This is a genomic window from Halostella salina (assembly GCF_003675855.1).
Classification (GTDB): Archaea; Halobacteriota; Halobacteria; order Halobacteriales; family Natronoarchaeaceae; genus Halostella; species Halostella salina.
This window is the reverse complement of the sequence record NZ_RCIH01000013.1, coordinates 1-57671: the sequence shown is the minus strand read 5'-3', so window position 1 is coordinate 57671 and position 57671 is coordinate 1. Positions and strand designations below refer to the sequence as shown.

Genomic DNA, 57671 nt, shown 5'->3' with positions numbered 1-57671 from the left:
CAGCCAGCCCGTGCTGTCAGTGTAGCCGCAGGGACATCTCCAGCTCGAAGCTCTCGGCGTTGCACGTCTCGAACCCCATCTTCTCGTAGAGGTTGACCGCGGCGGTGTTCCACCGCTCGACGGACAGCCACACGCGCTCGACCCCTTCCTCCTTGCCGTACCCCAGCAGCGCCTCGATGAGCCGGCTCCCGATGCCCGCCTCCTGGTACGCCTGCAGGACGAAGATGGCGAGTTCGTACGTCGTCTCCCCCTCGCCGACGTCCGGCACCAGCGTCGCGTGGCCGGCGACCCGGTCGTCGTGCCAGGCGACGACGTTCAGCCCATCGTCGACGAGCGTGTCCAGCCACGACCGGATCCGCGTCTCGCCGGTCGGTGGGATCCCCTGCGCCCGGTCCTTCGGGTCGAAGTCGGAATACATCTCGACGACGGCGTCGAGCTCGTCCGGGTCGAACGCGCGGACGACGATCCCGCGACCCTCGCGGTCCTCGAACGACACCGGCGGCTCGGGGAAGTCGCCGACCGGCTCGTCCGGGTAGATGCGGTCGTCGCTCATCGTACCAGCGTCACCGAGATGCGGGCGTTCAGGAGGACGAACTCCGTGATCGACCCCAGCTGGATCTTTCCCATCGGGCTCCGCTGCCCGCCGCCGATGACGAGCCGGTCGTACGCCTCGTCCTCCGCGATCCGGACCAGCTCGCTCCCCGGATCGCCGGCGACGCGGCGGATCGTCGCGTCGACGCCGGCGTCGTCGACCGCCCGTTCGACTTCCGCCTCCATCTCGTCGGGCGAGCGGTCGTAGTCGCCGCCCTCCAGTACGGCGACGGTCAGGTCGTCGCCGGCTTCCGCCGCTCGCTCGACGGCCTCGCGGAGCGTCTCGTCCATCTCGTCGCTTCCCGCGAGTCCGAGCAGCACTCTCATGCGCTCGTGTTCCGCGCCCCGTGTCAAAACAGTTCCCCCGGCGTGGCAACCCTTTTGCCCGCCGGTTGGAAAGGGGGAGATATGACCGACGACGCGCCGCCGACTGCCGACGACGAGCGGACGCCCCCTGTCGAGAACCGCGACGGAGAGGACGACACGGAGGCCGCGCCGACGGACGGCGGTACGCCCGCCGCCCCGGCCGACGACGACGCGGACGCCGCGACCGGCGAGGGGACGGACGGCGAATCCGGGGGAGACGGGACCGAGTCGGCCGACCCCCAGCCCGGCGTTCCGGAGGACGTGCGGAAGTACGACCGGTTCCGGAAGATGGACGGGGCGCAGTACGACCGCGCCAACGAGTTCCTGCGGGACCGCACGTACATCACCGCCCGCGAGTGGGCGATCGCGCGGCTCTGTGCCGACTTCCGCACGGAGACCGGCGTCGAGATGACGAAGATCGGCGAGAACCTGCCCGACCTGGTCCCCTTCATGACCGACACGTACACGCCGCAGGCGGTCAACCAGGCCCGCGCCTCCTTCGAGGAGAAGGTCCGGAAGGCCGGCGCTACCTTCCTCTACGGCGCGATGTGTGACTTCTTCACCGCTGAGGAGCTGGACGAACTGATGTACGAGACGACGGAGGTAGCGAAGTTCCTGCTGGAGGTCGAAGGCGTCGACCTCTCCGTCGAGGAGGAACTGGAGGCGGAGGACCGCATCTCGGCCGTGATGCGCGAGGTTCGGGCGTCGAGCGAACAGCTCCGCCACGAGGGGACGGAGTGCCCGAACTGCGGGCACGAGATCGCCGGCGACGACTGATCGGTCGACTGCCGGAACTGCCTCTCCTTCTGCACGCCAGTCGGTCCACCCGGTGTCGGTTGGGCCGTCACGGGAATTTTCAAACAAATAATTATTTTGTACAGTCATTTATTTTCCTACACCAGCCCTTCTAATCAATTGGAAAACACGATATCCGAGTAGTATTATGTATCAACCATGTTCAGCGAGGGATGATCCGAGTGACCGGCGGACCGCGGTGATGGATCCGACGGGTAGTCGGAGGACCACGGACGGGTGTCGGCGTATGACCGGGCCAGGGCCGAAGGTCCGTGTGTTGCTAGTCGCCGTACTGGTCGCTTCGTCGGCGATCGCCGCGACGGCGGCGCTGGGTGGGGCGGCCGACGCGGTTGCGAATCATCTCGTGGTCGAAGAGGGCGAATCGATCTAGGAGGCAATTAATCGGGCAGACACAGGCGACACCATCGAGATCACCTCCGGAACCTGCACCGAGCAGTCGTACTCAACAAAAGTGTCACGCTAGTTGGCGCTGGAGCCGATGAAACGGTTATCAAATCGCCGGACGATCTTGATCCAACGTTCACACGCAATCAACGGAATCAGTATTCGATCGTTACGGTCAACGAAACCGATGCTGACATACAGGATCTTTCAGTCGATGGCGATGGCCAGGACAATGGCCACGATGCATTCTACGGCATCGCATACGTGAATGCAAGCGGAACCGCGGAAAACATCACCGTGACCGACGTACGGGAATCCCCGCTATCAGGTGTCCAACACGGGGTCGCGTTCGCGGCGTTCAACCGTGATGGTACCGAGCGAACGGTTACCCTCCGTGATTCGAAACTCGTCGGGTATCAAAAGAACGGCTTCGTCGGTACCGGAGAGAGTCTGACAGCCCGTGTTCTCGGGAGCAACGTAACTGGCGCCGGAACCACCAGCGAGATCGGTCAAAACGGCATCCAGATTTCCGGGTCTGCGGTCGGTGAGATCCGGAACAACACCGTTACGGGTCACGATTACACCGGGGAACCTCCGGTCGGCACCGCTAACGTGATTCTCTACGGGTACAGCACCGATGAACAGACGGTGGTTGCGGGGAACGAGTTCGCGAACGGCGAAATCGGTGTCGCCGTCGCGTCGTCGTTGAGCGTCATCCGTGCCCCGTCCAACGATCCAACCCGAGACGATGACACTGACGAGGAGACAGTCCCTGACGACACGATAGGGGACAATGAGACGGTGAGCGATAACGAAACGGTGGACGGCAACGACACCGACCCGGACGACACCGAGATCGACGCCGAACCGGACACGGTCGAGGAGGCGACGGTCGAGAACTCGACGGCCGAGTTCGACGAGGCGGACCTGGTCGACGAGGTCGCGTTCGAGACGGAGACTGTCAACACCTCGGTCGAGGTCGAGGAGTACGACGACCCGCCGGAGACCGTCACCGAGGAAGTCACCGACGCGGTTACGGCCACCGATGCCGGTGACGACGACGACGGCGACACCGGGGACGATGTCGAGGCCGACGTGGTGTCGGTGGTCGACATCTCGCCGACCGACGAGGAGGCCGAGAACGCCTCAGCGACGGTGGAACTGACCGTCAACACCGCCGAACTGAACGACCCCGAAGACGTAGTGGTGACCCACGAGACGGCCGACGGCTGGGAGGAACTGAACACGACCGTGCGCAACGTCAGCGACGGCGAGGTGACGCTGGCCGCCGAGACGGACTCCTTCTCGCTGTTCGCCGTCGTCGAGGTCGAAACGGACACCGAGACGACGGAGCCGACGACCACGACGACTGCGGCGACCGACGAGACGACGGCGGCAGACGACACCACGGCGGCCGACTCGTCGACTGACGACTCGACGGATGGTAGTTCCGACGGCGGCGGCCTGCCCGGCTTCACCGCCACCGCGGCGATCATCGCGCTCGCCGGCGCGCTGGTCGCACTCCGGCGGCGAACGGAGTAGCTGACGACCGTCGTTTCCGGTTACGAGCGGTTTTCCGACGCTTACGTCGGTCGGTTCCGCGATGTCATCACAGCCTGTAGCCCCGGCCGTCCCGTTTCGCGTGTCGGTCGACGACTCACCGGGACCGGGATCTGTCGCCGCCGAGGAACTCGCCAAATCCAGAAAACTTTACTATTATAATTGTTAATGCTCACAGCAGCATGGCAGGCAATGGCATTCCAAGTTGGGCCATGGACAGACGGAACTTCCTGGGTGGCGTGTCGGGACTGCTCGCCGCGTCGGCGTACTCCCTGCAGGTCCCCGACGAGGTGGCGGCACAGGTCACATCGGGTGACGACTCGAACGTGCAGTCCGTGTCGTCGCCCGACGGCAGCATCACGGTGACCGTCGACGTCTCCGACGGCGTTCCGTCGTACGAGGTTTCGGTCGGCGGGACGACGTACATCACGCCGTCCGACCTCGGGTTCGACTTCCAGAACCAGCCGACGTTCGGGGCGGCTGCCGACGGCACGTCCGGGAGCAGTGTCACCGTCACCGGCAGCGAGAGCGGGACGGCGACCGAGAACTGGGACCCGCTCTGGGACCAGTACGACAGCGTCTCGGCGGATTACAGCTATCTGAAGCTGGGACTCGAGGAGTCGGCCAGTCCGGGCCGCTCGGGGAACCTGGAGATCCGGGTGTTCGACGACGGACTGGGCTTTCGCTTTGCCTTCGACGAGGACTTCGCCGCCAACAGCGGCAAACTCGTCATCGCCTCGGAGAACACCGAGTTCAACTTCGCCGGGGACTACACGTCGTGGTGGATCGAGAACACGTTCGTCAACCCGCGCTTCGAGCAGGAGTATCGGGAAACACCGATCAGCGGTCTCCCTTCGGGGACGAAGGACATCGCGAACGACGAGGGCGTAGGGCCGGCTGGCGAGAACGACCGACGGGCCGGCGCGCACACGCCGCTGACGATCGACACGGGCGACGGCACGTATCTCAGCCTTCACGAGGCGAACCTCGAGGACTACTCGACCATGTCGATCGCCCCGAAAGTCGACGGCGACGGGACGGAACTGTCGGCCGAACTGGCCCCGAAGCCGGACGGGACCAAGGTCTCCGCGTCCGCACCACACGTCACACCGTGGCGGACCGTGCAGGTCGGCAGCACGCCGGGCGACCTCATCGAGTCGTCGCTGATCCCGCTGTTGAACGAGGACCTGGACACGGAGGCGCTCCCGGCCGACGGGAACGGCGGCGCGGACACGAGCTGGCTAACGCCGCGGATGTACGTCGGTATCTGGTGGACGATGATCGCCGGCAGCGCGCGGTGGCAGTACAAGAGCGATACGCAGGTCGAAAACAATGGGAACGACCCGGCCCAGTACGTCCACGGTGCGCGCACCGAGCGGATGAAACGCTACATGCAGTTCTCCAGCGAGAACGCCATCGACAGCGTGCTCGTCGAGGGCTGGAACCAGGGCTGGGGTTCCTACGGCGCGAGCGCCGCGGACGACGGACTCGGACTGAAGATGGGGACCGACGACACCTACCCCGACTTCGACGTGCCGGAGGTGGTCAACTACGGACAGTCCCTCGACAGTCCGGTCGAGATGACCATCCACAACGAAACCTCCGGGAACCTCTCGAACTACGAGAACGAGATATTCACGCAGAACGTCTTCCAGGGGTACGACGACATCGGCATCCGAACGATCAAGAACGGCTACGTCTCCGACCCGGGGCTGTTCGCGGACGCGGACAACCCGACGGAAGTCACGACCAACCAGCACTCCCAGGAGGCGGTCAACCACCACCGGCGCGTGATCCGGGAGGCCGCAGCCAACCGGCAGATGCTCGAGATCCACGAGGGGATCAAGCCGACGGGTGAGCGCCGGACGTACCCGAACGTGGCGGCTCGCGAGGTCGTCAGAGCGCAGGAGTACGACGGCTTCGGTGCGCTGGGTGCGAGCGTCGGCCGCGACCACCACGTGACGCTCCCGTTCACGCGGATGCTTGCCGGGCCGACCAGCTACCAGCCCGGTATCTTCGACATCACGTTCAACGACTCGACCGGCGGGCAGGTCCAGACGACGCTGGCCAAACAGCTCGCGATGTACCCGGCTTACCACGGCGGCATCCAGATGGCCGCGGACCGGATCGAGGCGTACGTCGACTCGACGTTCTCGGTGGGCGAGTTCGTGCAGGCACAGGCCGGCGACCTCGACGGGACGATAACGGCTGACAAGTGGCGCAACGCGTACGGTGCCCACTACGTCCCGATCGACGCCAACCGCGAGCCGGACGGTGCCACGGTGTCGTTCACCGTCGAGAACGTCCCGAGTCCGGGGACGTACGACCTCCACCTCCGGTACGCGAGCGACGCCGAGAACAACCTCCAGTCGGTCATCGACAACGGCAACCCGCAGGCGACGCTGGTCGTCAACGGCACGGAACAGGAGCTCGCACCGCCGTTCACCGCTTACTGGGACGCCTGGGAGGTCCACACGGTCTCGGTCGAACTCGAGAGCGGCGACAACACCGTCTCGGTCAAGCTCGGCGCCGACGACGTGGGCGGGTTCAACCTCAACACCGTCGGCGTCACCGAACAGGGAGCTGGCGCGCCGTTCCCGGCGTCGTACACCGACTTCGACGAGACACACGCCGCAAACGAGAACTTCGACACCGAACGCGAGTTCAAGTACATCGAGGACGTGCCGGCCGGCGACTGGGACGAGACGCGCGTGCTCGACAGCGCCATCGGCGAGTACCTCGTCATCGCGCGCCGGCAGGGCGAGGAGTGGTACGTCGGCGCGATGAACGACGACAACGGCCGGTCGTTCCAGGTGACCACGGACTTCCTCGACAGCCAGCCCAACGGCTGGAAGATGGAACTGTACACCGACGCCTACGGCACGAACGTCGATCAGAACCCGACGGGCGTGCGGACGACCGAGTCGATCCTCGCCGCCGGCGACACGGTGACGCTGTCGGCGGCGCGCGGCGGCGGGACGGCCGTCAGGCTGGTCCCTGCGACGTCGTCCGAGGCGTCGTCGCTCCAGTCGTACCAGCAGCCCGCCCAGGACCTCTCGTTCGAGATCGACGGCGAGACCGTCGTGAGCGAGCCGTTCGCCCGGGCGACCGGCTCGAACGTGACGGACTTCATCAGCGGGCAGACCGTCGAGGTCGTCGTCGACGGCACCGTCGACTCCCTCGAAAACATCAGGCTCCCGCCGAACGCGGACGCACGGACGATCGACCTCGGCGCGACGTTCTCGGAGACCGGGGAGTTCTCCGTCGAACTCCGCGCGCTCGACGGGACCACACTCGCCTCGAAGACGGTGAGCGTCACGGACCCGACCACCGTCGCGCGGTTCAGCGACCCCGAGGACGCGCCCGACGCGCTCGGGCCCGGGTCGTACGTCAACGCGACGAACTTCGCGGACGGGTCGATGGACATTCGGGAGTTCGCGGTGAAGGAGACGCCGTCGAACGCTATCTTCGAGTTCACCGTCGGGGCGCTCAACGACCTGTACGACGCCGAGACGAACGGAAGCAACCCGTTCTCGCCGCAGTGGTTCTTCGTCTGGCTCCGGGACCCGACCCGGAGCGACGGCGCGGTGACCGAGGCCGGGGACCTCGGCGATCCCGGGCTGAACGCGGACTTCGGGTCGGCCTGGCACTACCGGGTCGACGCGTACGGGTTCGGCGAGAACGCCATCGACCACAACGGTGCCGCGCTGACGGATGCCGAGGGGAACCCGGTGTCGCCGACCGTCTCCGTCGACAGGGCAAACGACACGGTGACGCTGCAGGTTCCCAAGAGCGCGCTCGACGGGACGGACCTCTGGGATATGGAGTTCGTCGCCGGCGTGCACTCGGAGAGCTTCGGTGGCATGCGCACCGTCGCGGAGAGCGCCGGAGAGGGCCAGTTCGGCGGCGTCGACCCCGACGCGGCCGAGAACGCGCCGCGGCTCATGGACGTGATCACGCCGCCCGGCGTCGACAACGCCGAGGCGCTCGGCTACTCTGCGACCGAACGGGCGCGGATCCCGTTCACGCCCGTGTACACCGGTCGGCTCGGCGACGTAGACCGGGTGGCGACGCTGTCGGACGACTCCGGCGATCCGTACGGTCCCGCGACGTCGGCCGACGGCGAGAACGCGTTCAGCTACCCGTCCACCGATGACATCACCCCCGAGGACCACGACATCCAGCGGGTCGAGATATACGAGAACGATAGCGAGTACACGTTCCTCGTCCGCCTGCCGAACCTGCGCAACCCGCAGGCGTTCGCCAAGAACAGCGCCTACGGCTACGGGCTCCAGCACGTCCAGATCTACGTGCAGGACCCCGCAGGGGAGAAAGGTAGCGTCGGCTGTCGCGACGGCGTGCACGCCTTCGACGGGCGCGACGAGATATTCGCCGACAGTTACCACCGGCGGATCGTCGCCCACGGCTTCGACAGGCAGATCGACACCAGCGTGTTCGACGAGGGTGGCACGTACCCGGTCGTCGAGAACGGCTACTGGGAGGTCGTCGCGGATGCCACCGGCGGCGTGAGCACGCGCGGTATCAAGCCGATCGATGCCATCGAGATCACGGTCCCGCAAAGCGTGATCCCCTCGGACATCAGGGACGTCTCCATCGTCCCCATGATGTTCAACTACGCCGGCGGCGGCGTCGGCGAGATCCGAAAAGTCGAATCCGACGGCAACGTCGGGGGTAGCTACGACTTCGGCGGCGCGCCGTCGAGCTACCACCACAACAACATCCTCGATATCGTGCTCCCGGACGGCGTCTCGCAGGCGGAGATTCTGGACCCGACCGCGAGTGACATCACGCCGGACGACAAGTTCACCGGGTACGACATCCCGTACGTCTCGCTCGCCGACCGCGCGAACACCATCCGGGAGGCGGTGGCCGGGGACGGCCCGGTGACCGAGCGCCACTTCGAGACGGTGCAGGCGGCCTACGAGAACGGCGAGGCCGTCGACGGCACCGGCGGACTGGTGCCGACGTACGACGACGTTCGCACGCTCGCAGCGGAGGTGACCGACGGATGAACGGTTCCGTCCGGAAGCTGCTGGTTCTGGCGGTGACGGTCGCCATGGTCGCCGCGACACCGGCCGCGCTCGCGGCACCGACCGGCGTCGACAGCACGGCACAGGCCGCGGGCAACGTCGGCTGGACAGGGTTCCAGTCCGGAGCCGCAAACGCCGGCAACGGGTCGACGGCGGCCGACTACGGCGACATCAGCGCCGGCTGGTCGGCGACCGGCGACACGGACGTGGCGTCCGGCCCGGCGGTCGTCGACGGCACAGTCTACGCGGGCGACGGCGACGCCGTCCGGGCGTTCGGCGCGGGCGACGGCGCGGAAACCTGGTCGACGACGGTCACCGGACAGGTGTTCGGGACGCCAGCGGTCCACGACGGGACCGTCTACGCCGCGACCGACGCCGGATCGGTCGTCGCGCTCGACGCGGACACCGGCGCGACCGTCGCCGACTGGCCCGTGACGACGGGCGTCGACGGCGGCGACATCGGTGCCGTCGTCGGGTCGCCGACGGTCGGAAGCGACGGGACGGTGTACGTCGCGACCGAGAGCGGGACGCTCCACGCCATCGGCAGCGACGGCACGGCACGGTGGTCCTACGACCTCGGGAGCCCGGCGCGCACGTCGACGCCCGCCGTCCACGACGGGACGGTGTACGTCGGGGACGCGAGCGGGACGCTCCACGCCGTCGCTGCGGCCGACGGCAGCGGCGTCGCGACCGCTGACGTGGCCGGCGGCGCGCTGAACTCGCCGGCGGTCGACGCCGACTCGGGCACCGTCGTCGCGACGGCCACCGACGGGACGGTCGCCGCCTATGCGAGCGACCTGAGCGAGCGGCTGTGGCGCGACACGAGCACGTACGACGCCGTGTACGGCAGCGCCGCGATCGACGGCGATGACGCCGTCGTCGGCGGGTCGAACGGCCTCGTCGGGAGCCACGCGCTGAGCGACGGGGCGACCGCATGGAGCGCGACCGTCGACACGAAGGGGACGTTCGGCGCGTCGGTCTCGGCCGCGGGCGGCACGGTCTTCGTCGGCACCGACGAGGGGTCGGTCGTGGTGCTCGACGGCGCGGACGGGAGCGAGAGGGACAACGCGTCGGTCGGCTCCGGCGCGCTCCTGACGGCCCCGACGGTCGTCGGTCCGAGCGTCTACGTCGGCACGAGCGACGGGACGGTCGAGCAGTTCGTCGACGCGGATCCGTCGTTCTCGGTGAGCGACGTCTCCGCCCCGTCGTCGGCGCTGACCGGCGAGCCGGTCACCGTCGACGTGACCGTCGCGAACGACGGCCTGGCGGGCGGCAGCTACACGGCGACGCTGACCGCCGGCGGCGAGACGGTCGACTCGCGGACGGTAACGGTCGCCGCCGGCGACAGCCGGACCGTGAGTATCGACTACACGCCCCCGCAGAGCGGGGACGTGACGCTGGCGGCGGGGTCGCGGTCGACCACGCTGACCGTCGACGACCCCGCATCGGTCTCCGCGACGGGCGTCGACGCGCCGTCGACCGGCGTCGTCGGCGAGACGGTCACCCTGCAGGCGACCGTCGAGAACGCCGGCGACCGCGAGGGAACGGAGACGGTCACCTTCACCGTCGACGGGGCCGAGGTTGGCTCCGAGACGGTCACCCTCGCCGGCGGCGAGCGCACCACCGTCAGCACCGAGTACACCCTCCAGCGGGCGGGCGACCGCACGGTGGCGGTCGGGGCACAGTCGACCACGTTGCAGGTCGACGAGCCGGCGTCGCTGTCGGTGACGAACCTCGACGCGCCGTCGACCGCCGTGGTGGACGGGTCGGTGACGCTGAAGGCGACCGTCGAGAACGCCGGCGACCGTGAGGGAACCGAGACTGTCACCTTCACGGTCGACGGTACGGATGTCGGGTCCGAGACGGTCACCCTCGCCGGCGGCGAACGCACCACCGTCAGCACCGAGTACACGCCGACCGAGACCGGCGACCGCACCGTCGCCGCCGGGGGCGAGTCGGCCACGCTGTCGGTCGACATCGCCGGCGCGGCGATCACGCGGAGCCGGATCGTCGACGGTACCGACGGCGACGGCGTCGTCGAGCCGGGCGACACCGTGGTCGTGACCGCGAGCCTCGACCCCGACCTCGGGAACGTCGGCAGCGTCGAGGCGGACGCGTCCGCGTTCGACGCCGGCAGTCTCACGCTGGCCGACGACGGTACCGGCGCGGACGAGACCGCGGACGACGACACGTACAGCGGGACGTTCACCATCGGGGGCGAGTCCGCGACGGGCACGCCCGACCTCGTCGTGTCCGCGACGGTCGACAGCGAGGAGCGCTCGGTCACCGCGACCGGCCTCACCGTCGACCGCTCCACGCCCGCCATCGAGGCGGTGCGGGTGACCGAGGTGGACAGCGACGACGGCGTCGTTGCGCCGGGCGACGAAGTCACAGTCACCGCTGGCGGCGTGACCGACGCGGACACGGCCGTCACCTCCGTGACCCTCGACGCGAGCGCGCTCGGAGCCGGGAGCGTCGGACTCGACGACGACGGCCCGGCCTCCGCGCCCGACGACGACGATTACAGCGCGACGATCACCGTCGGGAGCGTCGGTGCCGTCCCCTCGGACGGACCGGCGACGCTGCGGGTGACCGCGACTGACGAGGCCGGCATCGACGGGACCGCTGCCGCGGAGGTCACCGTCGACACCACCGCGCCGACCGTCGAGCGCTTCGACGTGCGCAACCCGTCCGGGCGCGAGGTCCGGGTCGAAGTCACCACGGACGAGCAGCTCGGGGCTGCCGACGGCGACATCTCGGTCGCGCTCTCGGGCGCGGAGACCGCGACGCTCGACCGCGGCGACTTCGCCGAATCCGGCCCGTCGGACGGGGCGTTCGTCTACACTGCCACGTACGACGGGAGCACCGACGGAACGTACACCGCGACGCTGACCACCGCGAAGGACGTCGCGGGCAACGACGCCGCCGACGGCACCACGTCCGGATCGGTCGATGTGAGCGTCGGGGGTAGCGGCGACGATGGGACGGACGACAGCACCGACGACAACGATAGATCCGACGACGGAACGGACGACGGTACCGACGGCGATGATTCCCTGGACAACGACCCGACTCCCGACGACAGCGACGACAGCGACGACGATGCGACCGACGACGGAACGGACTTAGACGCCGAACCGGACGTCGTCGTCGAGGCGACGATCGAGAACTCGACCGCGTCGTTCAACGGGACCGACCAGGTCGAGGCGGTCGCCTTCGAGAACGATTCCGCCAACGGCACCGTGACGGTCGCGGAGTACGACGAACCGCCTGCATCCGTCGAGCGCGAGGTCGGCGCGGCCGTCGCGGACGACGGGGACACCGACCCCGATGTACTGTCAGTTGCCGACATCTCGCCGTCGACCGAAACGGCGGCGAACGCGTCGGCGACGGTGGAACTGACAGTCGACCGCGACGAGTTGGACGACCCGTCGAACGCGGTAATCGTCCACCGGACCGCTGACGGCTGGACGGAACTGGCGACGACCGTGCAGGACGTCGGCGACGGCGAGGTGACGCTGACTGCCGAGACCGGTTCGTTCTCGCTGTTCGCCGTCGTCGAAGTCGAACGGGACACGGAGACGACGACCACGACGACCACGACCACGACTGCGGAGCCCACCGAAGCAACGACCACGGCGACGATGACCACGGCCGAGGAGACGACGGCCGCCCCGACTGACGACACGTCGGCGACTGATTCGTCGAGCGACGACTCGACGGATGGTAGTTCCGACGGCGGCGGCCTGCCCGGCTTCACCGCCACCGCGGCGATCATCGCGCTCGCCGGCGCGCTCGTCGCGCTCCGTCGTCGCGACCGGTAACGACCGGAAAACAGCGGTTCCGTTTTTTGCGGTGTTCGGTCCCCTACCCGGTTGTTATGCGTCAGGTATCGACCGCCAATCCGGTGGTCGACGTCGACCGGGAGGGGACACGTCCGTATCAGTTCTGCTCGGCCGGCAGCAGCGGCGTCGGGTCCGACGGCTCGAACGTGACGACCTCGTCGTTCGAGAGCGTCCGGAGGTGGATCGGCAACTCGCCGCGGGACCGCGTGCCCTCTAGCATCTCGGACGCCTCCCGCACGACGTAGAACGCGGGGACGAGGACGACGCGCCCGCTGGCCTCGTCCTCGACGGCCACGACGAGGAAGACGGTGCCACGCGTCGACGCGCGAAACACCTCGACGGAGTCGAACTCGGCGTCGGGCTCCCCGACGGCGGCCGAGACGGTTTCGAACTCGTCGTCGGGAACGAGCACGTCCAGCCCGAACCGTTCGTGGTCCGGCGGAAGCGGGGTGATGTCGCCGGGATGGACCTCGATCGGCTCCCAGCCGTTTTCGCGGTACTCCGCCGCCGTGGCCTCCATGTCGTCGACGACCTCGTCCCAGAAGTCGGGGACGTTGGTGTCGGTTCCGCGGCCTGTCATACTCGACACCGCGAGGGTCGACGGGCAAAAACCTTCGTTTCTTAGTTCCGGGTCGTCGATCGTGTAGAAAGCTATTTTACCTGTGACCGTCGGATCGCGACATAGTGAGCGATCTACTGTCACTCTCCGACCTCCGAACGCAGTTCGCCACCGACCGCGGCCAGGTGAAGGCCGTCGACGGGATCGACCTGACGATCCGCGAGGGTGAGACGGTCGGTCTCGTCGGCGAGAGCGGCTCGGGCAAGAGCGTGACGGCGCTGTCGGCGATGGACCTGGTCGAAGACCCCGGCGAGGTCGTCGGCGGCGACGTGCGGTTCCACGACCCCGACCTCGCGGACCGCCTCGCCGAGGAGTTCCCCGAGCAGGCCGACGAGTTCGTCGACCGGTCCGAAGGGTTCGTCGACCTCACGAGCGCCCCCGAGCCGGCGATGCGCTCGATCCGCGGCGGCGAGATGAGCATGATCTTCCAGGACCCGATGACCTCGCTCAACCCCGCCCTCACCGTCGGCGAGCAGGTCGCCGAGAGCCTCCAACTCCACCAGTACGGCGGCCGGAACCCCGACTCGTGGTGGAACGCGCTCCGCGAGACGCTGCCCTCGCTGCGCGGGAGCGGGATCAGCGAGGAGGTGCTGGAGGCGACCGCCGAGATACTGGCGGACGTGGGGATCCCCGAGCCGGAGGCGCGGCTCGACGACTACCCCCACGAGTTCTCCGGCGGGATGCGCCAGCGCGTCCTGATCGCCATCGCGCTCGCCTGCCAGCCCCAGTTGCTGATCGCCGACGAGCCGACGACGGCGCTCGACGTGACGATCCAGGCACAGATCTTAGACCTCATCGACGACCTGCAGGACGACCTCGGGATGTCCGTCCTGTTCATCACGCACGACCTGGGCGTCGTCGCCGAGACCTGCGACCGCGTCGCGGTGATGTACGCCGGCGAGATCGTCGAGGAGGGGCCCGTCGAGGAGATCTTCCACGACCCGAGCCACCCCTACACGTACACTCTGCTGGAGTCGATCCCCCGCGAGGAGAAAGACCGGCTGACGCCGATCGAGGGCAACGTGCCGGACCTGATCGACATGCCCGACGGCTGTCACTTCGCCCCGCGGTGTCCGTGGGCACAGCCCGAGTGTACCGAGGGCGAGATCCCGTTCCTCCAGCACGGCCCCGAGGACGTCCACCACCGCTCGAAATGCGTCCTCCAGGAGTTCGACAAGTCCGAGTACGGCGAGGCCGGGGGCGGGATGGCCGCCGAGAGCGAGACGTTCACCGGCGACCCGCTCGTCTCCGTCGACGGGCTGACGAAACACTTCTCGGAGGCCGACGACCTGCTCGACCGCTGGCTCGCCGACGAGCCGCAGGCGGTCCGGGCCGTCGACGGCGTCGACTTCGACCTCTACGAGGGCGAGACGCTCGGGCTGGTCGGGGAGTCCGGCTGTGGCAAGTCGACCACCGGCCGGGCGCTGCTTCGCCTCATCGAGCCGACCGACGGGACCGTGCTGTTCGCGGGCGAGGACCTCGCAACGCTCGACGGCGACGACCTGCGCGAGCGCCGGAAGGACATGCAGATGATCTTCCAGGACCCGCTGTCGTCGCTGGACCCGCGGATGACCGTCGCCCAGACGGTGATGGAGCCGCTGAAGATCCACGACCTGCCCGAGCGGGACCCGGACGACGACCGGTCGGCCCGGGAGGCTCGCCAGGAGCGCGTCGACGAACTCATCGAGGCGGTCGGGCTCGACGTCGAGCAGCGGGACCGATACCCCCACGAGCTGTCCGGCGGGCAGCGCCAGCGCGTCGGCATCGCCCGTGCGCTCGCCGTTGATCCCGACTTCATCGTCGCCGACGAGCCGGTGTCGGCGCTGGACGTCTCCGTGCAGGCCCAGATCCTGAACCTCATGGAGGACTTACAGGAGGAGTTCGACCTGACGTACCTCTTCATCGCCCACGACCTCTCGGTGGTGCGCCACATCAGCGACCGCGTGGCCGTGATGTACCTCGGGGAGATAGTGGAGGTCGCCGAAACCGCCGAGCTGTTCGCCGACCCCAAACACCCCTACACCGAGGCGCTCCTCTCCTCGATCCCCGAACCGGACCCGCTGGCCGACACCGACGACCGGATCATTCTGGAAGGCGACGTGCCGAGCCCGATCGATCCGCCGAGTGGCTGCCGGTTCCGCACGCGGTGTCCGAAGGTGATCCCGCCCGACGACCTCGATATCGACCAGGACGCCTACCGCGAGGTGATGGACTTCCGCGAGCGCGTCGAGAACGAGTCCATCGCCGTCGAGGCGATCGAGGGGTCGGCCGCGGACGCGTCGGGGACGCGAGCGGCGACCGACGGCGGCCAGGCGTCGTCCGGCGCGTCGGCCGGCGAGTCGGCCGACGGCGACCCGTCCGTGGCCGAACTCCGGGACCGTCTGTTCGATACGCAGCTCCCCGCCGAGGTGCGCGACGCCGTCGACGAGTCCCTCCGCCTGATCGGCGACGACGAGTGGGACGAGGCGGCCGACCTGCTCCGCGACCGGTTCGAGAGCGTCTGCGAGCGCGAGGAGCCGACGCTCGGCGACGTACGCCACCCGGCGGCGTGTCATCTCCATCCGGAGAGCTGACGCCGTCTACGGACGAACTTAGTATCGGCCTCGAACTGGAACTACGACAGTAGTAAAACGCGCCATGTGGGGCGATCCCTGTGTGGCAATTCCTGCCGTAAGTCCGTTATATTTATACATAGTTGTGGTCACATAGCCGCCTATGGCACAGGATATGGACCGTCGCACGTTCCTGACCGCGGCGGGCGGTGCCGCAGCAGCGACTTCGATGACCGCCGGATGCATCTCCGGTCTCGTCGGCGAAGGCGGGGACGGCGATGGTGACGGCGGTGGGGGTGGCACCCTCACCTACGGTCGCGGCGCGGCCTCCTCCACGCTCGACCCGCAGGCGACCACCAGCGGCGAGGTCGCCAAGGTGACCAATCAGGTGTATGACAAGCTCATCGGCTTCGAGCCGGGCGGATCCGCGCTCACGGAGTCGCTGGCGACGAACTTCAGCCTCGACGGGACGACGGCGACCCTCGAACTCCGCGAGGGCGTCACGTTCCACAACGGCGACGAGTTCACCGCCGACGACTTCATCGCCACGTACCGGCGCTTCCTCGACGAGGACTACGAGTACTACGTCGGGGAGGACGGGTCGATCTACGGCTCGTACCTGCTCGGCGTCGTCGACGAGGTCAGCGCCGACGGCGACTACACGCTGACGTTCGAACTCAACAAACGCTACGCACCGTTCCTCGCGAACCTGACGGTGTTCGCCCTGGCCGTCCTCCCCAAGTCGGAGATCGAAAGCGGGACCGACTTCGCGACGACGATGGTCGGCACCAGCGCCTTCCAGTTCGAGACCATGGACGAGGGGAGCGGCCTGGTCCGGCTCTCGGGCTACGACGACTACTACGGCGAGGGCCCCCACGTCGACGAGGTCGTCTTCGAGGTCATCAGCGAGAACTCCACCCGCGCGTCCTCGCTCAACGCCGGCGAGGTCGACATCATCGACGGCCTCGACGCCCAGACGCTCACGCAGGTCGAGAACGGCAGCGGCGAGGTCCGCCGCATCAAGGGGATGAACGTCGGCTACCTCGCGCTGAACATGGCGCAGTTCGAGCCGTTCCGCGACAAGCGCGTCCGGAAGGCGATGAACTACGCGGTCGACACCGAGGAGATCGCCGGGAGCATCTACCAGGGGATCGCGACCGCCGCGAGCCAGCCGATCACCGAGGATATCCTCGGCTACAACGACGAACTGAGCGTCTACGAGCACGACCCCGAACAGGCCCAGAGCCTGCTCGAGGAGGCCGGCTACGGCGACGGCTTCGACCTCGAGGTGGCGACGTTCCAGAACCCCCGCGCGTACAACCCCTCGCCGGTGCAGGCCGCCGAGACGGTCGCCTCCTACCTGGAGGACGTGGGCATCAACGTCACCATCGAGCAGCGGACCTGGGAGTCGTACCTCAGCTACACCGGCCAGGGGAACCACGACGCCGCGTTCCTCGGCTGGATGACCGACAACGGCGACCCGGACAACTTCTACTACGCCCTGCTCCACCCGCAGGTCGACGTTCCCGAGGGACAGGACTGGGTGAGCTGGGACACCGAGAACTACAACACCTCGAACCGCGCCGCCTGGGCCAACAGCGAGTTCATGGACCTCGTCGAGCAGGGCCAGACCACGTACAACGACGACGAGCGCGCGGAGCTCTACCAGGAGGCCGGCGCGATCTTCCACGAGGAGTGTCCGTGGGTGCCGATGGTCCACGCCGAGGAGATCCGCGGGGTCGGCCCCGACGTCGAGAACTACGTCGTCGAACTGATCGGCGGGCCGTTCCTCAATCAGGTGCAGCTGAGCTAACCCCCACGCTCACCTGATGATTAGCAAGCGATACGTGCTGAAGCGGTTGCTGTTGCTGATCCCGGTGCTGGCGGGAGTGGCGACGCTGGTGTTCTCCATCCTCCACCTCTCGCCGGGGAACCCCGCGCGGGTGATCGCCGGGCAGCGCGCGAGCGAGGCGGCCGTCCGGGAGGTGGAGCGCCAGCTCGGACTGAACGACCCCATCTGGGTCCAGTACGGCCGGTTCCTGTTTGACCTGCTCCAGTTCGACCTGGGCGAGTCCTACATCATCCGCCGGGGCCAGCCCGTCACCAGCGTCCTCCGCTGGAAGTTCCCGATCACCCTTGAGCTCGCCGTGTACGGGCAGCTGTTCGGTATCCTCTTTGGCATCCCGGTCGGGATCATCAGCGCGGTCAAACAGGACACGATCACCGACCACCTCTCCCGCTTCGGTGCGCTCGCGGGGATCAGCGTCCCCATCTTCTGGAGCGGGCCGCTGCTGATCCTGCTCTTTGCCGTCGAACTGGGGTGGTTCCCCACGAGCGGTCGGATCAGCACGGACTTCGTGGTGCCGCAGTTGACGGGGATACTGACCCTCGACACGCTGTTGCTCGGCCAGTACGACGCGTTCCTCTCGGCGGTCCACCACCTGCTGCTGCCGTCGCTGGTCATCGGCATCTACTCGATGGCGCTCATCTCCCGGATGATGCGCTCGTCGATGCTCGAGGTGATCCGGCAGGACTACATCCGGACCGCCCGCGCGAAGGGCCAGGGCACGAAGATCACGCTGATGAAACACGGGTTCCGCAACGCCCTGATCCCCGTGGTGACCGTCATCGGCATCCAGTTCGGCAGCCTGCTCGGCGGCGCGGTGCTGACCGAGACGGTGTTTGCCATCCCCGGCATCGGCCAGCTACTGGTCGACGCCATCCGGGACGGTGACTACCCGCTCGTGCAGGGGACCGTCCTGATCTTCGCGTTCGTGTTCACGCTGGTGAACCTGCTCGTCGACCTGACCTACTCGTATCTCGACCCGAGGATCGAACAATGAGCACGGACACCGAATCCGCCGCCGAGGAGCGCGCGAGCCGGGGCCTGATCGACAGGCTGCGGGCGTCGCCGTTCCTCTCCGAACTCCTGTCGAACCGTCTGGCCGTCTTCGGCCTCATCATCATCCTCGCGATGGTCGTCACCGCGCTCTACTCGCGGCTGTTCATCGACCTCGGCGCGATCAGCGACACCGCGCTCGGCTCCAACCCACAGCTCGACGGACCCTGTGGCAGCCGGACGGTCACGGACTCGCTCGGCAACGCCGGGTCGTGTCCGCACCCGTTCGGGACGGACATCCAGGCCCGCGACGTGTTCCTGCGCACCCAGTACGGGGCGTGGCTGGCGCTGAAGTACGGCACCGTCACGGTCGCCGCGTCGACGACGCTGGGCGTCGGGCTCGGCATCATCGCCGCCTACTACGGCGGCTGGGTCGACAACGTGATCATGCGGACGATGGACGTGCTGCTCTCGTTCCCGTCGCTCCTGCTGGCGCTCGCGCTGGTGGCCATCTTCGGCGTCGGCCTCTGGAAGGCCGTCCTCGCGCTGACGCTGGTGTACACGCCCCGCTTCGCCCGTGTCGTCCGCGGGGCGGCGCTGAAGGTGCTCGAGGACGAGTACATCGACGCCTCCGTGGCGCTCGGCGCGCGCGACGCGCGTGTGCTCGTCCGGCACGTCCTGCCGAACTCGCTCGCGCCCATCACCGTCCAGAGCACGCTCAACTTCGGGCTGGCGATCATCGACCTGGCGGCCCTGTCGTTCCTGGGCTTCGGCGCGCAGGCCGGCACGCCGTCGTGGGGGCTGATGCTCTCGAACGGCGTCCGCAACGGCCTGCTCGCCGGGGTGTGGTGGTGGTCGTTCTTCCCCGGCCTGTTCCTGGCCGTCACCGTCCTCGGGTTCAACCTCCTGGGTGACGGGATGCGCGACGCGCTGGACCCGCGGATGCGGGAAGCGGTCGACTGACCGTGCTTCCCGCCTGGCTCCGGGCCGCTGCTCGGCGCGTCCTCCTCGCCGTCGCGGCCGGCGTGGCGGTGGGCGTCGGCGGCGTGGTCGCCTTCGCCCTTCGGGACGGCCTCCGGACGGCGACCGAGCAGGTGTTCGCGCTCGGCGCGCTCGCCTTCGGGGTCGGCCTGCTCGGCTGGTCCGGGTCGGTCATGGCCGGCCGCGGCTTCGAGAACATGCAGCGTTACCTCGACACCGGGTCGGACTGGACCGAATCGGACTCCCGGCGGGCGATGAGCCGGGTCACCGGGTTCGGCGTCGGCGTGATGGTCGCGGCGTCGGTCGCGACCGCGGGGCTGTGATCAGGCGACCGTCCGGAAGACGACTGCAACCACGATGGAGTACGTGAAGTTCACGAGCGTGCCGGTCAGGTAGTACGACGTGTCGTCGCTGTCGATGTCCTCCTTCCGGACCAACGACTTAGCGGCGAAGATCAGTCCGAGCGCGGTGTACGCCCCCAGTACCATGAAGAGATACACCAACACGTTCTCGCACTTGCCGATGATCCGTCCGGTGTCCCGCTGGGTCTTGTCGAGGTTTTCGGTCGGGTTCTCCTCGAGGAGGTGATTGAGGACCGATTCGAGTACCCAGCCGCTGGTCGCCAGGAGGAAAACGCCGCCGGCGACGAGAACGGGGGACCCAGACATCGGAATCCCGATCATAACAACTCGTCGTAGGTCGCGAGAGCGTCGTTCAGATCGGATTCCATTCGGTGAAACTGCTTCCAGTTGGTTTCTCCGATCACGTTCGACACGCGCTGTTGGGACACGTCGAGTTCTCCTGCGGCCTCGTTCTGTGTCCCCACCCGTTCGTACGTGTCGACGATCTCCATCTCACGGCGCGTCCATTCGTTCATCTGCATCAGGCAAAGATTCACGTAGTTTCCTATGAGTACATCCAACAGATCGTCGCCAGTATAGAGGGAGAACAGTCGGCCGTCGGCGTCGAGGTCGGAGAGGAGACCGTCTGCAAGGTGGAAGGCCGGCCCGTCCATCTCCGCAACGTCGTTCTGTTCGCTACCGACGTCCACCCTGTCGTACACCCCCGCAAATCTGACCCCCGTCGGAAAGGTGCCTCTGTAGATCGTTTTGATGACCTCGTACAGCGGCGACACCCCAGTGAGCACCCCGCCCAGTTCGTCGACCCCCTTCAGGAGGGAAAAGTCCGCCCGGATATCGTTCGCGTGCCGTTTATTTATTTTCTCTATTGAATTCTGTAAACTTAGCTGTAGAGATTCCCTGTCCGCTACTTCACGTGATCCGACGACGTCTCCAAGTACGACGAACGCCTTTTCCATCGGCCGCTTTTTCAGCGGTACACCTATTAAAGACTGCGACACTCTTATATCTCCCAAATCGGTTGTACCATCAAATCGGGTTGTATAGACGGAATACAACTCGATAGGGTGGTGACGGTTACGCTCGGACGTTCTCACCGACGGCGTCGCCGAACCGCTCTCCGTCCCGTCCGTCGTAGGCGACCGCGCCGCGCAGGAGCGTCAGCTCCGGGAAGACGGCCGTCCGCCCCTCGAACGGCGTCCACCCGGGTTTCGAGTGGAGGTCGTCGCCACGGATCTCGCGGGCGTCGTCCGGGTCGAACAGCACGAGGTCGGCGTCCCGGCCCGCCTCGATCCGGCCCTTGGTCGGCAGGCCGAATATCTCGGCCGGGTTGGCCGCCACGAGGTCCCGAACCCGCTCGTAGGACAGCCGACCCTGTCGGGCCTCCTCCAGCAACAGCGGGAGCATCGTCTCCACGCCGGGGACGCCGCTCGGCGCGTCCCGGATCCCGGCGTCTTTCTCCTCGCGGGTGTGGGGCGCGTGGTCGGTGGCGACCACGTCGACGGTGCCGTCGGCGACGCGCTCGGACACCGCCTCCCGCCGGTCCTCGCTCCGGAGCGGCGGGTTCATCCGCCCGAACGTCCCGAGGTCGTCGAGGTCGTCCCGCGAGAGAAACAGGTGGTGGGGCGTCACCTCGCAGGTCGCGCCCGCCTCGCTGGCGGCGTCGATGCCCTCCGGCGTGCTGGTGTGAGCGATGTGGAGCGAGACGCCGGCGTCCGCTCCCACTTCGACCGCACGCTCCACCGCGGCCGCTTCGGCGGCGGCGGTCCGGTAGGCCGACCACGCGTCGGCGTCCGCGTCGCGACCGGTGCCGTCGCCGGCCCGCTCCAGCGCGGCCTCGTCGAACAGGTCGGCGTCCTCCGCGTGGACCGTCACGGGCACGTTCTCGTCGCTCGCCAGCGCCACGGCGTCGGCGAAGCGGTCGGCGTCGATCCCCATGTCGCCGGTCGAGTCGGCGAGGAACACCTCGCCGAGCGCGAACAGCGGCCGCTCGAACAACGAATCGGGGTCCCACTCCGGCGACACGCCGCCGTTGATCCCGTAGTCGACGAGCGACTCGCGGGCGAGTTCCGCCTTCTCGTCGAACGCCGCGCCGGTCACCGTCGCCGGGTCGGTGTTCGGCTGGTCGACGACGGTCGTCACGCCGCCCGCGGCGGCGCTTCGGCTCCCCGTTTCCCACGTCTCCTTGTGCGGGAACCCGGGCTGTCGGAAATGGACGTGTACGTCGACTGCACCCGGGAACAGTCGTTTCCCCGTCGCGTCGATGTCCGCTTCGCCAAGGTTCCCGCCGACCGCGGCGATGGTTCCGTCCTCGATCCGCACGTCGCGTTCGCGGCCGTCCGGTAGCGTCGCCGACCCGATGATCATGCGTGCCACTCGGCGGGGCTGGTCGGTAAGTCCCCCGGATCAGTCCACGCGCTCGACCGTCGCGTCGGCGTCGCCGACGAACGCGCGTTCGACCGCATTCCGGACCTCGTCGGGGTCCGCGGGGCCGCCAGCGGCGGCCACGCTGCCGACGGACTCGGGGTCGAACGGCACGGCCAGCGCGGCGTACACGTCGGCCAGCACCGCGGCTATCCCCTCCCGGTCGGCCACGACCACGACGCCGGCGGTGAGCGCGGCGTCCTGCCGGACGCGCTGGGCGATGCCGACGACCTTCCCGCAGCACTGGAGCGAGTGTGTCCCCGGGCAGAACGCGTCGTCCGGTTCGCCGCGTTCGGCGTCGACGCCCACGCGCTGCAGCGCGCGTTCGACCGCCGTCGTGGCGCGTTCGTAGCGCTCGTCGATCCCGCCGCGCAGGTCCGAAACCGGCTCCGCGAGCGCGAACGCGAGCGTGCTGCCGGCGTACGCGACGGCGCGGCCGCCGACGTCGCGTTCGACCGGGGGAAACCCCTGTTCCTCCGCCGCGACTCGCGCTGCCTCGTAACCGTCCGCCCGGGCGTCCCGGCGGCCAAAGGCCACCTGTCGGTGAGGCGTCCAGACCCGGAGCGCGCGCTCGTCGTGCTCGCCCGCTGCCGTCACCAACTGAGCCGTCGCGTCCCGGTCGGCGTCGATCGTTGCCGCGCGGCCCCGCAGTACGCGCATGCCGGTTCCTGGACCCGAGACGACTAAACGCCTCGGTCCCAACGCCGGACGATGGCCGTCACGCTGTCGGTGCCAGTCGACTCGCCGTACCCGCGGCTCTCGCTGTACAACTCGCCGTACGACGCCCACGACCGGGGGTGTGCGGTCGACCTCTACCCGGCGTCGAACACCGCGCCCAGCCCAGTCGCCGGCGAGGTGGTCGACACCCGGACGGTGACCGCGCCGGAGCAGCCGTACGCCGTCGAGCACGACCACCTGATCCTGATCGACGTGGACCGGTCCCGGTCGCCGGTCGAGCGTCCGGACGGCGACGGCCTCGTCGCTCGCGTCCTGCACGTCGACCCGGCCGTCGAACCGGGCGACACCGTCGGGGTCGGCGACTCGATCGGCGAGATGATTCGCTCGGGCTTTTTCGCTCCGTGGGTCGACAACCACCTGCATCTCGGCTTCCGCGACCCGGACGCGAACCCGTATCGCGCCGCGGGGTCGCTCCCGCTGTCGCTGGATGCGGACGTTCGCCCGCTCGACTGGGACGGGACCGGGCGGGTCGTGGAGTCGGCGGAGACGTACGTGGTTCTGGACGCGCCCGTCCATCCCGAACCGGACACGTACTACGCGGGCGTCGGCGCTGACGACGGTGGCGTGCTCGACGGCGGCCTCCCACACTACACCGGGGGCGGCCTGCTCGCTGGCGGTGGGGACGGGTCCGTCTCGCTGTTCGGCGACAGCGTCGGCGTTGCCGACGGGCGCACCGTCGCCTGGGACGACGTGACGGTGTCGGCGAACGGCGACCCGGTCACCGGCCTCTCGCTTTTTTTCGGGCGGGATCGCACCGGCGCGAAACTAGTGTGTCCGGACGCCGACTTCGCGGCGGGTGACCGCGTATGTGTTACGGTCACGAACCGACACTGATATTTTCACGCAACCTGATTGTATCGTAGGTTGTTCGGGTACTACTCCCCTTCCATGGCCGCGCTCTCCGCCGCCGCCGGCGTAGCGGCGTGCGTGGCGCTGGTGCTCGCGGTGCTGTCGTGGCAGCGGCGCGACCGCCGCGGAGCGCGGCCGTTCGCCGCGATGATGGGGGCAAACGCCGTCTGGCTGGCGGCGTTCGCGGCCGAACTCGCGGCGACGGACGTCGCCGGGGCGCTGCCCTGGTTCCAGATCCGGATGGCGGTGCTCCTCTTCGTTCCAGCGACGTGGCTGCTGTTCGCCGTGGACTACAGCGAGTACGGCGAGGGATCGACCCGACGGTTCGCCGCCGCGACGTACGCGGTGCCGGCGGTCACAGCGGCGCTCACGCTCGCCAACGGCTCCGGCGGCGTCCTCTGGTCGGCCCCGGAGATGGTCACCCGGGGGTCGTTCCGCCTGCTGGTCGTCGACTACGCCGCCGGCTGGTGGGCCAGCGTCGCGTACAGTTACCTGCTCATCGCCGCCGGCGTCGTGCTGATCGCGGGCGTCGCGGCGGCGTCGACCGGTCTTTACCGGAAGCAGTCGTTGCTGGTGCTTTCCGGGGCGTTGCCGCCGGCGGCCGCGAACGCCGTCTACTACGCCGGCGTCTCGCCCGTCCCGGAACTCGACCTGACGCCCTTCGCGTTCATCGTCGAGGGCGTCGTCGTGTTCTGGGCGCTGTTCGGGTACGGGCTGTTCGACCGCTCCCCGGTCGCACGGTCGGCGGTCGTCGACACGATGGACGACCCGATGGTCGCCGTCGACGGCGAAGGGTACGTCGTCGACGTCAACCCCGCGGCGGAGCGACTGTCGCCGCGCGCCGCGCCGCTCGGCGGGCGGTTCGGGGACGCGTTCCCGTCGATCGCCGCGGCGGTCGATGTCGACAGCGCCCACGACGACGAGGCGGTGGCGGTCGCAGTCGACGGTGATCGCCGTTCCTTCGACTCCCGGGTGACGCCGCTCTCGGGCAACAAGGGGGCGGTCGTCGTTCTCCGCGACGTGACCCGGCGTCGGGAGCGGGAGCGGTCGCTCGCGGCGATACAGGACGCCAGCCGCGACCTCATGGGGGCGAGCACGCCGGAAGCGGTGTGCGAACGGACGGTCGAGGCGGTCCGCGAGGTCCTCGACCTTGAGTACGTCGGGATCCACGCCTACGAGGACGGGCGGCTGGTTCCGGTCGCCACCACGGACGAACTCCGCGACCTGTACGACCCCGTCCCCTCGTACGCCGTCGGGGAGGGACTCCAGGGGACGGTGTACGAGCGCGGCGAGCGCCTGGTCGTCGAAAACGTCCACGACGCCGACTGCGCCCTCAAGGACGAGTCGACGCCGGTCCGCGGCGTCGCGCTGTTCCCGCTGGGCGAGTACGGCGTCCTCGGGGCCGGTTCAGAGGAGCCGTTCAGTCGCGACGACACGGCCGTCCAGCTCACTGCCGTGCTGGCGGCCAACGCGACCGCCGCGCTGACCCGGGCCGAACGGGAGTGCGACCTCGCGCGGCAGAACGAGCGGCTCGACGAGTTCGCCGACATCGTCAGCCACGACCTCCGCAACCCGCTGTCGGTCGCACAGGGCTACCTCGACGTGGCCCGGGAGACGGACGACGAGACGGCGCTCGCGGAGGTCGACGAAGCGCTCGACCGGATGGAGGTGCTCGTCGACGACCTCCTCGAACTCGCCCGGAGCGGCCGGGACGTGACCGACCCCGAACCGGTGCGGCTGGCCGACGTTGCGCGGGACGCCTGGGACGGGATCGACTCGGCCGACGCCGCATTCGAGGTCACGGCCCAGGATGCGGTCGTCGCCGCCGACCGGTCGCGGCTCCGCCAGCTGTTCGAGAACCTGTTTCGGAACGCCGTCGAACATGGTTCGACGGGCCCTGCCTCGCAGACTCGGCAGGATAGCGTGGAACACGGTTCCACGAGCAATCGGAACGCGTCGCGTTCCGATGACGCCGTCGAACATGGTTCGACGGGCCCTGCCTCGCAGGCTCGGCAGGACAGCGTGGAACACGGCTCGCCGGGGGATTCCCCGGCCGACGGCGACTCCGGGGCCCCGCTGTACCGGTCTGCCGAGAGCGCGGACGGCGGGCCGGCACAGCGCCCGCCGGTGACCGTCCGGGTTGGCACGCTCGAACGGGTCGGTTCCGACCGCGAGGCAGGGGCGACCGGGTTCTACGTCGCCGACGACGGCCTCGGGATCCCGCCGGAAAATCAGGAGGCGGTGTTCGAGCGGAGCTACACGACCGACGACGACGGGACCGGGCTGGGTCTGGCGATCGTTCGCGACGTGGCGGAGGCGCACGGCTGGTCGGTCGCGGCGACCGAATCGACCGACGGCGGCGCGCGTTTCGAGGTCACCGGCGTCGAGTTCCGCTAGGCGAACGCGATGTCGTCCAGCGATTCGACCTCCCCGAACAGCCAGTCGGCGTGGTCCAGCGCGTACTCGTGGTGGTCCTCCTCGATGAAGCCGACGGCGTCCTCGACGAGCACCGGGCGGTAGTCCCGCAGGCCGGCGCTCCCGGCGGTGTGGAGCACACAGACGTTCGCGAGCGTGCCACAGATCAGCAGGTCGTCGATCCCGTGGGCGTCGAGATGGCCTTCGAGGTCGGTCTGATAGAACGCGTCGTACGTGTGTTTCGTGACGACGTGGTCGTCCTCGGCGACGGGCAGGCCGTCGACGATCTCCGTCTCCCAGGACCCCTCGACGACGTGTTCGCCCCAGCGGTCGAACTCGTCGTAGTAGTGGGCGTCCTCGAACTGCTCGGGCGGGTGCACGTCGCGGGTGAACACCACGGACGCGCCGGCGTCGCGGGCGCGACCGAGCAGTTCGTCGATCGGGTCGATCGCGTCTTCGCTTGCGGGCGCGTACAGGCTCCCGTCCGGGTGGGCGAAGCCGTTCTGCATGTCCACGACCACGACGGCCGTCGAGTCGGGATCGAGTCGCATGCGCGGCCGTACGCGTTCGGTCGAAAAACCGTTTGCGCCGCGTCGCGACCCGTCGCTTTCCCGATCTTTTTTACACGTTCGGTCCAACCGTCGACTATCGTATGCGAGCGTTACCCGTACTCATGATCGCGACGGTCGTCGCCCTCTCGGCGGTGGTGCCGGGTGCAGTCGCGGCGGACGCGACGGACCGGCCAACAGTCGAGACCGACTCGGACGGCTCGGCCGACGCCGCCCCGTCGTCGGCGACGGACGACCAGACCGACAACCACACCGCACCGCCCGACCCCGACGAGGACGTGATCGGGTGGGAGAACGGCTACTGGTACAACGAGAGCATCGACGTGGACCGGAGCGACGGCCTGAACGACAGCGAACTCGACGCGGTCGTCGCCCGCGGGATGGCCCGCGTCGAGGTGGTCCGCCAGCTCGAGTTCCAGCGGACGGTGCCCGTGGACGTGATCTCCCGCGAGCAGTACCGCGAGGAGAACGCCGGGCAGTTCACGAACGTCACCGACGCCGAGGCGCTCCACCAGAACGTCAAGTGGGAGGCCACGCTGATGGTCGGCGAGGACTCGTCCGCGATCGCCGAACAGGAGGCGCTCTACGGCTCCAGCGTCGCGGGCTACTACAGCCCCACGGAGGAGCGGATCGTGATCGTCTCGGAGAACACGACCGCTCCGAAGATGAACGAGATCACCCTCTCGCAGGAGCTGTTCCACGCGCTGCAGGACCAGCAGTTCAACACCTCGCGGTACAACCAGTCGACGCGGGAACTGCACAACGCCAAGGACGGGATCATCGAGGGCGACGGCAACTACGTCGACTACCGGTACGGCCAGCGCTGTGAGGCCGAGTGGGACTGCCTGATGCCCCAGGGCGGCGGCGCTGGGGGCGGCGGTAACATCCACCTCGGTATCTACCTCACGATCTTCCAGCCCTACAGCGACGGCCCGGCGTTCGTCGAGGGCATCTACGAGGAAGCAGGCTGGGAGGGCGTCAACGCGGTGTACGAGAACCCGCCGGCGAGCACCGAGCAGGTGATCCACCCCGAGAAGTACGGCGAGGACGCGCCGACGAACGTGTCGGTCGCCACGCCGCCGAGCGACGACTGGGAGCGCCTGGAGATCGAGGGCGGCATCGACCACGCCAGCTTCGGCGAGGCCGGGATGTTCTCGATGCTGCTGTACCCCACCTACGACAGCAACGGGGCGACCCAGATCATCCGCACGCAGAGCTTCATCAACCGCGGGAGCGACGGGCAGCCCGACCCGGTCGACCCGTACAACTACTCGCACCCCTACACCGCCGGCTGGGACGGTGACAAGCTCGTGCCGTTCGTGAGCGACGACGCCGCCACGAACGAGACGGCGTACGTCTGGAACACGACGTGGGACTCCGAGGCCGACGCGTCCGAGTTCGTCGAGGGCTACCGGCAGGTGCTCGAGTACCGCAACGCCGAGTCCGTCGAGGCGGCCGACGGCGTCTACCGGATCCCCGACGACGCGGCCTTCGGCGACGCCTTCGCGGTCGTACAGGACGGCACAACCGTCACCATCGTCAACGCGCCGACGCTTGACGGCCTCGACGCGGTCCACGCGGACGCGCCGAACGTGACCGCGGCCGACATGGACGACGGCAGTGATTCGGACGATAGCGACTCGGGCGACAGCGATTCGGACGACAGCGGTTCCGACTCGGACGACAGCGACTCCGATTCGGATAGCGACTCGGACGACGGCGACTCCGACAGCGATTCCGCCTCCGAGAGCGACGACTCGGGGTCGGACAACAGCACTGACTCCGGCGGCCAACCCGGCTTCGGCGTCGGTGCCGCGGTCGCGGCCCTGCTCGCGTCGCTCCTGCTCGCCCGGCGGCGCGCGTAGGCCAACCGTTATTTTCCCGCGGTCCTCCCGTTTGCACGATGCGCGCTCGCGTCCTCGTCGTCGCCTGCCTGCTCGTGACCGCCGGCTGTGCGTCGCCGCTGGGGGGTACCGACACCCCGCCCGGCTACGACGAGGACCCCCGCGGCTGGGAGGGCGGCTACTGGTACGACGACGCGGTCGACGTCGACGCCAGCGACGGACTCGACGAGGCGGAACTCGACGCCGTCACCGTCCGCGCGATGGCCCGGATCGAACGGATCCGGGGGCTGGAGTTCGAGGAGGACGTGCCGGTGGAGGTGATCTCCCGCGAGGCGTTCCGGGAGCGCGGCGGGCTGGGGCGGTCCTACACGGCCCGTGACGACGTGGTGTGGGAGGCCGCCATGATCGTCGGCGAGGACACGACCGCCGAGGCGGCCTTCGCCGAGGTGTACGGCGGCTCGGTCGCGGGCTACTACTCGGGCGGCCGGATCGTGGTCGTCGCCGACGACCCGGACGCCGCGGCAGTCTCCCGGGCGACGCTCGTCCACGAACTCGTCCACGCGCTTCAGGCCCAGCACCTCCGGCTCGGCGGGTCGGCCTCGTCGCTCGACGGGCGACGCGCCGCGACCGGGCTGGTTGAGGGCGACGCGAACTACGTGATGGACCGCTACGAGGAGCGCTGCGGCGAGGAGTGGGACTGCATCGAGCAGGCTCCCCGGGTCCCGTCGTCGCGGTCGTACAACCGCGGCCTGTTCCTCGCCACGTTCGCCCCCTACTCCGACGGGCCGACGTTCGTCGGTGACCTCCGGGAGCGGGGCGGCTGGGACGCCGTCGACGACGCGTACGACGCGTTCCCGGCGAGCACCGAACAGCTGATCCACCCCGAGCGCTACCCCGACGACGGCCCGGTGAACGTGACGGTGCCGGACCGCTCGGCCGACGGCTGGGAGCGGTTCGGCGGGACGGAGACGCTCGGCGAGGCGACGCTGTACGCGACGTTCCAGCACAACGGCGTGATCCCCGACGCACACCTGACCAGCGACGACCGGCGGTACAACTACTCCCACCCGATAACGGAGGGGTGGGCGGGCGATACGGTGGTGCCGTACCGCGCCGACGGCGAGTACGGCTACGTGTTCGCAAGCGAGTGGGAGAGTCGGGCCGACGCCCGCGAGTTCGCCGCCGCGTACCGCGACCTGCTCGACGGGCGCGGCGCGGAGCGGGTCGGGGACGGCGTCTACCGCGTGCCCGAGGACGACCCGTTCGGCGATGCGTTCCGGGTCGTCCGCGAGGGGCGGACCGTGCGGGTCGTCAACGCGCCGACGGTCGCCGACCTGTCGGCCGTCCACGCCGAGCGTGCCGGATAGGCGGGGGACCGCCGCCGGCCCGGCGGCCCGTACCGGATAGCTTTTTCGAGCGCGCCGGGAAGTGACCGTATGAGCAACCCGTTCGACACGGTGTCGGCCGACGCGATCCTCGACGGCACCGCGACGGACGCCTACTTCGAGCGCACGGAGCGGACGCTCGAACACGCCGGCAGGAACCCGCGGGTCGTCGCCGAAGTGACCCAGGACCAGTTCCCGACCGGCGAGTTCCACGCGTTCGCGGGCGTCAAGGACGTGGCGACGCTGTTCGAGGGGCGGAACGTCGACGTGGACGCGCTCCGCGAGGGCCGGCTGTTCGACGGGGGGCCGGTCCTCCGGATCGAGGGGCCGTATCTGGAGTTCGCCCGCTTCGAGACGTCGCTGCTCGGCTTCCTCTCGGGGGCCAGCGCCTTCACGACGAACGCGCTCCGGGCGCGCAAGGCAGCCCCCGAGTCGCTGGTGCTCTCGTTCGGTGCGCGCCACGTCCACCCGACGATCACGCCGGTCGTCGAGCGGGCGGGGCTGGTCGCCGGACTCGACGGCTTCTCCCACGTCGCCGCCGGCGAGGTGCTCGGCCGGGAGGCCGGTGGCACGATGCCCCACGCGCTGGTGATCTGCTTCGGCCGAGGAAATCAGGAGGCCGCGTGGGCGGCGTTCGACGAGGCCGTCGGCGAGGACGTGCCCCGCGTCGCGCTCTGTGACACGTTCACCGACGAGAAAGACGAGTCCATCCGCGCGGCCGAGACGCTCGGCGACGCCCTGGACAGCGTCCGCCTCGACACCACTGGCTCGCGACGCGGCGACTTCCGGCACATCGTCCGCGAGGTGCGCTGGGAACTCGACGCCCGCGGTCGCGAGGACGTGGGCATCTTCCTCTCCGGTGGCCTGACGCCCGACGCGCTCCGGAACCTCCGGGACGTGGCCGACGGCTTCGGCGTCGGGAGCTACGTCACCGACGCCGACCCGCTGGACTTCGGGCTGGACATCGTTTCGGTCGACGGCGACCCCGTCGCCAAGCGCGGGAAGCTCTCGGGAGTCAAGCAGGTCTACCGGACGCCCGACGGCCGCCACCACGTCGGGCTCGCGGCCGCCGACGCGCCCGCCGACGCCGAGTCACTGCTGGAGCCGCTGGTCCGCGACGGCGAGGTGGTCCGGGAGTTCGACATCGACGAGGCGGCGGCCCGCGCACGGGCGGACGCCGAATCGGTCGGGTTCGAGTAGCGCGGTCAGCGCTCGACGGACTCCAGCGCGACGTTGACGGCCGCCCCGAGGAGGATCACGATGCTGGCGAAGTACAGCCACGTGACGAACAGCAACACCCCGCCGATGTAGCCGTACGCCTCGTACGTCGCGGCGTAGCCGGCGTACACGCGGAAGCCGATCTGGAGGACGACCCACCCGCCAGCGGCGACCACCGTCCCGGGAAGGGCCTCCCGGAGCGACACGCGCCGCGGCGGCAGGAAGTAAAACAGCGGGAGGAACGCGACGGCGAGCACCGCGACCAGCGCGAGCGAACCGAACACGCTGACGAACGGGATCGCCGGGTCGACCGTCCGGTACGCGACGGCGACGGCGATCACCAGCACCGCGGCCGCGCCGACCGCCGCGACGACGACGAGCGCGTCCCGGACCTGCTCGCCCAGCCCGGGCTGTTGTTCGTCACCGTACACCTCGTCGAACGCGATGTCGAGCCCGCGGAACAGCTTCAGGCCGCTCCAGGTCAGCGCGACGAGGCTGACCACCGACGCGCCGACCCGGCCCTCGGCGTTCGTCAGCGCCTCCGTCACGACCTCCTGGCCGGAGCCGGAGAGGTACTGTCCGAGGAACGCGACGACCTGGTCGGCGAACGCCTGCCCGCCGACCGCCGAGGCGACGACCAGCGCGAGCAGCATGAGCGGGATCAGCGAGACGAACGCGTAGTAGGCGATGCTCGCCGCGAGAAAGGTGAGGTTCCGGTCCCGGACGAGCGTCACCACCGAACGTGCGGTTGACACGTCCGACGTACGACGCGAAGGGGGTCGTTCGTTCGGTCGGGACGAGGCCGGGTGCGGCGCTGGACGGACGGCCGTCTCGGCACGGAGAACGGCAGAGAGGAGTAAGCCCCCTTCTGTTCGGCCCGACATTCGGCTGAGCGTCCGCGCCACCCCGAAGGGTTCGCCGGGCTACCTGTCGCGCGGACTTGCACCGGCGAGGGTTCGCCGTTCCATCGGTCCTCCGCCCGCGTGGTCGCTTCCGCGGCCACCCTTCCCTCGGCGGGTTAGCTCCCCTCCCTCTCGGTCGGGTTCGCGCGCCTCATCGGTCGGACGGAGACGTGTCGTTTCTGTTCCAGAGCCAGCGGTCTCCCGCTCCGGGCTTGTGCCCGGTCGCCCGCCCGGCGGTGGGGGGACTTTCCTCGCGGGCGCGGAGCGTCCCGGGGGGACGGTCCCGCGTGGCACGCGCGAGCCGTCGCCGGCCCGCGCGCCGCGGCAGTCGGGCTCTCTCTACCGTCCGATCGTAGTCCGCTCCCGCGGTTAAGTGGTTCGGTCGGATCGCCCCACAGCGGCGCAGTAAGTCGTGCTTACCGACGGTAGGTTCCGGCTTCGGCCGGCGACTGGGTGGGTGCGAGATACGTACCAGCTGCGTACCGAATACCAACGTTTCGGAGCCGCTTTCCCGCGTACGAACACGGTTTCGACCGTTCGAAGGGAAGGGTTGAAGGCCGTCTGCCCCATTGGACTGTGTATGTCTCAGGTACAGAGCGTCGATCTCTCGTACGAAGACGGCGCGCGAGCGGTGGAACTGGCGCGGGAAGCCGTCGAGTCGTACGTTCGAAACGGACAGCGCGAGCAGCCGGGGAGCATGCGCGACGCGTTCTACGCGCGCACCGGCGCGTTCGTCCGTCTCGAATCGACGCGGGGACGGGGGAGTCTCCGGGGCTGCTCCGGCGGGTATCAGGGCGACGAACAGCTCGGACACGTCATCGTTGACTCCGCCATTCGCGCGGCCAGCGACGACTCCTGTGGCTCCGAGGTCACGCCCGCCGAACTGTCGAACCTCACCGTCTCCGTCTGTGCCGTCCGCAACGTCGTCCTCACGGATGACCCGGTGTCGGACATGGAGCTCGGCACACACGGCGTCGCCGTCGACGACGGCCGCGACAGCGGCTGGCTCTACCCCACGGTCCCCGTCGAGAACGACTGGTCCGAGGCCGAGTACCTCGCCCGGGTCTGCCGGAAGGCCGGCCTCTCCCCGGACGCCTGGCAAAACGACGACGTGATGGTGAACCTGTTCGAGGGACAGATCTTCCGCGAGCGCGAACCGGAAGGAAGCACCGAGGAACTGTAGCGACCGCTCTCCCGGACGTGTCGAATCGCCGTTAGCCGCCGCTCCCGTCGGGCGTGCCGTCGCGGCCGGCGGCGTCCGTGTCGCCGTTGCCGTCGCCGTCCCGTCACCGCCCCGGTGCGACGAACGCCGCGGTTCTATCGCTCGCTCTCGGGCGCGAGGGCGTCGACCACGCGGACCGCGTTCTTCGAGAACGCACGGCGCATCTTGTCCTCGGAGACGTCGAGCGTCAGTATCTCCATGACGCCGACGTTCGGGTGAGCCGAGGGCGCGCCGCTGCCGAACATGACGCGGTCGGGGTGTTCGAGCAGGGCACGCTCCAGCTGTTCGCGGTACCGGACGAAGCTCGTGTCGAGGTAGTAGCCGTCGTACTCGCCGAGCAGGTCTATCGCCTCGTCCATCAGCCCGCGGTCGAGCGGGTGGCCGCCGAAGTGCGCGAGGATGACCGGGAACGAGCGGTCGAGCAGTTCGTCCGCGACGACCTCGGGCGGGCAGGACTCGCCGCCGTGGACCAGCACCGGCAGCCCCACGTCGTCGAGTTCGTCCAGCACGTCCTCGTCGGGGAGGCCGTCGGTGCCGGGGTTTATTTTGAACCCGTAGAAGCGGTCGTCGTAGGCGTACTGCTCGACGTCTTCCGGGGAGGTGTGGCTGTCGTCGCGCGAGGCGGTGAGGTTGCGCAGCCGCGCACCGGCCGACTCGCCGGGCGTCCGCGGCCCGTTGATCCGGGCGAAGGCGACGAACGGTCGCTCGACGGAGAGCCGGGCGACGGCGTTGTTCGCCTGCAGGTAGCTCCGGTCGTCGGCGGAACTCGGGAACACGACCGAGCGGACGACGCCCGCCTGGTGCATCTCGCGCTCCAGCTTGTCCGGCGAGATGGCCCGGCCGCGGACCGCCGACATGTCGTCCGGATTCAGCCGCGCGTGCACGTCGACCACGCGGAACCGGTGTTCCAGCTCCAGCATTCAGTAGTGCTTTCCCCCCGTGGTATTTTTTCGCACCGGTTTTCGCGGTCGCGGACCGGCGGGACGGCGACCGGCCGCCACCCCGCTGGTTGCTTGCGGTTCCGCCCGACCGGACCAGCAAAATTTATATAGAACCGCAAACGATTCAGAGGTGAGGATTCACCATGGCAGAGTCGAACCCACAGCAGCGCATGGGCGGACAGCCGATGTTCGTTCTCTCGGAGGACAGCCAGCGAACCCAGGGCAAGGACGCCCAGCAGTCCAACATCGCGGCCGGCAAGGCGGTCAACGAGGCCGTCCGCACGACGCTCGGCCCGCGGGGGATGGACAAGATGCTCGTCTCCGACTCCGGGGACGTGGTCATCACCAACGACGGGGCGACGATCCTCCAGGAGATGGACATCGAGCATCCGGCGGCCGAGATGATCGTCGAGGTCGCGGAGACACAGGAGGAGGAAGTCGGTGACGGCACGACGACGGCGGCCGTCCTCGCGGGCCAGCTGCTCGCGAAGGCCGAGAGCCTGCTGGAGGACGACGTCCACCCGACGACGATCGTCCAGGGGTACCACGCCGCGGCCGAGGTCGCCGTCGACGCGGTCGAGGATCAGGCCATCGACGCCGACGTGGACGACGACCTGCTCGCGCAGGTCGCCGAGTCCAGCATGACCGGCAAGGGCACCGGCGGCGTCGCCGCCGAGACGCTCGCCGAGACGGTCGTCGACGCGGTCCGCCACGCCGAGACCGGCGACGGCGTCGACCGCGACGCCGTCACCGTCCACACCCGCGTCGGCGCGAGTTCGACGGCGACGGAACTCGTCGAGGGGATCGTCCTCGACGAGGACCCCGCGACCGACGGCATGCCCGCCGCGGTCGAGGACGCGACGATCGCCGTCCTCGACGTGGACCTCGAGGTCAACACGGGCGACGTGGACGCCGAGTACTCGGTCGACTCCGTCGACCAGCTGACGACTGCCATGGAGTCCGAGGAGCGCGAACTCCGCGAGTACGCCGAGACGCTCGACGACGCCGGCGTCGACGTCGCCTTTACCACGGGCGACCTCGACGACCGCGTCGCCTCCTACCTCTCGAAGCGCGGGGTCCTCGCCTTCTCCAGCGTCGACGACGACGACGCGAAGGGGATCGCCCGGGCGACCGGTGCCGCCCGCGTCGGCGCGCTCGACGACCTCGCGGACGAGGACTTCGGCCACGCCGAGCGCGTCCGCACCGAGACGTTCGGCGACGACGAACTCGCGTTCGTCGAGGGCGGCGCGGCCGCCGAGTCCGTCACGCTCTTTGTCCGCGGCGGCACCGACCACGTCGCCGACGAACTGGAGCGCGCGGTCAACGACGCGCTCGACGTGGTCATCGCCGCCGCCGAGACCGGCGGCGTCGTCCCCGGTGCCGGCGCGAGCGAGATCGCGGCCGCCGACGCCGTGCGCGACGCCGCGACCGGGACCGAGGGGCGCGAGCAGCTCGCCGTCGAGGCGTTCGCCGACGCGATCGACGTGCTGCCGCGCACGCTCGCCGAGAACGCGGGCATGGACCCCATCGACGCGCTCGTCGACCTCCGGTCCGCCTTCGACGCGGAGGGCCGTGCGGGCCTCATCACCGACGGCGAGGCGGGCGAGGTCGGCGACCCCGTCGAACACGGGATCGTCGACCCCGTCGCCGTCAAGCGCGAGGCCGTCGAGTCCGCGACCGAGGCGGCGACGATGATCGCCCGGATCGACGACGTGATCTCCGCGGAGTAGCGCGGTAGCGTACACCTCGGACCGCTGCGAACAATTTTTACCAGCCTCGCCTGCCAACCCCGCCCCATGAGCGGTCGATTCGGTCTCACGGAGGCCGTGGCGATCGCACTTGGCGGGATGATCGGCGGCGGGATCTACGCGGTCCTCGGCGTCGTCGTCAAGGTGTCGGGGGCGCTCGCGTGGCTCGCCTTCGCCATCGCCGGCGGGGTGGCGCTGTGTGCGGGCTACTCCTACGTCGTCCTCAACCGCGCATGCGATGACCGGGGCGGTTCGCCGACGTTCATCGAGTCGTTCGCGGGTAGTTCGACGCTGGCCGGGATGGCCGGCTGGACCCTGCTCGTCGGCTACGTCGGCTCGATGGCGATGTACGCCTTCGCGTTCGGGAGCTACTTCGTCGACATCGCCGGCCTCGGCTCCGTCGCCGGGGTGCCGGCGCGCCCGGCCGTGTCGGCGCTGGTCGTCGCCGCGTTCGTCGGTCTCAACCTCGTCGGCGTGAAGGAGACGGGGCTGGTCGAGGTCGTGCTGGTCGCGGCGAAGATCGCCGTCCTCGCGGGGTTCGTCGCACTGGGGCTCGCCGAAGCCGTCGGGGGCGACGGCGTGGCGACCGGCGTCGGCTCGGTCGGTGCGGGACCGGTCGTGGCCGCGGCGGTGTCGTTCGTCGCGTTCCAGGGCTGGCAGCTACTGCTGTACGACCAGGACGCGATCGCGGACCCCGTCGAGACGATCCGCCGGGCGATCTACGTCTCGATCCCCGTCGCCGTTCTCGTCTACGTCGGCGTCGCCGTCGTCACCACGAGCCTCGTCGAAACCTCGCTGGTCGTCCGGCACCCCGAGACGGCGCTCGCCGCGGCGGCCGAGCGGTTCGGCGGGGGGACCGGCCGCCTCGTCATCTCGCTGTCGGCGCTGTTCTCCACCGCGAGCGCGATCAACGCGACGCTGTTCAGCGGCGTCCAGTTCGCCGACGGCCTCGTCGCGGACGGCCTCATGCCCGACCGGTTCGAGGGCGACGGGGCGGGCGCGGTGCCGCCGCGGATCGTCCTCGGCCTCGGCGCGCTCACGCTCGCCTTCACCGTCTACGGGAGCCTTCAGGGGATCACCTCCTTCGCGTCGCTCGCCTTCATCGTCGTGTTCGGCGCCATGAGCTATCTCGCGCTCGGGGAAGCCGAGGGGTGGTCGCGGGCCGTCCCCGCCGTCGGCCTCGCCGGGACCGCGCTCTTCCTCCCGCTGTTGCTGTGGCACCTCTACGCCGACCAGCGCGGCGTGTTCGTGACGGTGCTGGCCGCCGCCGCGCTGGTGCTTGCCGTCGAACTGGCGTACTTCGAGCGGGGGTCGGTCGCCGAGGGCATCCGACGGGTCGAGAAGCGGATCTGACCGGGCTCGACCCCCTCACTCCTGCAGGTCGGAGCCGCAGTCCGGACAGAACTCCAGCGTCGGCAGGTCGTACTCCGCGATCGCCGCCCCGCAGTGCGGACAGTACGCCGGTGACTCGATGGTGCCTTCGGGCTCGGTACCCCCGGCTGGGTCGCCGTCGGTGCCGTCCCCGGCCGCTGGGTCGCCACCGGCGTCGTCGGTTGGCGGATCCGGGTCGCTGTTCGGCCGGCCGGGATCGTCGCGCGCCCGGTCGTGCTCGGGGTTCCGTCGCGGCTCCGTGCCGGAGCCCTCGCCGCCGGGCTGCCGGGGCGGCTCGCGCTCGGCTGGTTCGCCCGGCCGGCCCGCCTCGTCCCGAACCGCCCGGTCAGGCGCATCGCGAGCCGGTCGGTTCGGTTCACCGTGCGCCGGTCGGTCCGGCTCGTTGCGGGCCGCCCGTCCGGCTCCACCCGAGACTGGCGCACCGCCCTCTGCGGGACCGGCACCGGGCGGCCCGTCGTTTGCCGCCCCCTGCTCGTGCCCGGTGCGTTCCCGCGGCGGAGGCTGGTCGGACGGCGGCGCGCCGTCGCTCGACGGCTGCGGCTCCCCGAACTCCGAGGGGCCGTCCGCACCGCCGGGACCGGTGTCGTCGGCGGGGGCCGCGTCGTCCCCGTCATCGCCGCCACGGACGAGATACCACCCGACGAACAGCACCACAAGCGCGACGGCGACGGCTCCCAGCAGGATGGGCGCGTTCTCCAGGTCGAACGGCGACCCGTCGCTGGCGACGGCCGCCGCCGATGCGTTCTCCGTGTCGTCGGAGCCGTCGCCGTCGTTGCCGCCGTCCTGCGCCTCGCGTACCTGCACGTCGCGCACTACCATTGCGACCGCCCCATCGTCGTCGGTGACCTGCAGTTCCACGGCCCGTTCGCCGGGTTCGTCGAAGCTGTGCTCGACCGTCGGACCGGTCGCCTCGTACTCGCCGTCGCCGTCCAGGTCCCACTCGTACGACGCGACCGTGCCGTCGGGGTCCGACGAGCCGCTGCCGTCGAACGTGACCGGCTCCCCGACGGTGGCCTCGCTCGGCGCGTCGACCGACGCCTCGGGGGGCTGGTTCGGGGGAACCACGTCGACGGTCACGGCCTGCTGGACCTCGCTGTCGCCGCTGGCGGCCCGGGCCGTGAACTCGTAGGTCTCGGCCGGGGCGTCGCCGTCGACTGCGACGACGTACGTCGCGGTCACCGTCTCCCCGGCCGGCACGGGGTCGGTCCAGAAGACGGCGTTGCGGTTCGCCGCGACCGAGCCGTTCGGCGACCGGATCTCGGCGACGGTCAGCGCCTCGGGGACGTCCTCGACCTGCACGCCCATCGCGTCGGACGGCTGGTCGCCGTCGTTTGTCACCGACAGCGTCACCGCGACGGTGCTGCCGGGCGTCGTCTCGCCGGGGTGGCTCGCCGAGAGGGAGATCGGCACGGTCGCCGCCGCGACCGGGACGGCCAGCAGCGACGCCACGACGGCGAGGACGACGACCCGTCTCATGTCTCACGCTCGTTGTACGCGGCGATGACGCCGACCACGTCGCCGAAGTCGAGGGTCATCCCGTCCGTCTCGGGGACCGGTTCGTCCTGATTGTAGAGGCTGATCGCGGTGATCACGTCGTCGAACGTCACCTCGCCGTCCGTGCCGGCGAGAGCCTCGACGGGCGTGGCAGGGGGATCAGCCTCCGACCGCACGATGACGGTCGTCTCGCCGCTGGAGACGCCGGCGTTCTCCGAATCGACCCGGAACCCGAGCGTGAACTCGCCCGAGCGGGTTCCGACGACCGTGAACTCCACCTCCCGGCGCTGGCCCGGTTCGACCGCGATCGGTCCCCGTTCGCCCGGGCTGGCGGCCAGCCCGTCGCCGGGCTCCACGCGCACCGTCACGTCCGTGGCGCGCCGGTCGCCGAGGTTCTCGACGGTCGCGGTGACGGCGAACTCCTCGTCGACCTGCCGGCGGGCGGTCGCGTTGCCGATGGCGACGACCTCGACGCTGGCGGGGAGCGTCGTCGAGTCGAGCGTCTCCTCGACGCGCTCGACCGACGACTGGAGCTCCCGTTCCTTGCTGCCGAGCGTGTCGGCGGCCTCGGTGACCTCGCTGGTGTCGTCCCAGCCGTCCTCCAGATACGTCGTCGCGACCCCGAGAAACCCCGCCCTGTCGAGGCTCGTCTCGGTCGCGTTCTCGATGTGTGTCTGCAGTTCCGTCAGCGTCTCCCGGTCCGGGTCGTTCTCCTCGCGGGTGAGCGCCGCCTGTTCGACGGATGCCTGCTCGGCCGGCCGGCGCTCCTCGATCCGGTCGTCGATCTTCGTCAGGACCGTCTCCGCCCGCGCGTCGTCGCCGGCGTCCACCGCGGCCCGGAACTCGTCGAGCAGTTCGGGCAGCGGCGGGCTGCTGGTCGCTATCGCGCGCTGGGCGTCCAGCGCCGTCTCGATGTCCCCGGTCCGGACTGCCTCCGCGAGTCGGTCGTGGTGGTGTGGAATGTCGGTCATTGGTTACACCGGTGCCCAGCCGTCGACGCGATGTTCTCCCGCCAGCACGCTGTCGATGACTTCCGCGTGTATCTTGCGAGCCATGAGGATCGCCGTCCCGGTCGCCCCGATGGCGAAGCTCTCCACGAGCAGGCTGAAGATGCTGGACAGCAGCGAGGCCAGCGCCTGCAGCGCCTGCAGGCCGTAGTCGGCCCACGAGTCCGCTTCGCCGATGTCCGCGACGGAGTCGACGACGTTGAAGTCCCCGAGGTCGTTTTTCAGCGTGTCCAGATCCGACGCGATGTTCTCGAAGTTCGTTCTGACGGTGGTCACGCCGTCCTCCCGGGCCTGGGCGACCGTCTCCGTGCTTCCCGGGAGCCCGCCGGCGACGCTATCGGGCTGGAGGTCGCTGTGCAGTCGTATCTGTTCCCGCCAGATGCTGTTGCCGAACGCGAGCTCCCCGAGCGACTCCGGCGACGTGGTCATCGACAGCGGGGCGACCCGGCTGAACTCGACGGTCGCACGGACGATCCCCTCGACGACGTCCGCGAGGGTCTCGATGGCCTCGGCGATGAGTTCGGCGGTCGCCGCCGCGCCCGCGGCGATGTCGTCCCAGAGGCCCCGGGCCTTCGATTTCGCCTCCGTGCGCGCCTCGGTCCGCCCGTCGTCGGCCGGGAGCATGTTGGTAAAGAGGTAGTCGATCCCGTCTGCGATCGTCTCCCCGGCCGTGTACAGCAGCGTGCTCGCAACGAGGCCTGACGCCAGCGACGCGAGCTTCTCGCCGATAGCGACCTTGAACAGCAGGAGCTTGATCCCGACGCTGCACACCGACTCCGCGATCCGCCGGGCGAACCGCAGCCCGGTCGTGTCGTTGCCCGGGCCGATGGTCTCGACGATCCCGTGGGTCGCCCGCTCGCCGATCAGCAGCCGGCGGGCGGCCTCGTTGGCCGTACCCGGGTCGATCTCCCCGGTGCCCGCCGCCGTCTCCAGTTCGCCGAACGTGTACTCCGCCAGTTCCCTGTCGCCCGGTACGTCCGCAAGCGGTTCCAGCGTCGCGAGGACCGAGTCGTCGTCGATCGAGTCCGCGAGGTCGAACTTCCGCGAGCGCCGGCTCCGGAACGTCTGCGCGACGGCGACGTTCTGCCGCGAGGTCCCCTGCAGCCCGTCGCCGTCGGTGACCCGAAGGGACACCTGCGTCGCATCGGTGCTCTCGAACCGGTGGGTCACCTCCACGCCGCGTTTCTCGTACTCGCCGTCGCCGTCGACGTCCCACTCGTAGGCCCTGACGGTGCCGTCGGGGTCGGACGAGCCGGAGGCGTCGAGCGTGACTGCCTCGCCGAGCATCGGCTCGGGGTTCGAGATGGTAAAGGACGGCTCGGGCCCCTCCAGTTCGACGACGGGGACGGTGTCGGTCACCTCGTCGGTCGCGCCGGCGTCGTCCGTGACGCGTAGCGTGACCGGGTGGTCGCCCGCCGACTCGAACGCGTAGTCGACGGTCCGGCCGGACCGCTCGTAGCTGCCGTCGCCGTCCACGTCCCATTCGTACGAGACGACCGAGCCGTCGGGGTCGGACGAACCGGAGGCGTCGAGCGTGACCGTCTCGCCCACTGCGGGGTCGCCGGGTGTGTACTCGAACGCGGCGGACGGCGGCGTGTTCGAGGTCTCGACGCCGATGGTCCGCCGGGCGGTGTCGGTCGCTCCGTCGTCGTCACGGACTTCGAGCGTGACCGTGTACGTCCCGGACTCGTCGTAGGCCACCCCGACCGCCTGCCCCTGCGTCTCGACCGAGCCGTCGCCGTCCACGTCCCACTCGTAGCTGGCGATGCTGCCGTCGGGGTCGCTGGCGGCGCTGGCGTCGAGCGTCACCTGCTCGCCGACCGCCGGGGCGTCCGGCGAGACGGTGAAGTCGGCGGTGGGGCTTGCGTTGCCCTCGCCGACCGACACCGTCCGCTGGACCGTGTCGTGGCTCCCGGCGTCGTCCTCGACGGCGAGCGTCACCGTGTATTCCCCGGCCGAGTCGTACGTCTCGGAGACGACCTCCCCCTGCACGTCCGCGGTGCCGTCCGCGTTCAGGTCCCAGTTGTACGACTGGATCGTCCCGTCGGGGTCCGCGGACGGGCCGGCGTCGAACGTGACCTCGTCGCCGACCGCCGGGTCCGAGGGGGAGTAGGTGAATGCGGCGTCGGGCGCGCTGTTGCTGCCGCTGACGGGGACCGTTTTGGTCACCGTGTCCCGGTTGCCGGCGTCGTCGGTCACGCGGAGCGTCACGTCGTAGTCGACGTCGTCGGTGAACCGGTGGTCGACAGTCTGTCCGGTGACGTTGAACGTGCCGTCGCCGGTGAAGTCCCACTCGTAGCGCTCGATGCTGCCGTCGGGGTCCTCGGAGCCGCTGGCGTCGAACTGCACCGTCTCGTTCGTCTCCGGGTCCGAGGGGGAGAACGTAAAGGACGCCGTCGGCCCGCCGCCGTCACCGGTCGTCAGCGTCACGTCGTCGAAATAGATCGTGAACTCGCCGCTCGACAGCGTCAGCCACGAGATGTCGTTCTCGAACTCGCTGACCGGGCGGACGGCCGACCCCCGTTCCGCCCCGTCGACGGCGAAGCTGACCCGGACGCCCCGCTCGGTCCGCTCGTAGGTGAACTCCAGGGTCTGCCACGCGCCGGTCTCGTACGGGCCGAGGTCGGTGCCGCCGGGGCCGACGAGGCGGTCGTCGGTGCCGAACTGGACCAGCCGCCACCCGTCGCCGGCGTTCCACGACTCCGCGCTCGTCCCGAGCCCGATATCCCCGCGGTTGTCGTGGCAGCCCACCTCGCCGTTCGTCGTCGGATACACCGACAGCCGGAGGGTCGCCGACCCCGACTCCGGCAGGTCGATCGGCGCGTTGGCGATGGCCTCCCAGCAGCCGCCCGAACTGCCGGTCAGCCGCAGCGCCCGGTCGCCGCTGGCCGCTGGCGAGTCGACGACCCCCTGGTCGCTGTTGCCGTTTTTCTTCCAGCCGTTCGGGTAGCCGCCGACCGAGTAGTCCTCGAACCCTTCCGAGAGGACCGCGTCGCGCCGGGCGGCGGCTGCCCCCGTCGTGCCCGCGACTCCGACCCCGACGCCCAGCGCCCCGGCGGCCGACTTGAGCACCGTCCGCCGCGCGACCGGCAGGTCGCCCCCGTCGTCCGCACCCGCCGAGTCATCCCCCGTTGACCGATCGGATCCCATAGATGAGTCATCCTACATATCCGCCGGTAAAAATATTGGCGGCCGCGTCGGACTCCCTCGTCGAACAGCGGCGTCTACCGGAACGTTAGCCGTACCTCGTCGCCCGGGTCCACGCCGAACGCCTCGTCGCCGCGCCCCCGGTTCACGTCGAGTTCGACGTTGCCGTGGCTGCCGACGGTGACGAGCCACTGGCCCTCGGGCACCGCGGCGAACGTCTCGCCGACGGGGACCGACTGGCCGTTCACGGTCACCGCGTCCAGCCCCGACACCACGTCCCCGGGGACGTTCGTGATCGCGTTGCCGAAGCCGTCGACGACCAGCACTTCGCCGACGACGGCGTCGTCCCGGACGGTCGGCTCGGGGAAGGAGAGCGCCTCGAAATCGTCGACGGGGGTCAGCAGGTCCAGCGAATCCAGCCCGACGACGCCGGCCTCGTGGACTGCGGCGGCCGCCGGCGCGAACACGTCGCGGCCGTGAAACGTTGTGCTTTCGGCGTCCGCGTCGTCGATCCGGAACCACTCCACGCCGTCGGGCTTCTCGGCCAACTCCCGAGCCGCCGGGACGAGGGCGCCGTTGTCCGGCCCGACGAGCGCGTGGTCGCCGGCGCGGGCGACGACGGCGGCGCGGTCGGTGCCGACGCCCGGGTCTATCACGGCGAGGTGAACCGCCGGCGGGAACCACGGGAGCACCTCGCGGAGCCAGAACGCCGCGGCGCGCACGTCCTGCCGCGGAAAGTCGTGGGCCACGTCGACCAGCCGCGCGTCCGACTCCTGCAGGATCACGCCTTTCATCGCGGCGGGGTACGGCGAGCCGAAGTCGGAGGCGAGCGTGATCATCAGTCGCCGTTGCTGTCGGTCTCGCTGACGCGCTGGATGCGTTCGATGCCGCCGATCTCCTCGATGACCTCGACGACCGGGTCCGGCACCAGCGGCTGCCAGTTCGTCCCCTTGATCATGCGCTCGCGGACCTCCGTCCCCTCCAGCACGTCGCGGTTGAACATCGGGGACTGGCGCACCTCCACGCCGGCCTCCTCGAACAGCTGGATCACGAGCGGGTTGTTCGAGTAGGCGACGTCGAAGTCGGGGCTCATGCTCTGGACGTGGCTCACCCACACCGAGTTGCGGTCCAGGTCCTCGATTGGCACGGCGTAGGTCACGAGGTCGACGTCGACCAGCGACTTCGTCACCATCATGATCCGCTCGCCCGCGGTGAACGGGTCGTGCTTGCTGTGGGAGTCCCCGGCGCTCCCGATGCCGAGGACGAGTTCGTCCACGTCCTCCGCGATCGCCTGCACCATGCTCCGGTGACCGTTGTGGAAGGGCTGGAACCTGCCGATGTAGAAGCCCCGTTGCATCGTTCGTACGTGCGACCTGTCTGTTTATAAGGGTGGCGAGTCACCCCCTTCGGAGAGATCGGACGATACAGTTGCGCTGCTGGTGTTTTCGGGCGTATGGGAGATCGGAAAAGGAGGGAGAAAGTATATCAGTTCCCCAGCCTTCGGATCAGCCAGCAACGCATTCTATGAGCAACGATACGGACACGGACGACGTTTCCCCGGAGCCGGAGGAACACGACCCCGGCGAGGGGGTCGACGCCCCCACCGACCAGGAGGGCGTCGATCCCGACCCGGACGAACCCCTGGAGTCGGGTGACTCCCCGGGGCGAAGCGAGCGCCCGTCTACGGAGGCGACGGACGCCGACGCGGGCGACGACGACCCGCTGGAGGACCTCGGTAGCCAGGTCGACAGGGACCTCATCGACGACGACGAGGAGGACAACCTGCTGGGCGGACTCCAGATCGACTCGACCGAGGACATCGATGTCCCGGACAAGCTCGTCGACCAGGTGATCGGGCAGGACGACGCCCGCGACATCGTCAAGAAGGCCGCCAAGCAGCGCCGCCACGTGATGATGATCGGCACCCCGGGGACGGGGAAGTCGATGCTGGCGAAGGCGATGAGCGAACTCCTCCCGAAGGAGGACCTGCAGGACGTACTCGTCTACCACAACCCCGACGACGGCAACGAGCCGAAGGTCCGGACGGTGCCGGCCGGCAAGGGCGAGCAGATCGTGGAGGCCCACAAGGACGAGGCCCGGAAGAAAAACCGGATGCGCTCGTTCCTGATGTGGATCATCATCGCCATCGTGCTGGGCTACACGCTGCTGTCGCCCGCGAGCATCCTGCTCGGCATCCTCGCGGCCGGCGTGGTCTACCTCGCCTTCCGCTACTCCAACCGCGGTAGCGACGCGATGATCCCGAACCTCATCGTCAACGCCGCCGACGAGAGCACCGCGCCGTTCGAGGACGCGACGGGCGCTCACGCCGGCGCGCTGCTGGGCGACGTCCGCCACGACCCGTTCCAGTCCGGCGGCATGGAGACGCCCAGCCACGACCGCGTCGAGCCCGGGGCGATCCACAAGGCGAACAAGGGTGTCCTGTTCGTCGACGAGATCAACACGCTCGACATCCGCTCCCAGCAGAAGCTGATGACCGCGATCCAGGAGGGCGAGTTCTCGATCACGGGCCAGTCCGAGCGCTCCTCGGGCGCGATGGTCCAGACCGAGCCGGTCCCCTGTGACTTCATCATGATCGCGGCGGGGAACCTCGACGCGATGGAGAACATGCACCCCGCGCTCCGTTCCCGCATCAAGGGGTACGGGTACGAGGTGTACATGGACGACACCATCGACGACACCCCCGAGATGCGCCGCAAGTACGCGCGCTTCATCGCGCAGGAGGTCGAGAAGGACGGCCGCCTGCCCCACTACACGCCCGAGGCTATCGAGGAGGTCATCCTCGAAGCCAAGCGCCGCGCGGGCCGCAAGGGCCACCTGACGCTGAAGCTGCGCGACCTCGGCGGGCTGGTCCGCGTCGCGGGCGACATCGCCCGCGCCGAGGACGCCGAGTACACCACCCGCGACCACGTGCTGCAGGCGAAACGCCGGAGCCGCTCCATCGAGCAGCAGCTCGCGGACGACTACATCGAGCGCCGCAAGGACTACGAGCTCACCGTCTCCGAGGGCGACGTGGTCGGCCGCGTCAACGGCCTCGCGGTCATGGGCGAGGACAGCGGCATCGTCCTCCCCGTGATGGCCGAGGTGACCCCCTCGCAGGGGCCCGGTCAGGTGATCGCCACCGGGAAGCTCCAGGAGATGGCCGAGGAGGCCGTCCAGAACGTCTCGGCGATCATCAAGAAGTTCTCCGACGAGGACATCTCGGAGAAGGACGTCCACATCCAGTTCGTGCAGGCGGGCCAGCAGGGCGTCGACGGCGACTCCGCCTCCATCACGGTGGCGACCGCCGTCGTCTCCGCGCTGGAGGACGCGCCGGTCCGGCAGGACCTGGCGATGACCGGCTCCCTCTCCGTCCGGGGCGACGTGCTCCCGGTCGGCGGCGTCACCCACAAGATCGAGGCCGCGGCGAAGTCGGGCCTCGACACCGTGATCATCCCGGCCGCCAACGAGCAGGACGTGATGATCGAGGAGGAGTACGAGGAACAGGTCGAGATCGTCCCCGTCTCCCACATCAGCGAGGTGCTGGAGGTCGCGCTGGCCGGCGAGACCGAGAACGACGGGCTCGTCGACCGCATCAAGAGCATCACCGGGTCGGCCCTCGAACGGCAGGTCGGCCGCGGCAGCTCCAGCCCCAGCCCGCAGTAACGCGTGCCCGACTGGGCGACGTTCACCGGCGTCTCCTTCGTCGTCCTCTCTTTACTGCTGTTGCTCTCGCGTGCGACACAGACCGCCATGAGCGGCGGGACCGCCGTCGAGACAGGACCGGACGAGACCGGCGGAACGCGGCCCGCAGCCGATTCGCCGGCGGTCGACGCTGACACCCCGCCCGAACCGACGCCGGCCGAACCGCGGGCAGTCGACGCCGGGACCGACTCCGCCGCGCCGGGGGGTGACGGCACCGCGTCGGCGGACACGAGCACCCCGTTCCCGCCCGGCACGCCGTCCCACGAGACGCTCCGGCCCGACGACGACCCGTCGCTGACGACGGGCGCGCTGCTGGCCAACGTCGCGCTCTCGCAGGGGCTGTTCGGCGCGGTGCTCGTCGGCGCGGCGCTGTACACCGAGGTCCCGGCGGCCGCGCTCGGGATCGAGCCGACGGCCGCGAGCACCGGGTGGCCGGCGCTCGCCGTCGGCGTCGGTCTGGGCCTCCTGCTGTACGCCGGCAACGAGGTCGCCGCGGCCGGGTTCCGGCGAGCCGGCGTCGAACCGGACGAGGAACTGCGCGAACTGCTCGCGCCCGACAGCCTGACCGGGTGGGTGGTCCTGCTCGGCACGGTCCTGCCGGTCATCGCGCTGTTCGAGGAACTGCTGTTTCGCGCGGCGCTGGTCGGCGTGGTGTCGACCGGCTTCGCCGTCTCGCCGTGGGCGATGGCGGTCGTCTCGACGGTCGCGTTCGCGCTCGGCCACGGGATGCAGGGGCCGGGCGGCGTCGCCGTCACCGGCGCGCTCGGGTTCGTGCTGGCCGCCGCCTTCGTCGTCACCGGGAGCCTCTTCGTCGTCGTGGTCGCCCACTACCTCGTGAACGCGCTGGAGTTCGTGGTCCACGAGGGAATCGGGGTGGAGTGGGCCGGGGAGTGACCCCCCGGCATGGAAAAACACTTGTCGCCGCTGTGAGTCGTCACGGGCATGGTCTCCATCGGCGACGATGTCGACGTGCGCGCGCTGACCGTCGTCGTCGCCATCGTCTACCTGCTGGCGGCGGGGTACGCTTTTACCACGAACGACCCGACCGCGACGCTGTTCGCCGACGTGACGTTCTCGCTCGTGATGGTCGCGTTCGGCGTTCTGCTCCGCGTCCGTAACCCCGACGTGCGTGGGATGCGGGTGTCGGGCGGGCTCTTCGCCGCCGCCGGGCTCGCGCAGGCGTACCTGCTCCTGGTCGACGCCCCGCCGTTCGGCGAGGGCGCGGTGAGCCTGCTCCTGCTCGCCGCGTTCTCGCTGTACGCCTTCGAACTGTTCATCCGGCCGCGGATCGGAGCGTAGCGGACGACCGTCGCCCCGGTCACAGTGTTTGCTCTCACTGGGTACCGGTGGTCCCCGGTACCGGTGCGGGTGGTCCCCGGTACGTGGCGAGAGCGAACACTACAGCCCTTCCAGCGACCGCAACCGCTGTTCGACCGCGGGCGGCGCGGCGCTCGGCCCGTCGTTCACCCTGTGGTCGGGGATGAAAAGCGGCGCGGGGTTGTCCGACAGCGCCGTCCGGACGAGCCGCAGGTCCTCCTCGTCGTCGGCGTCGATCCCGGGGGTCATCCGCGCCAGCGCCGCGACGGTCACGCTCTCGCCGTACGGCAGGTCCCGGACGGTTTCGAGCACCTTCCGTCGGTCCGTCGGAACGGTCAGCGCCACCTGCACGTCCGCGAAGTCGTCCTCAGTCCCCTCCAGATAGGCGAACACCCGGTCCAGCAGGTCGTGGTCGGGGTCGGCGTTGTCCTCGGGCGTCTCGGGAAACGAGACACTCACGACGCGGCCGCTTGCGATCCCCAGCTGCACGTGGCTGTCGAGGTACGGCGACTCCCGCGCGTAGATGCCGGCGTCGTCCATGCCTCGGCGGAGGGGCGTGTCGGACTTGAACGTTCGCACGGACGCGGCGGCGGTCGTCCGTTCCGATGGGAGTCAGTCCTCCGACTCCGGGAAGAACAGGTCCTCGACCCGACAGCCGAAGTGGTCGGCGAGCTTGAACGCCAGTTCGAGCGAGGGGTCGTACCGCTCGCGCTCGATGGCGTTGATGGTCTGGCGGGTCACGTCGACGGCCGCCGCGAGGTCGGCCTGGCTCATGTCCGCGCGGTCGCGGCGCTCCCTGAGGTCGTTTTTCATGGTCGACGGCTGACCCAGCCGTAGGCGAGCGCGAACACCACGAACAGCAGGACGTAGCCGTACAGCGCGCCCCAGACGACCGTCGGAACGGTGTAGAGTTCGAGGGCGGTGACGGTGCGGGCCGCGGACGCGCCGACGACCAGCACCACGCCGATAACGCCGATGGCGGTCTGGCTCGCCTTCCGTTCGAGCGTTTCGTCGCGCTCGTCGAACAGCGTCACCGGGGAGAGCCACGCCGCGGCGAGGAAGCCGACGATGCCGAGCCAGTACACGGCCTCGCCGATCAGCGGGTAGTCGAGGAAGCGAAGCGTCAGCGAGAGGACGACCGCGACGGCGATGCTACCGAACATCAGCCGCCGGTAGCGCCGGCGGCTGGCGACCCGGTCCGTGGCGGAGAGTGCTGTCTGTGTCATGGGTGTGGTGCAAACCCGATGGTGTAAAGCGGGCTTTACAGTAAAGTGTACTTTACACTGCTACTTAGTTCTGGCGGTGGGGTCGGTCGACCCCGGACGGCAACTGTCGGTTCGTGCGTCTCACCAGCGACGCCGGCATCGCTGTCCCATCGCGACCGCATCACCGGGACCGACTTCGGCACGGATTAGCGGGTCCCGACAGACCCGCATCTCGACGGTCCGGTCGAGGGAGAACTCCCCGACGGAGACGGCGACTTCGTGGCCGGGGCTTGCCACGTCGGGCCGTTCGACGGCGTCGTTCGCGGGGAGCTCGAACGCGTCGCGGTACACGCGTTCGCCGGCCGCCGTCCGGACCGTCAGCGTCACGTCCGCCCGCTCCTCGCCGGCGTTCGCTATCCGAACCGACGCGTCGTTCCCCGTCATCCATCCGACTCCGCCCGCAACGGCCGCGCCCGCGAGGCCGACCCCGGACGCGAGGAGGGTTCGTCGCTTCACGGTCCCGGTTCGACCGTCGGGCCAAAGATTCTTTCCCGACTGTCTGACTGCTGCTACCTGACGCCGCCGGCCCGCAAGCCTTATGTACAGATCCGTCCGTTAATGTACGATGATGAACGCCGACGAGGTCGCGCCGGCGGTGCGGTCGATACTCGACGCCGCCCGAAAGCGCGGCGACGAGGACAACGGACGGGTGAGCGTCGACGCTCGCTCGCTGCCGGACGCGCTGTCGGCCGCCGAGGCCGACGGGCGCGTGCCGGTCATCGCCGAGGTGAAGCCGACGAGTCCGACGACCGACGGGACCGCCCACGAGGACCCCGTGGCACTGGCGACGGCGATGGTCGAGGGCGGCGCGGCGGCGCTGTCCGTGCTGACCGAACCGGACCACTTCGGCGGGTCGCCGGCCTCCCTCCGTGACGTGCGCGAGGCCGTCGACGTGCCGGTCCTGCGGAAGGACTTCGTCCTGCGCGAGGCGCAACTCGACGCGGTGGCGGCCGACGCCGTCCTGCTGATCGCGCGGTTCGTCGGCGACGACTTACCCGACCTGATCGCGGCGGCGCGCGACCGGGGCTTTCAGGTCCTCGTCGAGGTCCACACGCCCGAGGAACTGGCGCGGGCGGTCGACGCCGGTGCCGACATCGTCGGCGTGAACAACCGTGACCTGGCCGCGCTGGAGGTCGATCTCGGGACGTTCGAGCGGGTCGCGGCCGACGCGCCGCGGGACGTGACACTCATTGCCGAGAGCGGCATAGGGACGCGGGAGGACGCGACGCGGATGCGGGCGGCGGGCGCGGACGGCCTGCTGATCGGGTCGGCGGTGATGGACGGCGTGCGGGACGCGGACGACGAGCGAGCGCCGGACGCGGTCGTCCGGACGAACACGGAGCGACTGACACGATGACAGGACCACGGACACGCGGCACACCCACACGATGAGCACGAGCAAGTTCGGAGAGTACGGCGGACAGTACGTGCCGGAGGCGCTGATGCCGGCCGTCGAGGAACTGGCGGACGCCTACGAGCGGTACGTCAGAGGCAACGAGGACGGCTTCATGGACGAGTTCCGGCGGCGACTTCGGGACTTCGGCGGGCGGCCGACGCCGCTCCAGCACGCGGAACAGCTGTCGGCGCGGTACGACAGCGAGGTGTACCTCAAACGCGAGGACCTGCTCCACGGCGGCGCGCACAAGCTGAACAACGCGCTGGGGCAGGTGCTGCTGGCGAAGTACATGGGGAAAGAGCGGATCGTCGCCGAGACCGGGGCGGGCCAGCACGGCACCGCGACGGCGATGGCCGCCGCCCACCTCGGGATGCCCTGCGAGGTGTACATGGGCGAGCGCGACATCAACCGCCAGCGCCCCAACGTGTTCCGGATGCGACTCAACGGGACCGAAGTCAATCCGGTCACGGTCGGGCGCGGCACGCTGAAGGAGGCGATCAACGAGACGATGCGCGACTGGGCGACGAACGTCGAGGACACCCACTACGTCATCGGCTCGGTCGTCGGCCCGCACCCGTTCCCGCGGATGGTCCGGGACTTCCAGTCGGTCATCAGCGAGGAGGCCCGCGAGCAGGTCAAAGAGCAGGCTGGCGGGCTGCCCGACAGCGTCGTCGCCTGTGCCGGCGGCGGCTCGAACACGATGGGTGCGTTCCACGAGTTCGTCGACGACGCCGACGTCGACCTCTACGCCGTCGAGGCCGGCGGTAGCTCCCTCGACGTGGACGAGGAAGCGGGCGTCGCGCCCAACTCCGCGTCGCTGTCGACCGGCGACGAGGGCGTGCTCCACGGCGCGCGGACGAAGCTCCTGCAGGACACGGACGGGCAGGTGATGGAGTCCCACAGCGTCTCCTCCGGGCTGGACTACGCCGGCGTCGGGCCGGAGCTGGCCCACCTCGTCGACGAGGAACGGGTGACGCCCGTCAACGTCGGCGACGACGCCGCACTGGAGGCGTTCCACCGGCTCTCGCAGGAGGAGGGGATCATCCCCGCGCTGGAGACGGCCCACGCGTTCGCGTTCGCGCACGAGCACCCCGAGCAACTCGGCGACGTGACCGTGATCAACGTCTCCGGTCGCGGCGACAAGGACCTGGAGAGCGTCATCGAGGAGAGCGCGGAGCGCGACCTGGCGGCCGCGCCCGACATGGACGCGTTCGCGGGGGATGGACTGTGAGCCGCATCGACGAGGCGTTCGCGGACGGCCCCGCGTTCATCCCCTACCTCGCGGTCGGTGACCCCGACTACGAGTCCTCGAAGGCGTACGTCGAGGCGCTGGCCCGCGGCGGCGCGGACGTGATCGAACTCGGCCTGCCGTTCTCCGAACCCGTCGCGGAGGGGCCGACGATCCAGGGCGCGGTGACCCGCGCGCTGGACGCCGGAATGACGCCGGACCGCTACTTCGAGTTCGTGGAGGAACTCGACGTGGACGTTCCGCTGGTCTGCATGACGTACTACAACCTGATCTATCAGTATGGGTCCGAAGAAGGCCCTCGCCCCTTCGTCGAGCGTGCCGCCGAGGCCGGAATCGAGGGGTTCGTCGTCCCGGACCTCCCGGCCGAGGAGGCCGACCCGCTCCGCGAGGCCTGCGACGACCACGGCCTCGACCTGGTGTTCATCGTCGCCCCGACGACCGAGGGCGAGCGCCTGGAGCGGATCATGGCGCAGGTGTCGGGCTACGTGTACGTGCAGGCCCGCCTGGGCGTCACCGGCGCGCGCGACGACGTGAGCGGGCAGACCGACGAGGCCCTCGCCCGCCTCGAAGCGTGGGACGTGCCGAAGGCGGTCGGCTTCGGGATCAAGACCGGCGAGCACGCCGAGCGCATCGTCGCTGGCGGCGCGGACGGGATCATCGTCGGGTCGGCGCTGGTCGACATCGTCGCCGCGGGCCACGAGACCGACCGCCCCGTCGACGAGGTGGCTACCGACCTCGAAGCGAAAGCGCGAGAACTCGCCGAGGGCGCGGCGGCCGGCTACGAGCAACGCGTGCCCGAACCAGAACACACATAACGCGGACTTGCCACAGATTCACATACCATGACCACCGGTATCGAGGCGCGACTCGAACGGATCGGGACAGAGGGGCGACACGTCATCGTCCCGATGGACCACGGGATCACGATGGGGGCCGTCAAAGGCCTCGCGGACATCGAATCGACGATCGACGCGGTGACCCGCGGCGGCGCGGACGCCGTCCTCACGCAGAAGGGGATCGCCCCGCGCGTCCACGACAACAAGAACGGACAGGGGTACATCGTCCACCTCAACGGCTCGACCACGATCGGTCCCGACGAGGCGGACAAGCGCCTCACGGGCACCGTCGAGGAGGCCGTCCGGGCCGGCGCCGACGCCGTCTCCTTCCACATCAACGTCGGCAGCGACCACGAGCCGGACCAGCTCAGCCAGCTCGCCGAGCTGACCGCCGAGGCCGACCGGCTCGGCATGCCTGTTCTCGCGATGGCGTACGCTCGCGGGCCGGGCGTCGACTCGACGGACCCCGAGTCGCTCGGGCACGCGGTCCGCCTCGCCGAGGAACTGGGCGCGGACATCGTGAAGACGGGGTACAGCGGCGACGCCGCGAGCTTCGAGCGCGTCGTCGAGTCGACGCGCCTGCCGGTCGTCATCGCCGGCGGGAGCAAGGGGACCGACCGCGAGACGCTGTCGATGGTCCGCGGCGTGATGGACGCCGGCGGCGCGGGCGTCTCGATGGGGCGCTCGATCTTCCAGCACGACGACCCCGGCGCGATCGCGGCGGCGGTCGCCGCCGTCGTCCACGACGACGCGAGCGCGGAGGACGCGCTCCACGAGTCCGGGCTGGCCGTCGAGGCGTAGCCCCGAGCCGCTACTGTTTTCTCGTCGTTTGCCGTACGCCGCGGGTATGGGAGACGCGAACTTCGACTTCGAGGGCGAGACGGCGATCGTCACCGGCGGCAGTTCGGGCATCGGGCGCGCGATAGCGAGGGCGTTCGGCGACGCGGGGGCGACGGTGATCGTCGCCGACCTCCGCGAGGAGCCGAAGGACGTGGACGCCGACCTGCCGACCCACGAGGCGATCGAGGACGCCGGCGGCCGCGCCGAGTTCGTCGAGACCGACGTGTCCGACCCCGACCAGGTGCGCTCGGTCGTCGAGGCCGCCCGCGACTTCGGCGGCGTCGACGTCATGGTGAACAACGCGGGCATCTTCGGCGGCGGGTCGATCCTCGAAACCGACCCCGACACGCTCGACGGCCTGCTCGGCGTGAACGTCCGCGGCGTGTTCGTCGGCTGTCAGGCCGCCGCCCAGGACATGATCGAGCGCGAGGAGCCGGGTGCGATCGTCAACACCGCGTCGATCAGCTCCAACCTCGCCCAGCACGGGCAGGTGGCCTACGACACCTCGAAGGGCGCGGTCCGGATGATCACCCGCGGCGCGGCGCTGGAACTGGCCGAACACGGCATCCGCGTCAACGGCGTCGCACCCGGCCAGATCGCCACCGAGATATCCGAGGGGTGGACCGAGGAGGCCGAGGAGGGCGAGTTCTTGAAGCCCGTCCCGCAGGGTCGCGCGGGCCGGCCCGAGGACGTCGCGGGCGCGACGCTGTTCCTCGCCAGCGACGCCGCGAGCTACACGACGGGCGAACTGGTCCACGTCGACGGCGGCTGGCAGATCTGCTGAAGCGGCAGCGTGTCGACCACGGCCGGCCAACGGTGTCGGTTCCGCCACGTTCATGGCTACACCGTGCGAGCGGTAGGACATGACACGATCGGTGTGGCTCAAGGCCGACGGCAGCGTCGGCGACTGGGAGGCGCGACGGCGGCGGATCACGGCCGGGCTGGAGTCCGGCGTGGACTGGGTACTCGTCGACGACCACGACGTGGAGCGCGTCCGCGAACTGGGCGACGTGAACGTGGCCGCCTTCGTCACCGGCGGCGACGTGGACGTGATCGACGACCCCGAGAGCGAGGGCGGCGCGAGGGCCGACGCCTACGTCGTCGGCAAGGACGGCGAGGGGGACGGCACGGTCGACCTGCCCAATGACTTCTCGGGGTCGGCGGACCTGTCGACGCTCCGGCGCGACGACGAGCGGGCCGACGGCGCGTACGTCCGTATCTTCGACGAGGACTACGAATCGTTCGCGGAGGCGGCGGCGACCGAGGCCGACTACACCATCGTCGTCGGCGAGGACTGGACGATCATCCCGCTGGAGAACCTCATCGCCCGGATCGGCTCGGAGACGGAACTGATCGCCGGCGTCACGAGCGCCGAGGAGGCCGAGACGGCCTACGAGACGCTGGAACTCGGGGCCGACGCCGTCCTGCTGGACAGCGACGACCCCGACGAGATCCGGGAGACGGTCGCGGTCCGCGACGAGGCCGAGCGCGAGACGCTCGACCTGGAGTCGGCGACGGTCCGCACCGTCGAGCGCGCCGGGAGCGCCGACCGCGTCTGCGTCGACACGGGGAGCCTGATGGACCACGACGAGGGAATGCTCGTCGGCTCGATGTCCCGCGGCCTCGTCTTCGTCCACGCCGAGACCGCCGAGTCGCCGTACGTCGCCTCGCGCCCGTTCCGGGTCAACGCCGGCGCGGTCCACGCGTACGTCCGGACGCCCGACGGCGGCACGAAGTACCTCTCGGAACTGCGCAGTGGCGACGAGGTGCAGGTCGTCGACACCGACGGCAACACCCGCGAGGCGGTCGTCGGGCGGGCGAAGATCGAGCAGCGGCCGATGTTCCGCGTCGAGCTGGAGGCCGACAACGGCGACCGCTTCGAGACGCTGATCCAGAACGCCGAGACGGTGAAAGTCGCCACGGAGGACGGCCGCACCGCCGTCACCGACCTCGAGGAGGGCGACCGGGTGCGGGTGTACTACGAGGACACCGCCCGGCACTTCGGCGAGGCCGTCGAGGAGAGCATCATCGAGAAATAGCTCATAGTGTTTCTTCTCGCCAATTACCGGTGGTCGCCAGTACCGGTGGGGGCGACTACTGGTAACCAGTGAGAAGAAACACTATCACGTCGCCGACTCCTCGGCCTCGTCGCCCGGCTCGCCGATCCGGCTGGTACACCAGTGACAGAAGTCCAGGTCCTCGTCTATCTCGTTCCCGCAGTTGGGGCAGTGGACCGCGTCGGGGTCGTAGTTCGCCTGCTGGACCGAGATGACGAACGCGTCGATGGCGGCGAAGACGCTCATCGAGAGCAGGACGAACGTCTCGGTTTGCGACATGGCCTGCACGGTCGCCGTGGCCCGCTCCAGCAGCGTGCCGGACGTGGCCGGTTCGGGCAGCAACAGCGCCGACGCGGAGACGGAGAGCGCGGCCCACAGCAGCGCTCGCACCCACTGCCGCAGATAGGCGTGGCCGAGTCCGGGAAACAGCAGCGAGAGGCCGACCGCCAGCGCCGACCGTAAGCGGGACATACTGACCCGACGTTGTCAGTCGCCGGCCGTTAAGCTTCGGGTTTCGAACGCAACTGTTCGATCAGTTCCCGGAGCGTCGCGAGGTCGTACTGGCCCGGCGCGGTCGCCTCGTCGGGGTCGACCGGCGCGTAGCCGATCCGGGAGCCGTACACCGGCGCGACGGCCCGCGAGTGACGGCCCGGTTCGCCCATCGCCATCGTCGCGACGGTCTCGCCGCGCGCGCTGAACTCGCGGGTGAGCATCAGCAGGGTGAGCACGTCCGCCGGGTCGGTCGCGGTCACCGCCAGTTTCCCCACGTCGGCGTTGTCGACGGCGTCGTCGAGCATCTCCCGCATCTCGTCCGCCGCGGGCGTCCCGTCGAAGTCGTGCAGCGAGGCGATGGCCGCCGCGTCGTGCTCCCGAGCGTGGTCGACGACGCCGCTCCCCCCGCCGTGTCTGATGGCGTTCAGTTCCACGTCGACGGCCTCGACGGCGTCGTACTCGGCGGCCGCCGCGAGGTCGTCCAGCCGTCCCGCGTCGCCCGCCTCGCCGCCCTCCCACTCGGCGCGGTTGGTGGCGATCAGCGGCAGGACGCCGTCGTAGGCCGCTAGCTGGGCCAGCGGCTCGTCGGCCAGGTCCATCCGGAACTCGACGGCGTCGGCGTGCTCCCGGGCGGCGGGTTCGTCGTCCAGGTCGGCGGTCGCCGCCGCCAGGACGAACGAGTCGAAGCGCATACGTCGGAATGGCACGGCCGGGGCAAAAAAGGGCGGTTCGCGCGGCCGGTCGGCGACGGCGTACCACCAGCTGATCTAGCCACCGGTGGGCCGGGCGGGGACCGCTCCGCCCCGCGGAGCGTGTCCCGCTTCGGGGGAGGGCAGGCTGTCGGCTGGCCTGCTTTCAGCCGTCGGGAGGCTGTCGCCGAACAGTACGACGACCCAGTCACCGATGGGGTGTTGCGGGTTACGGGTGGCTCATTCGGTGACGACGTTCTCGACGATGGCGGAACCCGCGATATAAAACGGGAACAGGAACAGTATCAGCATCACGGGGATCACGATGAACTCGGGTGTCTGTCCGTCCCCCGTCTCGTACACCAGGGCAGCCAGGAGGAACACGATCAGGGCGAGGAACAGTTCCGTCCGATCCATACTATGCGACAAACCGCGACGTCGTATTACAGCGGTAGCGAGGCGAAAGCCCACGGTTTTAGCCGTGGGATGAAGCCGACAACTGGGGAGCAAACCACGGGTATCGGTCCGCCCGATATTCCCACATTTTAACACTCTCCAGATATCCGTTAC

The 57671-nt window shown here is 69.5% G+C and carries 51 protein-coding genes and 1 other RNA gene (1 of these 52 running past the window's edge); 28 read left to right on the top strand and 24 right to left on the bottom strand.

The annotated features are described in order from the left end of the window. On the top strand, positions 1-25 hold the 3' portion of the coding sequence (locus D8896_RS18840; RefSeq protein WP_121823655.1) for a universal stress protein. Its footprint begins 452 nt before the window's first position; only the last 25 of its 477 coding nucleotides appear in the window; the start codon falls outside the window, past its left edge; the stop codon is at positions 23-25. Here D8896_RS18840 and D8896_RS18835 read toward each other — a convergent pair. Continuing rightward, a complete protein-coding gene (locus D8896_RS18835) occupies positions 17-553 on the bottom strand; it encodes a GNAT family N-acetyltransferase (RefSeq protein ID WP_121823654.1) in 537 nt (178 codons plus the stop codon). The two genes, D8896_RS18840 and D8896_RS18835, sit on opposite strands and share 9 nt — an antisense overlap. Further along, positions 550-918: a universal stress protein gene (locus D8896_RS18830; RefSeq protein WP_121823653.1), complete on the bottom strand. Its 369-nt coding sequence runs from the start codon at positions 916-918 to the stop codon at positions 550-552. The genes D8896_RS18835 and D8896_RS18830 overlap by 4 nt, the downstream gene beginning before the upstream one ends. 81 nt (positions 919-999) lie before the next feature. Here D8896_RS18830 and D8896_RS18825 point away from each other — a divergent pair, with 81 nt between their 5' ends. Next, on the top strand, positions 1000-1734 hold the full coding sequence (locus D8896_RS18825; protein WP_240452099.1) for a DUF5806 family protein: 735 nt from the start codon (positions 1000-1002) through the stop codon (positions 1732-1734). A 265-nt stretch (positions 1735-1999) separates the two neighbouring features. Continuing rightward, on the top strand, positions 2000-2143 hold the full coding sequence (locus tag D8896_RS19695) for a hypothetical protein (protein ID WP_162991663.1): 144 nt from the start codon (positions 2000-2002) through the stop codon (positions 2141-2143). Between the two features lie 338 nt (positions 2144-2481). On the opposite strand, the gene D8896_RS19690 is transcribed toward D8896_RS19695, so the two are convergent. Continuing rightward, entirely contained in the window at positions 2482-2733 is a 252-nt protein-coding gene (locus D8896_RS19690) for a hypothetical protein (protein WP_162991662.1), read from the bottom strand. Positions 2734-2769: 36 nt separating this feature from the next. Here D8896_RS19690 and D8896_RS18820 point away from each other — a divergent pair, with 36 nt between their 5' ends. The 3 genes from D8896_RS18820 (at position 2770) to D8896_RS20095 (ending at position 12592) form a co-directional block, all read left to right on the top strand. Then, complete coding sequence (locus D8896_RS18820; protein WP_121823652.1) at positions 2770-3699, top strand: hypothetical protein; 930 nt, start codon at positions 2770-2772, stop codon at positions 3697-3699. Between the two features lie 230 nt (positions 3700-3929). Then, the gene (locus D8896_RS18815; RefSeq protein WP_310732964.1) at positions 3930-8750 is read left to right on the top strand and encodes a glycoside hydrolase family 97 catalytic domain-containing protein; all 4821 of its coding nucleotides are present in this window, start codon (positions 3930-3932) and stop codon (positions 8748-8750) included. Then, complete coding sequence (locus D8896_RS20095) at positions 8747-12592, top strand: outer membrane protein assembly factor BamB family protein (protein ID WP_121823650.1); 3846 nt, start codon at positions 8747-8749, stop codon at positions 12590-12592. The genes D8896_RS18815 and D8896_RS20095 overlap by 4 nt, the downstream gene beginning before the upstream one ends. A gap of 118 nt (positions 12593-12710) precedes the next feature. Here the strand turns inward: D8896_RS20095 and D8896_RS18805 are convergent, their stop codons facing one another. After that, complete coding sequence (locus tag D8896_RS18805) at positions 12711-13193, bottom strand: DUF7529 family protein (protein ID WP_121823649.1); 483 nt, start codon at positions 13191-13193, stop codon at positions 12711-12713. 104 nt (positions 13194-13297) lie between these two features. Between D8896_RS18805 and D8896_RS20090 the strand changes: the two genes are divergently transcribed. The 5 genes from D8896_RS20090 to D8896_RS18780 all read left to right on the top strand — a co-directional run bounded on the left by D8896_RS20090 (position 13298) and on the right by D8896_RS18780 (position 19927). Next, positions 13298-15805, top strand: coding sequence for an ABC transporter ATP-binding protein (locus D8896_RS20090; protein ID WP_121823648.1), 2508 nt, complete (start codon positions 13298-13300; stop codon positions 15803-15805). 142 nt (positions 15806-15947) lie between these two features. Further along, a complete protein-coding gene (locus tag D8896_RS18795; protein WP_121823647.1) occupies positions 15948-17597 on the top strand; it encodes an ABC transporter substrate-binding protein in 1650 nt (549 codons plus the stop codon). 16 nt (positions 17598-17613) lie between these two features. Continuing rightward, positions 17614-18627 (top strand): ABC transporter permease, encoded by a 1014-nt coding sequence (locus D8896_RS18790; RefSeq protein ID WP_121823646.1) that lies wholly within the window; start codon positions 17614-17616, stop codon positions 18625-18627. Next, positions 18624-19586, top strand: a complete 963-nt coding sequence (locus D8896_RS18785; protein ID WP_121823645.1) for an ABC transporter permease — start codon at positions 18624-18626, stop codon at positions 19584-19586. The genes D8896_RS18790 and D8896_RS18785 overlap by 4 nt, the downstream gene beginning before the upstream one ends. A gap of 2 nt (positions 19587-19588) precedes the next feature. Further along, the gene (locus D8896_RS18780; protein ID WP_375137067.1) at positions 19589-19927 is read left to right on the top strand and encodes a DUF7268 family protein; all 339 of its coding nucleotides are present in this window, start codon (positions 19589-19591) and stop codon (positions 19925-19927) included. On the opposite strand, the gene D8896_RS18775 is transcribed toward D8896_RS18780, so the two are convergent. The 4 genes from D8896_RS18775 to D8896_RS18760 all read right to left on the bottom strand — a co-directional run bounded on the left by D8896_RS18775 (position 19928) and on the right by D8896_RS18760 (position 23047). Beyond that, positions 19928-20272: a hypothetical protein gene (locus tag D8896_RS18775; RefSeq protein WP_162991661.1), complete on the bottom strand. Its 345-nt coding sequence runs from the start codon at positions 20270-20272 to the stop codon at positions 19928-19930. It lies immediately after the preceding gene. An 11-nt stretch (positions 20273-20283) separates the two neighbouring features. After that, positions 20284-20922 (bottom strand): SatD family protein, encoded by a 639-nt coding sequence (locus tag D8896_RS18770; RefSeq protein WP_121823642.1) that lies wholly within the window; start codon positions 20920-20922, stop codon positions 20284-20286. 118 nt (positions 20923-21040) lie between these two features. Further along, entirely contained in the window at positions 21041-22330 is a 1290-nt protein-coding gene (locus D8896_RS18765) for a dihydroorotase (RefSeq protein WP_121823641.1), read from the bottom strand. A 39-nt stretch (positions 22331-22369) separates the two neighbouring features. Further along, positions 22370-23047, bottom strand: coding sequence for a lipoate--protein ligase family protein (locus D8896_RS18760; protein WP_121823640.1), 678 nt, complete (start codon positions 23045-23047; stop codon positions 22370-22372). Between the two features lie 51 nt (positions 23048-23098). Here D8896_RS18760 and D8896_RS18755 point away from each other — a divergent pair, with 51 nt between their 5' ends. Continuing rightward, complete coding sequence (locus D8896_RS18755) at positions 23099-23959, top strand: hypothetical protein (protein ID WP_121823639.1); 861 nt, start codon at positions 23099-23101, stop codon at positions 23957-23959. Between the two features lie 54 nt (positions 23960-24013). After that, positions 24014-26371: a histidine kinase N-terminal 7TM domain-containing protein gene (locus D8896_RS18750; protein WP_121823638.1), complete on the top strand. Its 2358-nt coding sequence runs from the start codon at positions 24014-24016 to the stop codon at positions 26369-26371. Here D8896_RS18750 and D8896_RS18745 read toward each other — a convergent pair. Continuing rightward, positions 26368-26940, bottom strand: coding sequence for a cysteine hydrolase family protein (locus tag D8896_RS18745; protein ID WP_121823637.1), 573 nt, complete (start codon positions 26938-26940; stop codon positions 26368-26370). The two genes, D8896_RS18750 and D8896_RS18745, sit on opposite strands and share 4 nt — an antisense overlap. A gap of 101 nt (positions 26941-27041) precedes the next feature. Here D8896_RS18745 and D8896_RS18740 point away from each other — a divergent pair, with 101 nt between their 5' ends. The 3 genes from D8896_RS18740 (at position 27042) to D8896_RS18730 (ending at position 31387) form a co-directional block, all read left to right on the top strand. After that, positions 27042-28823, top strand: coding sequence for an Hvo_1808 family surface protein (locus D8896_RS18740; protein WP_205596890.1), 1782 nt, complete (start codon positions 27042-27044; stop codon positions 28821-28823). Positions 28824-28861: 38 nt separating this feature from the next. Next, a complete protein-coding gene (locus tag D8896_RS18735) occupies positions 28862-30169 on the top strand; it encodes an Hvo_1808 family surface protein (protein WP_121823635.1) in 1308 nt (435 codons plus the stop codon). 69 nt (positions 30170-30238) lie between these two features. Further along, the gene (locus tag D8896_RS18730) at positions 30239-31387 is read left to right on the top strand and encodes a nicotinate phosphoribosyltransferase (RefSeq protein WP_121823634.1); all 1149 of its coding nucleotides are present in this window, start codon (positions 30239-30241) and stop codon (positions 31385-31387) included. A gap of 5 nt (positions 31388-31392) precedes the next feature. On the opposite strand, the gene D8896_RS18725 is transcribed toward D8896_RS18730, so the two are convergent. Then, on the bottom strand, positions 31393-32160 hold the full coding sequence (locus D8896_RS18725) for a YihY/virulence factor BrkB family protein (RefSeq protein WP_121823633.1): 768 nt from the start codon (positions 32158-32160) through the stop codon (positions 31393-31395). 97 nt (positions 32161-32257) lie between these two features. Then, an RNA gene (gene rnpB / locus D8896_RS18720) (RNase P RNA component) lies at positions 32258-32578 on the bottom strand. A 309-nt stretch (positions 32579-32887) separates the two neighbouring features. On the opposite strand from rnpB, the gene D8896_RS18715 reads away from it, so the two are divergent. Next, positions 32888-33490: a TIGR00296 family protein gene (locus tag D8896_RS18715; protein WP_121823632.1), complete on the top strand. Its 603-nt coding sequence runs from the start codon at positions 32888-32890 to the stop codon at positions 33488-33490. Between the two features lie 134 nt (positions 33491-33624). On the opposite strand, the gene D8896_RS18710 is transcribed toward D8896_RS18715, so the two are convergent. Next, complete coding sequence (locus D8896_RS18710; protein ID WP_121823631.1) at positions 33625-34449, bottom strand: amidohydrolase family protein; 825 nt, start codon at positions 34447-34449, stop codon at positions 33625-33627. Between the two features lie 206 nt (positions 34450-34655). On the opposite strand from D8896_RS18710, the gene thsA reads away from it, so the two are divergent. After that, positions 34656-36200 carry a thermosome subunit alpha gene (gene thsA, locus D8896_RS18705; RefSeq protein ID WP_121823674.1) on the top strand — a complete coding sequence of 515 codons (1545 nt, stop codon included), beginning with the start codon at positions 34656-34658 and terminating at the stop codon, positions 36198-36200. Positions 36201-36266: 66 nt separating this feature from the next. Then, positions 36267-37571, top strand: a complete 1305-nt coding sequence (locus D8896_RS18700) for an APC family permease (protein WP_121823630.1) — start codon at positions 36267-36269, stop codon at positions 37569-37571. A gap of 15 nt (positions 37572-37586) precedes the next feature. Here D8896_RS18700 and D8896_RS18695 read toward each other — a convergent pair whose 3' ends face one another. The 5 genes from D8896_RS18695 to D8896_RS18675 form a co-directional block, all read right to left on the bottom strand. Further along, positions 37587-39086, bottom strand: a complete 1500-nt coding sequence (locus D8896_RS18695; protein WP_121823629.1) for a PKD domain-containing protein — start codon at positions 39084-39086, stop codon at positions 37587-37589. Beyond that, complete coding sequence (locus D8896_RS18690; RefSeq protein ID WP_121823628.1) at positions 39083-40075, bottom strand: CARDB domain-containing protein; 993 nt, start codon at positions 40073-40075, stop codon at positions 39083-39085. The genes D8896_RS18695 and D8896_RS18690 overlap by 4 nt, the downstream gene beginning before the upstream one ends. Positions 40076-40078: 3 nt before the next feature. Next, positions 40079-43261: a PKD domain-containing protein gene (locus D8896_RS18685; protein WP_121823627.1), complete on the bottom strand. Its 3183-nt coding sequence runs from the start codon at positions 43259-43261 to the stop codon at positions 40079-40081. A gap of 74 nt (positions 43262-43335) precedes the next feature. Continuing rightward, positions 43336-44097 (bottom strand): SAM hydrolase/SAM-dependent halogenase family protein, encoded by a 762-nt coding sequence (locus D8896_RS18680; protein ID WP_121823626.1) that lies wholly within the window; start codon positions 44095-44097, stop codon positions 43336-43338. Further along, positions 44097-44615: a nicotinamide-nucleotide adenylyltransferase gene (locus tag D8896_RS18675; protein WP_121823625.1), complete on the bottom strand. Its 519-nt coding sequence runs from the start codon at positions 44613-44615 to the stop codon at positions 44097-44099. The genes D8896_RS18680 and D8896_RS18675 overlap by 1 nt, the downstream gene beginning before the upstream one ends. A 167-nt stretch (positions 44616-44782) precedes the next feature. Here D8896_RS18675 and lonB point away from each other — a divergent pair, with 167 nt between their 5' ends. From lonB to D8896_RS18660, 3 genes are read left to right on the top strand one after another with little or no spacing between them, the layout of a single operon-like run. Beyond that, positions 44783-46921 carry an ATP-dependent protease LonB gene (gene lonB, locus D8896_RS18670; RefSeq protein WP_121823624.1) on the top strand — a complete coding sequence of 713 codons (2139 nt, stop codon included), beginning with the start codon at positions 44783-44785 and terminating at the stop codon, positions 46919-46921. Positions 46922-46924: 3 nt separating this feature from the next. Beyond that, the gene (locus D8896_RS18665; protein WP_121823623.1) at positions 46925-47854 is read left to right on the top strand and encodes a CPBP family intramembrane glutamic endopeptidase; all 930 of its coding nucleotides are present in this window, start codon (positions 46925-46927) and stop codon (positions 47852-47854) included. 48 nt (positions 47855-47902) lie between these two features. Beyond that, positions 47903-48259 carry a hypothetical protein gene (locus D8896_RS18660; protein ID WP_121823622.1) on the top strand — a complete coding sequence of 119 codons (357 nt, stop codon included), beginning with the start codon at positions 47903-47905 and terminating at the stop codon, positions 48257-48259. A 99-nt stretch (positions 48260-48358) separates the two neighbouring features. On the opposite strand, the gene D8896_RS18655 is transcribed toward D8896_RS18660, so the two are convergent. The 4 genes from D8896_RS18655 to D8896_RS18640 form a co-directional block, all read right to left on the bottom strand. Beyond that, complete coding sequence (locus D8896_RS18655) at positions 48359-48817, bottom strand: MGMT family protein (RefSeq protein WP_121823621.1); 459 nt, start codon at positions 48815-48817, stop codon at positions 48359-48361. Between the two features lie 72 nt (positions 48818-48889). Further along, positions 48890-49090 (bottom strand): helix-turn-helix transcriptional regulator, encoded by a 201-nt coding sequence (locus D8896_RS18650; RefSeq protein ID WP_121823620.1) that lies wholly within the window; start codon positions 49088-49090, stop codon positions 48890-48892. Beyond that, positions 49087-49503: a DUF2178 domain-containing protein gene (locus D8896_RS18645; protein ID WP_121823619.1), complete on the bottom strand. Its 417-nt coding sequence runs from the start codon at positions 49501-49503 to the stop codon at positions 49087-49089. The genes D8896_RS18650 and D8896_RS18645 overlap by 4 nt, the downstream gene beginning before the upstream one ends. Positions 49504-49623: 120 nt before the next feature. After that, entirely contained in the window at positions 49624-49998 is a 375-nt protein-coding gene (locus tag D8896_RS18640) for a hypothetical protein (protein WP_162991660.1), read from the bottom strand. A gap of 109 nt (positions 49999-50107) precedes the next feature. On the opposite strand from D8896_RS18640, the gene trpC reads away from it, so the two are divergent. The 6 genes from trpC to D8896_RS18610 all read left to right on the top strand — a co-directional run bounded on the left by trpC (position 50108) and on the right by D8896_RS18610 (position 55902). Next, positions 50108-50899, top strand: coding sequence for an indole-3-glycerol phosphate synthase (gene trpC, locus D8896_RS18635; protein WP_121823617.1), 792 nt, complete (start codon positions 50108-50110; stop codon positions 50897-50899). 31 nt (positions 50900-50930) lie between these two features. Continuing rightward, a complete protein-coding gene (gene trpB, locus D8896_RS18630) occupies positions 50931-52169 on the top strand; it encodes a tryptophan synthase subunit beta (protein ID WP_121823616.1) in 1239 nt (412 codons plus the stop codon). Then, positions 52166-53002: a tryptophan synthase subunit alpha gene (trpA, locus tag D8896_RS18625; RefSeq protein WP_121823615.1), complete on the top strand. Its 837-nt coding sequence runs from the start codon at positions 52166-52168 to the stop codon at positions 53000-53002. Before trpB ends, trpA begins: the two co-directional genes overlap by 4 nt. A gap of 27 nt (positions 53003-53029) precedes the next feature. Further along, a complete protein-coding gene (locus D8896_RS18620; protein WP_121823614.1) occupies positions 53030-53824 on the top strand; it encodes a 2-amino-3,7-dideoxy-D-threo-hept-6-ulosonate synthase in 795 nt (264 codons plus the stop codon). A 46-nt stretch (positions 53825-53870) separates the two neighbouring features. Continuing rightward, entirely contained in the window at positions 53871-54647 is a 777-nt protein-coding gene (locus D8896_RS18615; protein WP_121823613.1) for an SDR family NAD(P)-dependent oxidoreductase, read from the top strand. A gap of 79 nt (positions 54648-54726) precedes the next feature. Next, positions 54727-55902 (top strand): 3-dehydroquinate synthase II, encoded by a 1176-nt coding sequence (locus D8896_RS18610; RefSeq protein WP_121823612.1) that lies wholly within the window; start codon positions 54727-54729, stop codon positions 55900-55902. Positions 55903-55986: 84 nt separating this feature from the next. On the opposite strand, the gene D8896_RS18605 is transcribed toward D8896_RS18610, so the two are convergent. From D8896_RS18605 to D8896_RS19685, 3 genes are all read right to left on the bottom strand, one after another. Next, positions 55987-56391, bottom strand: a complete 405-nt coding sequence (locus D8896_RS18605; RefSeq protein ID WP_121823611.1) for a zinc ribbon domain-containing protein — start codon at positions 56389-56391, stop codon at positions 55987-55989. A gap of 29 nt (positions 56392-56420) precedes the next feature. Continuing rightward, positions 56421-57104: a type I 3-dehydroquinate dehydratase gene (locus D8896_RS18600; protein ID WP_121823610.1), complete on the bottom strand. Its 684-nt coding sequence runs from the start codon at positions 57102-57104 to the stop codon at positions 56421-56423. A gap of 237 nt (positions 57105-57341) precedes the next feature. Continuing rightward, the gene (locus D8896_RS19685; protein WP_162991659.1) at positions 57342-57518 is read right to left on the bottom strand and encodes a hypothetical protein; all 177 of its coding nucleotides are present in this window, start codon (positions 57516-57518) and stop codon (positions 57342-57344) included. Between the last annotated feature and the right edge of the window lie 153 nt (positions 57519-57671).

What these genes read in the sequence shown, in the direction of transcription:
- D8896_RS18750 (WP_121823638.1), top strand. Translation starts at nt 24,014, where the DNA reads ATGGCCGCGCTCTCCGCCGCCGCCGGCGTAGCGGCGTGCGTGGCGCTG.
- D8896_RS18615 (WP_121823613.1), top strand. Translation starts at nt 53,871, where the DNA reads ATGGGAGACGCGAACTTCGACTTCGAGGGCGAGACGGCGATCGTCACC.
- D8896_RS18805 (WP_121823649.1), bottom strand. Translation starts at nt 13,193, where the DNA reads ATGACAGGCCGCGGAACCGACACCAACGTCCCCGACTTCTGGGACGAG.
- D8896_RS18655 (WP_121823621.1), bottom strand. Translation starts at nt 48,817, where the DNA reads ATGGACGACGCCGGCATCTACGCGCGGGAGTCGCCGTACCTCGACAGC.
- trpB (WP_121823616.1), top strand. Translation starts at nt 50,931, where the DNA reads ATGAGCACGAGCAAGTTCGGAGAGTACGGCGGACAGTACGTGCCGGAG.
- D8896_RS18645 (WP_121823619.1), bottom strand. Translation starts at nt 49,503, where the DNA reads ATGACACAGACAGCACTCTCCGCCACGGACCGGGTCGCCAGCCGCCGG.
- D8896_RS19695 (WP_162991663.1), top strand. Translation starts at nt 2,000, where the DNA reads ATGACCGGGCCAGGGCCGAAGGTCCGTGTGTTGCTAGTCGCCGTACTG.
- D8896_RS18795 (WP_121823647.1), top strand. Translation starts at nt 15,948, where the DNA reads ATGGCACAGGATATGGACCGTCGCACGTTCCTGACCGCGGCGGGCGGT.
- D8896_RS18830 (WP_121823653.1), bottom strand. Translation starts at nt 918, where the DNA reads ATGAGAGTGCTGCTCGGACTCGCGGGAAGCGACGAGATGGACGAGACG.
- D8896_RS18730 (WP_121823634.1), top strand. Translation starts at nt 30,239, where the DNA reads ATGAGCAACCCGTTCGACACGGTGTCGGCCGACGCGATCCTCGACGGC.
- D8896_RS18740 (WP_205596890.1), top strand. Translation starts at nt 27,042, where the DNA reads ATGCGAGCGTTACCCGTACTCATGATCGCGACGGTCGTCGCCCTCTCG.
- D8896_RS18685 (WP_121823627.1), bottom strand. Translation starts at nt 43,261, where the DNA reads ATGGGATCCGATCGGTCAACGGGGGATGACTCGGCGGGTGCGGACGAC.
- D8896_RS18825 (WP_240452099.1), top strand. Translation starts at nt 1,000, where the DNA reads ATGACCGACGACGCGCCGCCGACTGCCGACGACGAGCGGACGCCCCCT.
- D8896_RS18695 (WP_121823629.1), bottom strand. Translation starts at nt 39,086, where the DNA reads ATGAGACGGGTCGTCGTCCTCGCCGTCGTGGCGTCGCTGCTGGCCGTC.
- D8896_RS18650 (WP_121823620.1), bottom strand. Translation starts at nt 49,090, where the DNA reads ATGAAAAACGACCTCAGGGAGCGCCGCGACCGCGCGGACATGAGCCAG.
- D8896_RS18735 (WP_121823635.1), top strand. Translation starts at nt 28,862, where the DNA reads ATGCGCGCTCGCGTCCTCGTCGTCGCCTGCCTGCTCGTGACCGCCGGC.
- lonB (WP_121823624.1), top strand. Translation starts at nt 44,783, where the DNA reads ATGAGCAACGATACGGACACGGACGACGTTTCCCCGGAGCCGGAGGAA.
- D8896_RS18835 (WP_121823654.1), bottom strand. Translation starts at nt 553, where the DNA reads ATGAGCGACGACCGCATCTACCCGGACGAGCCGGTCGGCGACTTCCCC.
- D8896_RS18785 (WP_121823645.1), top strand. Translation starts at nt 18,624, where the DNA reads ATGAGCACGGACACCGAATCCGCCGCCGAGGAGCGCGCGAGCCGGGGC.
- D8896_RS18600 (WP_121823610.1), bottom strand. Translation starts at nt 57,104, where the DNA reads ATGCGCTTCGACTCGTTCGTCCTGGCGGCGGCGACCGCCGACCTGGAC.
- D8896_RS18610 (WP_121823612.1), top strand. Translation starts at nt 54,727, where the DNA reads ATGACACGATCGGTGTGGCTCAAGGCCGACGGCAGCGTCGGCGACTGG.
- D8896_RS18605 (WP_121823611.1), bottom strand. Translation starts at nt 56,391, where the DNA reads ATGTCCCGCTTACGGTCGGCGCTGGCGGTCGGCCTCTCGCTGCTGTTT.
- D8896_RS18770 (WP_121823642.1), bottom strand. Translation starts at nt 20,922, where the DNA reads ATGGAAAAGGCGTTCGTCGTACTTGGAGACGTCGTCGGATCACGTGAA.
- D8896_RS18660 (WP_121823622.1), top strand. Translation starts at nt 47,903, where the DNA reads ATGGTCTCCATCGGCGACGATGTCGACGTGCGCGCGCTGACCGTCGTC.
- D8896_RS18775 (WP_162991661.1), bottom strand. Translation starts at nt 20,272, where the DNA reads ATGTCTGGGTCCCCCGTTCTCGTCGCCGGCGGCGTTTTCCTCCTGGCG.
- D8896_RS18700 (WP_121823630.1), top strand. Translation starts at nt 36,267, where the DNA reads ATGAGCGGTCGATTCGGTCTCACGGAGGCCGTGGCGATCGCACTTGGC.
- thsA (WP_121823674.1), top strand. Translation starts at nt 34,656, where the DNA reads ATGTTCGTTCTCTCGGAGGACAGCCAGCGAACCCAGGGCAAGGACGCC.
- D8896_RS18690 (WP_121823628.1), bottom strand. Translation starts at nt 40,075, where the DNA reads ATGACCGACATTCCACACCACCACGACCGACTCGCGGAGGCAGTCCGG.
- D8896_RS18815 (WP_310732964.1), top strand. Translation starts at nt 3,930, where the DNA reads ATGGACAGACGGAACTTCCTGGGTGGCGTGTCGGGACTGCTCGCCGCG.
- D8896_RS19685 (WP_162991659.1), bottom strand. Translation starts at nt 57,518, where the DNA reads ATGGATCGGACGGAACTGTTCCTCGCCCTGATCGTGTTCCTCCTGGCT.
- D8896_RS18790 (WP_121823646.1), top strand. Translation starts at nt 17,614, where the DNA reads ATGATTAGCAAGCGATACGTGCTGAAGCGGTTGCTGTTGCTGATCCCG.
- D8896_RS18745 (WP_121823637.1), bottom strand. Translation starts at nt 26,940, where the DNA reads ATGCGACTCGATCCCGACTCGACGGCCGTCGTGGTCGTGGACATGCAG.
- D8896_RS18680 (WP_121823626.1), bottom strand. Translation starts at nt 44,097, where the DNA reads ATGATCACGCTCGCCTCCGACTTCGGCTCGCCGTACCCCGCCGCGATG.
- D8896_RS18755 (WP_121823639.1), top strand. Translation starts at nt 23,099, where the DNA reads ATGGCCGTCACGCTGTCGGTGCCAGTCGACTCGCCGTACCCGCGGCTC.
- D8896_RS18710 (WP_121823631.1), bottom strand. Translation starts at nt 34,449, where the DNA reads ATGCTGGAGCTGGAACACCGGTTCCGCGTGGTCGACGTGCACGCGCGG.
- D8896_RS18760 (WP_121823640.1), bottom strand. Translation starts at nt 23,047, where the DNA reads ATGCGCGTACTGCGGGGCCGCGCGGCAACGATCGACGCCGACCGGGAC.
- D8896_RS18765 (WP_121823641.1), bottom strand. Translation starts at nt 22,330, where the DNA reads ATGATCATCGGGTCGGCGACGCTACCGGACGGCCGCGAACGCGACGTG.
- trpC (WP_121823617.1), top strand. Translation starts at nt 50,108, where the DNA reads ATGATGAACGCCGACGAGGTCGCGCCGGCGGTGCGGTCGATACTCGAC.
- D8896_RS20095 (WP_121823650.1), top strand. Translation starts at nt 8,747, where the DNA reads ATGAACGGTTCCGTCCGGAAGCTGCTGGTTCTGGCGGTGACGGTCGCC.
- D8896_RS18715 (WP_121823632.1), top strand. Translation starts at nt 32,888, where the DNA reads ATGTCTCAGGTACAGAGCGTCGATCTCTCGTACGAAGACGGCGCGCGA.
- D8896_RS18620 (WP_121823614.1), top strand. Translation starts at nt 53,030, where the DNA reads ATGACCACCGGTATCGAGGCGCGACTCGAACGGATCGGGACAGAGGGG.
- D8896_RS18675 (WP_121823625.1), bottom strand. Translation starts at nt 44,615, where the DNA reads ATGCAACGGGGCTTCTACATCGGCAGGTTCCAGCCCTTCCACAACGGT.